This window comes from Rhizobium sp. CB2179 (assembly GCF_057653455.1).
In genome coordinates this window covers 4032501-4087347 of record NZ_CM172781.1, presented here as the reverse complement: position 1 = coordinate 4087347, position 54847 = coordinate 4032501, and the positions used below count along the sequence as shown (strand labels likewise).

The following is a 54847-nucleotide window of genomic DNA, read 5'->3' as shown; positions in this document are numbered from 1 at the left end:
GCGCCAGGTCGCGCGCCTGGGTGAGCGCCTTCTCCATGTCGAGATTGTCGTCCGGCTTGATCTGAATGGTGATCTCGCGGGAGATCTGGCTCGCCCAGCTGGCCGCCGTCGAGCGCACCATGCTGACGCCGCCGAGCGTCAGGCAGGCAAGAAAGGCCATGATTGAGATCACCACCATCAACGCGCTGCCCTGGATGTTCGAAGGCGGCAGGATCGGCGCAGTCGGACGCACGCGCAATTCCGGCCGCTTCTGCTGGGTCTTGGCAGACGCCTTCTCGGGGTTTCTGGACGGGGGCTCAGTCATAGATATCGAGATGCCCCTCTGAGAGGATCATGCGGCGGGCTTCCACCTGTTCCATCAGCGCCAGGTCATGGGTGGCGATCACCACCGCCGTGCCGAGTCGGTTCAGCTCGAGGAAAAGATTGAGCAGGCGCTTGGCCATCGGCGGATCGACATTGCCAGTCGGCTCGTCGGCCAGCAGCACTTCCGGCCGGTCCATCAGCGCCCGGGCGATTGCGGCGCGCTGTTTCTCGCCGCCGGAGAGCACGGGCGGCAGCACGTTGATGCGTTCGCCGAGGCCGACCCATTTCAAAAGTTCGAGGACATCGGTCTTGTAGGAGCTCTCATCCTTGCCACGCACCCGTAAGGGCAAAGCGACATTCTCATAGGTGGTGAGATGGTCGAGGAGGCGGAAATCCTGGAAGACGATGCCGACGCGGCGGCGCAGAAGCGGCAGTTCAGGGCGGGGGATTTCGGAAATGTCGCGCCCGAACATGCGGATCAGGCCGCGCGTCGGCTGCAGCGACATGAAAAGCATCCGCAGCAGCGACGTCTTGCCGGCGCCCGATGGGCCTGTCAGGAACTGAAAGGATTTCTTCGGAATGTCGAAGGTCAGGTCCCGGAGGATTTCCGGGCCCATGCCATAGCGCAAACCGACATTCTCGAAGTGGATCAACGGGCAACTCAGTCTGTTGTGGGTTTCACCGCACGACTTGTTAACCAACACCGTTAACAGCCGGTAAATTTTGCTGGAAAGACGCCCGTTTGATGGCGATCTTTGCGAAGCATTAACCATTAAAATTTACGACTGAGCAGGATTCGTTTCAATGCCAAGATTTCCCCTGGCAGCGAAACCATGTGGACATCTGCGAGGCAGCCACCATGGAAGCATCCTCCTTCAGTCGCCGGACGCCGGGCCAGGCCTATGATTTCCTGCCGCCGGAACCTGCCAACCGTCAGTACCGCTCTGCGCGTCCTGCCGATATCTCCGACGCCGAATTCGTCACCCTCGGCAAAGTTCGGCCCAGGGAATTCAATGCAAGGACCTATAACGACAACCGCAAGCGTATGGCTGCCGCAAACGCTGCACCGCCGCCGTTCATGCTGGCAATCGCGAATTCCGTTCTGCAGACCGCGGAATCCTGGCTGCAGCGCGCGTCGATGCGGAGCTTCGCAGCGCTGGTGCTGGCGCTCGTCGTGCTTGTCTTCGGGCTAACGGGTGGCTTTTCCGGCGTTTCCGGCGAGCGAGCCACGTCCGGAGCGTCGCTGCATTTCACCCATGTCACGGTGACGCCGCGTGATGCGAACGGCATGCGCGTGCTGGTCATCAACGGCATCATCGAAAACGACAGCGGCACGACGCAGACGGTGCATCCGATCCGTGCCGATCTCGTGACCGACGAGCGGCTGACCGCAAGCATCGTCATCAACCCGCCGGCCGATGTGATCTATGGCGGCCAAAGCCGGGGCTTCTCGGCTCGCGTGCAGCATGCCGGCGGAAAGATGCCGGAGGTCCGGCTTTCCTTCCTGCCACAGACGTAACAGGACACGGGATGGGCCGACTTTCGCGCCACAGGTCGTGCCAATCGCGCTAATTTCATAGCCGGCGAGGCTGTTTCAAGCTCGCATATGTGCTAACGGCTTACCTTCTTTTTCATGGAGCAAGCCCTTATGCCTGTCGTGCGCGGAAAAAACATCGAGCCGCTCTTCACCGCCGAGCAGATTGCCGAACGCAATCATTCGATGGCGCGGGAGATCGCCAGCGGCCCGACCAAGGACCTGCTCGTCATCGCCGTGCTCAAGGGCTCATTCATTTTCGCCGCCGATCTGATCCGGGCCCTGCATGACAGCGGGCTTGCCCCGGAGGTCGAGTTCATCACGCTGTCGAGTTACGGCATCGGCACAGTTTCGCAGGGCGTGCGCATCGTCAAGGATATCGACAGCGACGTGCATGGCCGCGACGTCCTGCTGATCGACGATATCCTTGAATCCGGCCGGACGCTGCTCTTTGCCAAGGAACTGCTTTTCGAGCGTGGTGCGCGCAACGTCACGATCGCCGTGCTGCTCGACAAGCGCGTCAAGCGCAAGGAAAAGCTGGAGGCCGACTATGTCGGCTTCGAATGCCCTGACTATTTTGTCGTCGGCTATGGCATGGATGTCGCCTATGCCTTTCGCGAACTGCCCTTCGTCGGCGTGGTGACCGGGGACGCCTGAGCGACTGCAAAGTGTTGCAGCGCTTTTGCGCGTCTGAAAGACCCGTTGCGCTACTTTGCCGTTCGAGACGGGTTGTTAACCATCTCGTCCATCGCTTCCTCATCTTTACCGATCGAAAAGGAAAGTCTGGTGATTTCCGTCGCGGGGCTGATACGGAGCGATGCACATATGGCAAGAATTCTGATTACGGAAGACGAGGACTCCCTGCGGTCCTTCGTGGCCCGGGCCCTGCGGCTTGATGGCCACGAAACCGATGAGGCGGCCGATGGGGCCGAGGGGCTGGAGAAGCTCAAGGACGGGGTCTACGATCTGCTGCTTTCAGATATCCGCATGCCGGTGATGGACGGCATTGAACTCGCCCATCAGGCAAAAGACGCTTTTCCCAGTTTGAAAATCCTGCTGATGACCGGCTATGCCGAACAGCGCGAACGGGCCGACGATCTTGCCGAAAAGATCATCGATGTCGTCGCCAAGCCATTCGCGCTTCCCGAGATCCGCAAGGCTGTCGCCCGAGCGCTTGTCGCTTAGAGCCAGGATACCAAAAGGCATGATTTGGAGCGAAATCATGCTCCATTTCTTTGATTGAGATCACGATTCAGATTCCAGGCCGGTTCGGCCTGGAGTGAATTTGTTCTAACGCGCCTGCTGTTGATCGCGTTGCGGTGAGTGGCCTACTGGATGTCCAGCAGTCGTTCGAGATAGCGCCGTTCCATTTCCTGCGGCGGATTGTTGCCGAGCTTTTCGCGGATCGCGTCAAGGATTTCTCGCGCCCGCTGAACGTCGATTTCGTCAGGCACCTTCACGCTGTTGTCGCCGAACTCCGGCCCCTGGGGGCGGCGCGGCCGGCCGAGCGGGTCGCGGCCGTTCTGGTCGCCCTGGCCCACCTGGCCGTTCGGACCTTGACCCTGCTGGCCCTGCTGCGCCTGCATCATCTGGTTCATCATGTCGCGGGCGCCCTGGCGAAGCGCTTCCAGGGCGCGGCCCTGGCCCTCGACGGCCGGTTGGCCACGTCCCTGGCCGAGTTCTCGGCCGGCGCCTTCCATTTCGCGCTGCGCCTGGCCAAAGCCGGGGCCGGGCTTCATGCCCATCTCGCCGAGGCTCTTCTGCAATTCGCCGAGCTGCTTGCCGAGCGCATCCTGCTGGGCGCGCAGCTGTTTCAACGCCTCCCGCAGCTGCTCGGCCGTCATCTGGTCGGAGGGCTGCTGGCCTTCTTTGCCTTGCTGGCCCTGCTGCTGATCCCGCGGCTCGCCGCTCTTTCCGGGGTTCATCTCGTCGAGCAGCGGATCGTTCTCGCCCATGTCAGGCTCGCCGCGCTGCATGCGGTCCCTGAGCTGCTGGTCGAGCCGGAAGGTCTGTTCCATCAGCTTCTGCTGGTCGCGCAGGATCTCACCGAGCTTGTCGATCTGCTTGCGGGCCTCGCTGTTTTCCTGGCCCTGCTGACCTCGCTGCGGGCGGCCCGCCTGCAGGTTGTTCATCATCCGCTGCAATTCCGACAGCATCTGCTGGGCGGCGTCACGATTGCCGGAGCGGGCGAGATTTTCGATCTGGTCCATCATCCGTTCCAGATCCTGCTGACGCAGGATATTCTGCGCGTTCTGGTTCGGCTGCATCGGCGCGTTCTGCATGCGTTGGGCGAGCTCGGTCATATAGTCCTGCATTGCTTTGCGCAGCTCGTCCATCAGCTCCTTGATCTCCGCGTCGGGAGCGTTGCGGTCCAACGCGTCGGCAAGCTTCTGCTGGGCTTCGCGCAGCTTGCGCTCGGCGAGCGATAGATCGCCGTCCTCCATGCCGAGGGCGATTTCCCAGAGATATTGGGCCGTATCCTTCAGCGCATCCTCGCCCCTGGCGAGCTTCATGCGCGTCAGGGCGGATTCGAGCAGCAAGTAGTTGGTAAGCTTGGGGATCGTCTCCTCGGGGCGGATAGTCAGCGCCTCGTTCAGGGCGATTGCCTGCGGCATCTTGCGCGTATCGAGCGCGAAAACCTGCCGCTCCTCAGCTACGGCCGCGGCAAGCGGCTCGTTGAAGGGCCGCGACGGCAGCACCATCTCATACGGCGGGCTGCGGCCGGTCTGGCCGGCGGCATCCTTGGCGACGAGGGTGATGCGCACGCGCTTGCCGGCAAGCGGATGTTCGGTCAAGTTCCGGCTGGTCACGCCCTTGGCGTCGCGGGCGTTGCGGCGGGGAATATCCAGCCGGTATTCCGGCAACGGATAGAGCGGCGTTGCCGTCGGATCGGTTTCGACGGGAACGATCTCTGCATGCGCCTCCTGGACCCCGTAATCGTCCTTAACGGTGAAACCGATTTCGAGCGCCCCGTTGACGCTGGGCTTCGGCAAACCGTCAAAGGCAATCTCGGGCGCCTTGTCGGGAAGCACGTCGAAGCTCCAGCGGCGGCCATTGACCTCGAGTGCACCGTTCTCCTGGAGCTTCATCATATGCGTCTGCGCGACGAGAGCCTGGCTGGCAGGTGCCGCCGTCGGCTGCTCGCTGGCTGATCCCGCCGTCTGCTGCGGCTTGGTATCCGCCTGCACGGCAATATCCTGGACCTCGCCGTTCGCCTTGCGGAACAGGACCTTCTCGGCGGTCTTTCCGCCGCTGACGCGGACGGTGAGGCCTGAAAACTGCGGAATGCCGATCGGCGCCTGCTCGCTGCCGTCAGCCGTCAGATAGATCGGGGCGCGGCCGGTATAGGAAGGCGGCGTCACCCAAGCGTCGATGCGCACCGCCGGATCGCTGACCACCTGCTCGGGTGCTGCCTGCAACGCGTCGCGGATCGAGCCGCCGTTGATCGACAGCGAATAACCGAAGGCCGTGACCAGCAGCAGCGCCGGGACGGCGCGCAGCGCGAAACGGTCATGCGCGGCGATATCAGGCCGCGGCAGTCCGGTATCAAGCGCTGCGATCTTTTCGGCCATGCGCGCCTGGTGCTCGCGCCAGAGCGCCCGGCCGAAGGGCGTATCGAAGGCCGGCTCGTCTTCCTGGACGGTGACCGGCTGGTGCGGCAGACCGTTGCGCTCCTCCAGCATGCGGTCGGCTTCTGCGATCCTCGGCCAGCGCAGGGTGCGGAAGGGGAGGAGCGAAATGAGAAAAGCGGCGGCAAAGGCGATGAGCAGCAGAATGCGCAGCCAGTCCGGCACGCTGCGGAAGAGGCCGAACCAGGAGGCAGAGAGATAAAAGGCGATGACGGACAGTACCGGCATCAAAGGCGGCAGCAGTTGCTCGAAAAAGAGCACGATTCGCGCCAGCAGTCGTTTCGTCGTCACTAGCCGGGCAAGCGAGGGACGGTAGGCAAATGCGCCTTTCTTCTGCCTCGATGGGCTTGTCATCGGTCCGGTCTCCGCGATCTGGCGTTCTGGAACAGAGGGCGCTTCCGGCGATTGCAGGGCAATACGCTCATGAACGAAAGGATAACACTCTTTGTGGCGAAGGCGAGGGCGAGCGGCCGGCAATACCGGCTTTTCACGTTTATTCGCCAAAAAGTGATGGCTTGTTCAGTCGAGCCAAGCCGGAACGGAGTCGAGGCTGATCAGTTCGGCATAGGTTCTACGCGGTCGAATCGTGTGGAAATCGCTGCCCCTGACCAGAACTTCGGGCACCAGCAGGCGGCTGTTATAGGTGCCGGCCTGGACTGCGCCGTAGGCGCCGGCGGTGCTGACGGCCATCAGGTCGCCGGGCTTCGGCATCGCCATCTCGCGGTCGAGCGCCAGATAGTCGCCGGTCTCGCAGACGGGGCCGACGACATCGGCGCGGATGCGCGGCGCGTTGGCCGCCGAAATCGTTACCGGCCGAATCTCGTGATAGGCCTCGTAGAGCGTCGGGCGGATGAGATCGTTCATCGCGCCGTCGACGATGACGAAGGTCTTTTCGCCGCCATCCTTTACATAGAGGACCTCGGTCACGAGGATGCCGGCATTGCCGACGATCAGGCGTCCGGGTTCGGTGATGATCTTGCAGTTTAGACCGCGTAGCTGGTTCTTGACGATTGCCGCATAGGCGTCCGGCAGCGGCGGCGGATTGTTGTCGTCCTTGTAGGGGATGCCGAGGCCGCCGCCGATATCGACGTGATGGATGGTGTGGCCGTCGGCGCGCAGCGTCGCGACAAGGTCGTGCAGCAGCTTGAAGGCGTCGTCGAAGGGCTGCAATTCGGTGATCTGGCTGCCGATATGCATGTCGATGCCGGTGACCTCGATGCCCGGCAGCCTGGCGGCATGGGCATAGATGGCGCGGGCGCGCTCCCAGGAGATGCCGAACTTGTTTTCCTTCTTGCCGGTCGAGATCTTGGAATGCGTCTTTGCATCGACATCAGGGTTGATGCGGAAGGAGACCGGCGCTTTCTTGCCCGCGCTGACGGCGCGCTGATTGAGGATCTCGAGCTCAGGCTCGGATTCGACGTTGAAACAGTAAATGCCGGCTTCGAGGGCGAAATCCATCTCGGATGGGGTCTTGCCGACACCTGAGAACATGATGCGGCTCGCCGGAATGTCGGCGGCAAGCGCGCGGCGCAGTTCGCCTTCCGAGACGACATCGATGCCGGCACCGAGGCGGCCCAGCGTCTTCAGCACCGCTTGGTTCGAATTCGCCTTCATCGCATAACAGACCATGGAGTCCATGTCGGCGAAGGCTTCCGAAAAGACGCGGTAATGGCGCTCCAGCGTCGCGGTGGAGTAGACGTAGAAAGGGGTGCCGACCGCCTTGGCGATCTCGGGAACGGGGACGTTCTCCGCATGAAGGACGCCGTCACGGTACTCGAAATGGTTCACGGGTTTATGCCTTAAAGAAGGGGATCGAGAAGGAAGGGCTTGTCGACGGTTCCCGGCCGTTTCGTCGGCTTGGAAACGTCGCCTTCCTTGGTTGCCGCAGCGCTCGGCGGATCGAGGTCGCCCTTGCGCCCGCATCCGGCAACGGCAAGGCCGATGACGGCGAGAACCGCCGTCAGGCGGACGAGGTGCGGCAAGCTCTTCATGGATATCCTCTTCTGCGGCATGTGACGGGCATCATTCGTACCGAACGATGGACATCATTCATATCGGATGATGGACATCTTCATAGCGAAGTTTATTCACCTTGTGCACCCTGATTGTTGGCGGTCTTTGCGCGCCCCGCAGGAAGGGCGCGGCGGCTTTTCACCACGCCTGGTATCTCTTAGTTGCGGGCGCGCCAGAAGGCGATCTGCCTGCGCACTTCGGACGGCGCGGTGCCGCCGAAGCTCTTGCGGCTGGCGACCGAGGCCTCGACGGTCAGCACGTCGTAGACCTTGTCGGTGATGTCGGCATGGATCGCCTGCAGATCGGAGAGCGGCAGCTCGGCAAGGTCGCAGCCCTTGCTTTCGGCGAGTGCGACGGCGCGGCCAGTGACGTGATGGGCGTCGCGGAAGGGAAGGCCCGCTTCACGTACCAGCCAGTCGGCAAGATCGGTCGCCGTCGAATAGCCGGAGCCGGCCGCCGCCTTCATGCGCGCGGTGTTGACGGTCATGTCGCGCACCATGCCGGTCATGGCGGCAATTGCCAGTTCCAGGCTCTCGGCGGCGTCGAAGACCTGTTCCTTGTCTTCCTGCATGTCCTTGGAATAGGCGAGCGGCAGGCCCTTCATGATCGTCAGCAGCGCCACCAGCGAGCCGTTGATGCGGCCGGTCTTGGCGCGCACCAGTTCGGCCGCATCCGGGTTCTTCTTCTGCGGCATGATCGACGAGCCGGTCGAGAAAGCGTCGGACAGGCGCACGAAACCGAATTGCGGGGTCGACCAGATGACGATCTCTTCTGCCAGACGCGACAGGTGCATGCCCGCAATCGCCGCGATCGACAGGAATTCGATGGCGAAATCGCGGTCGGAGACCGTATCGATGGAGTTGCGGGTCGGCTCGCGGAAACCGAGCGCCTTGGCCGTCATGTGGCGGTCGATCGGATAGCCGGTGCCGGCAAGTGCGGCGGCACCGATCGGGCTTTCATCCAGATGCTCGATGGCGTGGCGCACACGCGAGCGGTCGCGGCCGAACATTTCGACATAGGCCATGCAGTGATGGCCGAAGGTAACGGGCTGGGCTGCCTGCAGATGGGTGAAGCCCGGCATGACGCTTTCGGCATGTTCTTCGGCGCGGTCGAGGAAGGCCGCGATCAGGCCGGTCAGCATCTGCTCGGTCTTCTGCAGCTCTTCCTTCACCCAGAGGCGGAAGTCGAGCGCCACCTGATCATTGCGCGAGCGAGCGGTGTGCAACCGGCCGGCCGCCGGTCCGATCAGCGTCGCCAGGCGTGCTTCGACATTCATATGGATGTCTTCGAGTTGACGCGAAAATTCGAAATTGCCGCTTTCGATTTCTGACAGGATCGTGTTTAGCCCGTGAACGATCTTGTCCTTATCGTCAGTGGAAATGATCCCCTGATGGGCGAGCATCGTCGCATGGGCAATCGAACCGCGGATGTCCTGCGCGAATAGCTTCTTGTCGAAACCGATCGAGGCATTTATCTCCTCCATGATCGCGTCCGGGCCGGAGGCGAAGCGACCGCCCCACATCTGGTTGGAGGATTTGGTGTCCGTGGTGTCGTCGGCCATGAAGGTGTCCGCCTTGAGGATGCATGTCCAGGAGAATGAAATGACGACAAGAAAACCCCTCGGGCTGCCATCCCTGAAATGGATCGCGCTGGCCGCCGTTGCGGGTGTCGTTGCCGGTGCGGCAGCGGTATACGTGAAGGAGACGGGGATTGGCAATGGCGGCGGCGAAACGGCGTCAGCCGAATGCAAGCTTGCCAGGGATCGCGTCGCCAGCGTCACACCACTGATGAAGGGACAGGTGGCCGCAATGGTTGCCGCCTATGAGCCGCGCAAACTGACGGCAGTCTCCTTCAACGGGCCGGACGGCAAGCCGCTGACACTCGATCATTTCGCCGGCAAGACCGTGCTTCTCAATCTCTGGGCGACATGGTGCGTTCCCTGCCGCGAGGAGATGCCGGCGCTGAACGCGCTCGAGAAGGAGATGGGCAGCGACAGGTTCCAGGTGGTGCCGGTCAATATCGATAGCGGCGACGACGAGAAGCCGAAGACCTTCCTCGCCGAGATCGGCGTCGATGCGCTGCAGCTCTATCGCGACAATACGATTTCGGTGTTCAACAATCTGAAGAAAGAGGGCCTCGCCATGGGGCTGCCGGTGACGCTGCTGATCGATGACAAGGGATGCCTGATTTCAGCGATGAACGGGCCGGCCGCCTGGGACAGCGAGGATGCCAAGGCGCTGATCAAGGGCGCGATCGGGTCCTGAAGCCACGATTGGCCACCCTCCTTCGCTGAAGAGGGGGCGCAGCAGAAGTTTACCGCGTCGGGACCGGCACTTCACCGCGATAGTCATAGAAGCCGCGGCCGGACTTGCGTCCGAGCCAGCCGGCTTCGACATATTTCACCAGCAGCGGGCAGGGACGATATTTCGAGTCCGCCAGGCCGTCATGCAGCACCTGCATGATCGAAAGGCAGGTGTCGAGGCCGATGAAATCGGCAAGCTGCAGCGGTCCCATCGGATGATTGGCGCCGAGCTTCATCGCCGTATCGATGGCGTCGACCGTGCCGACGCCCTCATAGAGCGTGTAGATCGCTTCGTTGATCATCGGCAGCAGGATGCGGTTGACGATGAAGGCCGGGAAATCCTCGGCGACAGTGATGGTCTTTTCCAGCGTGCCGACGAATTGCTTGGCGGCGGAAAAGGTCTTCTCGTCGGTGGCGATGCCGCGCACCAGTTCAACCAGCTTCATGACAGGCACCGGGTTCATGAAATGTATGCCCATGAAGCGCTCGGGGCGGTCGGTGGCGGCAGCAAGCCGGGTGATGGAAAGGGAAGAGGTGTTGGTGGCAAGCAGCGCTTCCGGCTTCAGGACCGGACAGACCTGGGTATAGATCTTGCGCTTGACCGTTTCATCCTCGGTGGCGGCCTCGATGACCAGATCGGAGGGAGCGAGATCATTGACATCCGACGAGCCTGTGATGAGCGACAAGGTCGACTTGCGCTCCTCTTCGGTCATCTTGCCGTTCGTCACCAGGCGGGCCAGGTTGCCGTTAATGGTGGCAAGGCCGGATTCGATGCGGTCCTGCGAAAGATCGTAGATGTGAACCCTATAACCTGCGGCGGCCGAAACATGCGCGATGCCGCAGCCCATCTGACCGGCACCGATAATACCAATATTCTTCAACACCGCATTCATCTCCAAACCCCCGCACGGCATTCGCCCCCGCGCCGCCGTATTTTTCTAGCAATACTGCCGGACGAAGGATCGCCCGGCAGCAGTAGTAGCCCGATAAAAGATAATTTTCCAGTCATTCGCAAGTGCGAAAGAAAAGCATTTGACGCGGTCAGAGCGCCTTTTGCAATTCCGGCAAGACATCGAAGAGATCGGCGACCAATCCGTAGTCGGCGACCTGGAAGATCGGCGCCTCCTCGTCCTTGTTGATGGCGACGATGACCTTCGAATCCTTCATGCCGGCCAGATGCTGGATGGCGCCTGAAATGCCGCAGGCGATATAGAGCTGCGGCGCCACCACCTTGCCGGTCTGACCGACCTGCCAGTCGTTCGGCGCATAGCCGGCATCGACGGCCGCACGGCTTGCACCGACGGCAGCACCCAGCTTGTCGGCAAGCGGCAGGATGACCTCCCTGAACTTTTCCGCCGAGCCGAGCGCCCGGCCGCCGGAAATGATGATCTTCGCCGAGGTCAGTTCCGGACGGTCGGAGGCCGACAGCGCGTCCCTGACGAAGGTCGACAGTCCCGGATCGGAAACCGCCGGGATCGCCTCGATCGTTGCCGAGCCGCCTTCCGGTGCAGAGGCGAAGGATGCGGTGCGCACGGTGATCACCTTCTTGGCATCGCTCGCCTGCACCGTCTGGATGGCATTGCCGGCATAGATCGGCCGCTTGAAGGTATCTGACGAGATCACCTCGATGATCTCGGAGACCTGGGCGACATCGAGAAGAGCGGCGACCCGCGGCAGCACGTTCTTGCCGACCGAGGTGGCGGCAGACAGGATCGTGTCGTAGCTGCCAGCCAGCGAGACGATCAGGTCGGCCAGCGGTTCGGCCAGATTGTTGGCGAGTTCATCGCTTTCGGCCAGCAGCACCTTGGAGACGCCGGCAAGCTTGGCGGCGGCATCGGCGGCAGGCTTGGCAGCTTTGCCGGCGACGAGGATGTGAATATCGCCGCCAATCTTTGCGGCTGCCGTCAGAGTTTTGGCGGTCTGATCGGACAGGCTGGCATTGTCGTGGTCAGCCAGAAGAAGAATGGTCATGATGATGGCTCCTGTTCCAGGCTGATTATAGCACGCCGGCTTCGTTTTTAAGCTTGTCGATCAGTTCGGCGACCGACTTGACCTTGACGCCGGCCTTGCGGCCCGATGGCTCCTCGGTCTTCAAGACCTTGAGGCGCGGCGTGGTGTCGACACCGAAATCATCAGGGCTCTTCTTGTCGAGCGGCTTCTTCTTCGCCTTCATGATATTCGGCAACGAGGCATAACGCGGTTCGTTCAAGCGCAGATCTGATGTGATCACCGCCGGCAGCTTGATCTCGATCGTCTGCAGGCCGCCATCGACTTCACGGGTCACCTGAGCCTTGCCATCACCGATCTCGATCTTCGAGGCGAAGGTCGCTTGGGCGGTTCCCATCAGCGCCGCCAGCATCTGGCCGGTCTGGTTGCTGTCGTCGTCGATCGCCTGCTTGCCAACGATGATCAGCCCCGGCTGTTCGGCATCGGCGACAGCCTTCAAGATCTTGGCGACAGTGAGCGGCTCGATCTGATCGTCGGTCTCGACCAGGATCGCCCGGTCGGCGCCCATGGCAAGTGCGGTGCGCAGCGTCTCTTCGGCCTTGGCAGGACCGATCGAAACGACCACCACTTCCTCGGCCTTGCCGGCTTCCTTCAGCCGCAGCGCTTCTTCCACCGAGATCTCGTCGAACGGGTTCATCGACATCTTCACATTGGCAAGCTCGACACCCGTGCCGTCCGGCTTCACCCGGATCTTCACGTTGTAGTCGACAACCCGTTTGACTGGCACGAGTATCTTCATGGGGTCCTTCCTTCAGGAGAAACTGGCTTCAGAGACTTTTTTAGAAAATGCGCGCTTGGGCGCCGCTCCGATTGTCGAATGGCGACATGGATACGCGTTTTTCCTCCAAATTCAACGCTTGCATGACGCCGGCAGGCGATTTGCTTCGGCAATATATGGACGTTTACGTTCACGTCAATATAGCTGTTTAGCGGCGGCCCCAGGGAAATCGCTGCGCCGTCCGTCCGTCCGTGCCGGCTGCGATGGCCGGGCCGGCGCCCGGGTCGTTTCTGACGGCGCGGGGCGTGACGATCTGCCGGTCGAAGAGCGGCACACCAGGCCGGCGCAACACCAGGATTAGGAAAGCCCCGGCAAGGATGCCGCCGACATGCGCGCCCCAGGAAACGTCGCCATCGGGTGCAATCGCCAGCATGAAGAACTGCTGCCCGATCCACAAAAGTAGCGGCACGAAGGCCGGCAGGGGCAACGGCACACGGAAAAACACCAGCACCCAGACCCTGACTCGCGGATGCAGCAAGACATAGGCGGCAACGACGCCGGAGACCGCCCCCGATGCGCCGACCAGCGGCGCTTCCGAGGTCATGGTCAGCAGGCCGTGGCAGAGCGCGCCGGCGGCCGCGCAAACGAAATAGAAGATCAGGAAGCGCAGATGTCCCATCGCATCCTCGACATTGTCGCCAAAGACCCAGAGGAAGATCATGTTGCCAGCCAAATGCCAGAAGCCGGTATGGACGAAGGCGTATGTAAGGTAGGTCAGCGGTTCCGGCACGATTTCGAGCCCCTGCGCCAGCATCGCATGGCCGAAGGCAATCGCCGGGATATAGCCGAGACCGACGGTCGTCGCCTGGGCTGCCTGTTCGCTCTCCAGGCTGGTCAAAAGCCAGACCGCGATGTTCAGCGCGATCAGTGCGAGCGTCACCCACTGAACCTTGATATGTTTCAGCGTATTGGCATCGTGAAGTGGTATGAACATAAAGGCCCCCCGGCGATCGTGAACGCGGCAAGCCTATCTGTTTTTTCCCGGAACCCAAAGTACATCCGCATGGCCCTGGTCATTTGCATGACGCGCGGCGACGAAGAGGAAATCGGAGAGTCGGTTGACGTATTTCATCGCCGGCTCGCCGACGATTTCGCCGTCGGTGCGAGCAAGCGCCACCATCAAACGTTCGGCGCGCCGCGCAATCGTGCGGGCAAGATGCAGATGTGCCGCGGCCGGACTGCCACCTGGCAGGATGAAGGATTTCAGCGACTCCAAACCGGCGTTCAGCTGGTCGATATCATGCTCGACGCGGTCGACCTGCGTCTCGGCGATCCGCAGCGGCTCGTAGGCCGGTGGCTCACCGGTGTCGGGGGTGGCGAGATCGGCGCCGAGATCGAAGAGATCGTTCTGGATCGACATCAGCATGGCGTCGAGTTCAGGCAAGTCGGCCGTGTGCAGCCGCGCCAGGCCGATCGCGGAATTGGCCTCATCGATGGTGCCGTAGGCCTCGACGCGCAGATCGTCTTTGAGCCGGCGCGGACCGGATACCAGCCCGGTCGTACCGTCATCGCCTGTTTTCGTGTAGATCTTGTTGAGCTTGACCATGGTTTCCCCCTTGAATCCCGGTCAGGTCGGGCGGCCGCCGCCGGTCAGCCACAGCGTCACCATGATCAGGATGACGGCGATCGCCTGCAACAGCACACGAAGCTGCATCAGCTTGTTGGAACGGTTGGGATCGCCGCCCTTCATCATGTTGAAGAGGCCGCGGATCAGGACGAGGGCGACGACGCCCATGACGATGATCGCGAGGATATAGGTGACCGTGGACATGGCGTTCAGCTTTCTCAGTCAGTCTGTCCAGCGCATCAGGCGGTAGAAGAGGTCTGCCGGAAGCAGCCGCTTCAGGAACATGCCCTGTTTAGCCGGAGTCGTTACGGGATAATGTGGCCTCGGATTTTTCGAGTTCAATGCGTGTTTCAACACGGAATAGACCGCTTCCGGGCCGAGTTTATGGCGGTTGACCGGCCCCGATCCGTCGAGTCTCGCCAATTGGCTGATGTAATCGACCGCGTGAGGCGAATTCTCGAGGTCGATATGTTCCTTGATCTTTGCGAGCGCATTGGCGGTGAACCGCGAGGCGATCGGTCCCGGCTCGATCAGGCTCACATGGATGCCGCTGCCCTGCAGCTCCATGCGCAGGGTGATGCTGAGGCCTTCGAGTGCAAATTTGGACGCGGTGTAGGCGCCGCGAAAGCGATAGGGGACGACGCCGAGGATCGACGAACATTGCACGATCCGCCCTTGGCCACGTTTGCGCATCGGCGGAAGGACCTGCCGCGTCAGTTCATGCCAGCCGAAGAAATTCGCCTCGAACTGCGCGCGCAGCGTTGCCGTCGACAGATCCTCGACAGCGCCCGGCTGGCCGTAGGCGCCGTTATTGAAGAGCGCGTCGATGCGACCGCCGCTGCGTTCCAGAACCGTGCCGACCAGCTCGGAAATCGTCTCGGTCCTGGCATAGTCCATCAGGAAGGCTTCGATGCCTTCCGCTTCCAACCCCTTGAGATCGTCCGGCTTGCGCACCGTTGCGAAGACACGCCAGCCATCGGCTTTCAGCGCCCGTGCGCAATGAGCGCCGATACCGGACGAACATCCGGTCACGACGATGGTGCGCTCTCCCGCCATGGAATGATTCCTGTACAAAATGGGACTCGTTTCCCATATTCGGCCAGAGGATACAATCTGGAAAGCCGGAGACGGAATGCCGAAGGTGCTGCGCACGATCTACGACGTGGTCTATGACGCGATCTGTCACATGGTGGAAGACGACGGCTTCGCCATGGCAAGCCATGTGGCGCTGTCGAGCCTGCTTGCGGTTTTCCCCTTCCTGATCTTCGGCACGGCGCTTGCAAGCTTCCTCGGCGCCGATCAATTTTCCTCGACCGCCATCCACCTGATCTTCGACACCTGGCCCGAGGCGATCGCCAAACCGCTCGCCGACCAGGTGCTGCAGGTGCTGACCATTCCGCGCGGCGGGCTGCTGACGATCTCGGTGCTGGCGGCCGCATATTTCGCCTCGAACGGTGTCGAGGCGCTGCGCATTTCGCTCAATCGCGCCTATCGGGTGCAGGAGACGCGGGCCTGGTATTTCACCCGTCTCGCCAGCCTGGGCTACGTGCTGATCGCGGTCATCATCTTCACGGCGATCAGCATTCTGCTGGTCGCCCTGCCGCTGGCGCTCGATTATTCGAGAAAATGGTTTCCGCTGTTTGCCGATACGCTCGACATCGTCTTCAGCTGGCGCATCTACGGCACGCTGGTGGTTCTGACCGTCGGACTGCTGGTGATGCATCTCTGGCTGCCGGCCGGCAAGCGGCGGGTCTTCGACGTCATTCCCGGGGTGCTGCTGACACTGCTTCTCTGGCTCGCCGGCGCGCTGATCTTTGCCTATTATCTGGCGACCTTCGCCAACTATACGGCAACCTATGCCGGTCTCGCCTCCGTCATGATCGTGCTGATCTTCCTCTATATGGTCGGCGTCATCTTCATCATCGGCGCGGAGATCAATGCGGCGCTGATCAAATTCCGCGTCTTCCGGATGTTCTCCCGCACGCTTTCGATCGTCGGCAGAGAGCGTGTCGAAAGGCAATCAGAGCCCGACAAGGCGGCGAATATCCGCCCCTGACATGCCCTGGGCGCGCAATTCGCCAAGCCCGCTGTCGCCTTGGCTTTTCGAAAGCTTGCGGCCATCGGCGCCAAGAATGAGACGATGATGGTGATAGACCGGCTGCGGTAGGCCGAGCAGCACCTGCAACAGCCGGTGCACCGATGTCGCGTGGAAGAGGTCGAGCCCACGCACGACATGGGTGACGCCCTGCAGCGCATCGTCGACGACCACGGAAAGATGATAGCTCGACGGCGCATCCGAGCGCGACAGGATGACGTCGCCCCAGACGTCGGGCTCGGCGGCGATCTCGCCTGTCCTGCCGTCGCCGGTTTCCGTCCAGAACAGCAGTTCGCCGATCAGGTCGAGCGCTTTGCGCATATCGAGCCGCCAGGCATGTTTCTTCCCCGAGGTCAGCATGTCCCGCCGTTCGTCTGCCGGACGCTCGCGATCACTTGCGGGATAATGCGGGGTGCCGTCGGGATCGTGCGGCCAGGGTTCACCCGCCGCCTCGTAGGCAGCGATGCGCGCCTTCACCTCGCCCCGCGTCAGAAAGGCCGGATAGACCAGTCCGCGCTCGATCAGCGCATGCAACGCCGCCTGATATTCGGGAATATGTTCCGACTGGCGCCGCACCGGGCTTGCCCAGCCGATATCAAGCCATTCGAGATCCCTGAGGATGCCGGCCTCGAACTCGGGCGTGCAGCGCGCCTGGTCGATATCCTCGATGCGCAGCAGCAGGCGCGCTTGTTCGGCCTCCGCCATGTCGCGGTTCATGAGGGCCGAGAGGGCATGTCCGAGATGCAACGGTCCGTTGGGGCTCGGCGCAAAACGAAAGACAGGTTTTTGACGCTCACTCGTGGTCATGCTTTCTTCTGCCATGGATTCGGTTTTTGAACCACAGCGAGGCAAAGTGCAGATCATCCGCAACGAAGATGACGTCAGGCAGGGGCTCGAAGCGCTGCTTCGCCTCGATCCGCGCCTTACGCCTGTAGTCACTGAGGCCGGGCCTATTCCGCTGCGGTTGCGCGAGCCCGGCTTTGCCGGTCTTGCCCATATCATCGTCTCGCAGATGGTGTCGCGCGCCAGCGCCGAGGCGATCTGGCGGCGCATGCTGCCGGCGGTCGGTTCGCTGACGGCGGAAGGTTACGCACTGCTTCACGCCGAGGCGTGGCGCGAATTCGGTCTGTCGCGCGCCAAGGCCGAGACGCTGTCGCGGATTGCCGAAGCGGTCGCCTCCAGCCGTCTCGATCTCTCCGGGCTCTGCCTGAAGCCGCCGGGCGAGGCGCTTGGCGAACTGACCGCGTTGAAGGGCGTCGGGCCGTGGACGGCAGAGGTCTATCTGATGTTTTGCGGCGGCCACGCCGATGTTTTCCCGGCCGGCGATGTCGCGCTGCAGAATGCCGTCGGGGCGGCATTCGGTCTTGCCGCACGGCCGCAGGCGAAGGCGCTTGCTGAGCTTTCGGAAGTCTGGTCGCCGTGGCGCTCGGTGGCGGCACGGCTTTTCTGGGCCTACTACGCCACGAGGATGCGCCGTGACATGGTGCCGATCGGCTGATCGGCAACACTCTTCAAATTGCCTTTATCCTCTGAATTTATTGGACTTCACAATCCTGTAACAACCGGCCTAATATACAGGTGCAGATGCCGAATCGATCAGGAGAGTCCCTTGACGATTGCAGTCTCCCCACAGGCCCTGCCGGCGCTCGTTCTGAACGCTGACTACCGGCCGCTGAGTTATTACCCCTTGTCGTTGTGGTCCTGGCAGGACGCGATCAAGGCGGTATTTCTCGACCGTGTGAACATCATTGCAGAATATGAACATTCGGTTTCTTCGCCGAGCTTTTCGATGCGGCTTCCGAGTGTCGTGTGCCTGAAGACTTACGTTCAGCCGTCCCGCAATCCCGCTTTCACCCGGTTCAACGTCTTCCTGCGCGACCGGTTCGAATGCCAGTATTGCGGCGCCCATGACGACTTGACCTTCGACCACGTCATCCCGCGCGCCCATGGCGGCGAGACCACCTGGGAGAATGTCGTGGCAGCCTGCTCGCCCTGCAATCTGCGCAAGGGCAGCAAGCTTCCGAAGCAGGCAGGCATGTTCCCGGCGCAGAAGCCCTACCAGCCGACGGTGCAGGATTTGCACAATAACGGCCGGCTGTTCCCGCCAAACTATCTGCATGAAAGCTGGCTCGACTATCTCTATTGGGATACCGAACTGCAGCCCTGATCGAACGGCCCGCAGCGCCGCGCATCTTTTTCAGAGGCGGCAAGGACGCTGCGGCACTTCGAATGCTGCATAATTTTATGAGGCGGCCTTGCGAACGCCGACAAAGGCGAAGGCTGCGAGCAGGATTCCGGCAATCACGTTCCAGCCCGCAAAAGACAGGCCGAGCACGCGCAGTGCCGCGTCGATGCAGGACGGGCCCTTGATGGTGTTGAGCTCGCCGAGCAGATCGCCGGCATTGGTCGTCATGCTGCTTGCCGTCGTCGAGCAGGTGGACGGGCCGGGCCAGAAGTGCCATTCCACACCGGCGTGATAAACACCCATGCCTGCCGTCACCAGCATCAGGATGCCGGCCGCGAGAATGAGCGCCCGGGTGATCCAATTCGGCAGTCCGACGAGCTCGGAGATCGCGGCCAGGATCGCGATCGGGATGGCGTAATAATAGGGCTGCCGTTGCAACAGGCAGAGCGCACAGGGAATATAACCGCCGATATACTGGAAGCCGAGCGCGGTGCCGACCGCCGCCGCCATACCGATGGCGAGCAAAATGGAATAGACAAAGCCGGGGCGGGCGAGCGGCGAGGAAATAGTCATGGCGGAGCTCCGCGAGTTTAGTAGAGCATGAGATGCAGATTGAGATTTTAGGCCTGTTCGGCCGAAAACCATCCTCGCCTAGTGAGCGAAAGAGCGGTAGCCGACATATAGCACGATCACGGTAGCGGCACCGATGCCAACGATTTGGCCGAGGCGCTTCTCGATGAAGTCACGGATCGGCTCGCCGTAGCGGCGCAGCAGCCAAGCGAGGAAGAGGAAACGCGCGCCGCGTGCAATAATCGCGGAAACAATGAAAAGACCCAGATTGACGTGAATGACGCCAGACAGAATCGTCACGATCTTGATCGGCGGCAGATGCGCAAGACCTGATGTGACAAGCAGCAGCAGGATCCACTCGTAGGTGACATAGGCCTTCATCTGCTCAAAGGCATCGAGCTTGCCATAGAATTCGAGAACCGGCCGCGCCACCGTCTCATAGGCGTAAAAGCCGAGCGCCCAGCCGGCGATGCCGCCGAGTACGGAAGCGACGGTCGCGACCAGCGCGTAGCGATAGGAGCGTTCCGGCCTGGCAAGCGCCATCGGCAGGAACAGCACATCGGCGGGGACGAGAAAGATGGAGCTTTCGACGAAGGCGATGACGGCGAGCCAGATTTCGGCCGATTTGCGCGCGGCCAGAGACATGGTCCAGTCGTAAAGTCTGCGGAGCATTCCGTTTCCTTCCTGTTGCAGTGCAAAAGAGCTTTAGGGGCCGTGCGCGGCGCTGTAAATGCTCGCCCGTGTCCTTCCTGCCACCGCCGTCAAAAAATTTTCGTGATGACGGGTGTCAGCGCCTCTCCCAAGATTTCGGGAGATTGCGAATCGGCCATTCTTCGGCAAGCTGATTTAGGGTCGACGGGCAAGGTGGCATGAGAATGTTCAAAGTGATCGAAGGCGGCCGTGGGCGGGCCGTGCAAATGGATGACTGGTCCGAAGAGGGGCGCGGGCCAAGCAAAGAGGACGTGCGCCGGGAGGCTGCGCGGCGGATCAGCGAGAGCGGTTATCATCTGTCTCGCATCCGGGAATTCGCGACCGGCGTGCCAATGCTGGCGCCTCTTAAATACTTGTCGCTGCAGATCGATTTCGCAGCCGAGACGTTGTCGCGGCTCGACCCGATCCCGGAGGATTTCCGCTCAGATGGCTATTGGCCGGCGGGCTGAAGCCATCACGCTAGCGTGATTACCGCTAAAATGCGGAGGTATTTGCGTCAGGACAGGTCCATCGACTTTTCCCATTGCTGACGCAGGACATTCATTTCCGTCCGCTTCTGGGCCATTTCGCTAACGGCGGCGCGCAGATGCGGATGGTGAGACATGAACATGTTGAAGTCGCGCCGTTCGAGCACCTCGAACTGGCAGAAATCGACGGCGATGACGTCGGCCGTGCGCCGTGCGCCAGTCAGCAGCGCCATTTCGCCGAAAAAGGCGCCCGGCTCCAGGCGGATCGCGCCACTGGCGAGCCGCACTTCCACCGCGCCCGAGGAGATGAAATACATGCTGTCGCCGCGGTCGCCGCGGCGGATGACGCGTTCGCCGGGCGGCGCGGATTTTGCCTTGAAGAGCAGTAGCAGTTCCTCCTGGGCGTCCTCGTCGACTTCGGAGAACAGCGGGAAAGTCTCGATCAGCTGTTGCATCTTCAGTTGATGCTGGCGCTCGCGCTCTTCGCCGAGCGCCCTGATCTTTTCCAGTTCTTTGCCGAGCGCCTTCTGCCTGCTCCTGCCGTAGCTTTCCCAGAGGGAGGGCCATTTCGAATGGATATATTTCTTCAGGCCGTCGGTTGCGAAGATCACGATCGGGTTGAGCGTGATCGACAGGATCGCGGCAGCCAGGATCAGATCCTGGCCCTCATGCGGCAAAAGCCCGAGTGAGACGCCGAGGCCGGCGAGGATGAAGGAAAACTCGCCGATCTGGGCGAGGCCGCCGGCCAATGTCAGTCCCATGCTGATCGGATATCTGAGCAGGATGACGATGAGGAAGGTGATGATGCCCTTGCCGAGGATGACGAGAGCCAGCGCGCCGATCACGGCCAGCGGCTGGCGCACCAGGATCGAGGGATCGAAGAGCATGCCGACGGAGACGAAGAACAGCACGGAGAAAGCGTTCTGCAGCGGCAGCGAGTCGGCGGCCGCCCTGTGGCTGAGCTGGGATTCGCTCATGACGACGCCGGCGAAAAATGCGCCGAGTGCAAAAGAGACGCCGAAGATCGCCGCCGAGCCGAAGGCGATGCCGAGTGCGATCGCCAGCACCGTCAGCGTAAAGAGTTCGCGCGAGCCGGTCCGGGCGATCATCGTCAGCAGCCAGGGCACGATGCGAGGCCCGAGGAAGATCGCCATGGCGGCGAAGGCCACAACCTTCAGCAGTGTCAAGCCGATCGTCAGCGCCAACGGCAGGTCACCGAGGCCATGGTTGGTCGTAGTGCTGGCGTTGCCACCCAGAAGCTCTGCCAGCGCCGGCAGCAGCACCAGTGCCAACACCATCACCAGATCCTCGACGATCAGCCAGCCGACGGCGACGCGTCCGCTGGCCGCGTTGACGAGATTGCGCTCCTCCAGCGCCTTCAAGAGCACGACGGTGCTCGCCACCGACAGGCTGAGGCCGAGGACGATGCCGGCGCCTAGGCTCCAGCCCCAGAGTTTGCAAAGACCGATGCCCAACAGGGTGGCAAGGATAATCCGTCCGATCGCGCCAGGCACGGCGATGCCGCGCACGGCGAGCAGGTCGGAGGCGGAAAAATGCAGGCCGACGCCGAACATCAAAAGGATGACGCCCATCTCGGCGAGCTGGCCGGCAAGGGCGGTATCGGCGACGAAGCCCGGCGTGAACGGCCCCATCAGGATGCCCGCCATCAAATAACCGACGAGTGGCGGCAGCCGAAGCCGGTCGGCCCCATAGCCCAGAATCGCTGCGAAAACGAAACTGACGGCGACCGTCGCGATAAGTCCTACTTCCTGATGCACGTCCGCCCTCTCTTGTGATAGCGGCGGCCACTTTGGACGAAGCGCAAGCAAAATTAAACAGTTGATTTGGGAATGGGCTGCTGTTCGGGCTTTCGTTCTCAGTGCTGGCTGGTGTGGCGCAGACGTCGTCCGCGGCACGGTCGGGCCGTCACCGATGTTGGAACCACTTGCGTCTTGCCTCGTTGCCCTTTCATCAAGAAAGGAGAAACGACATGCGGAAGATGATCTTGAACTGTACTGTGGCGGCCCTTGCCGCCTGCTCGTTTGCAGCGCCTGTTCTTGCCGACAGCGTGTATGTCAGGGAGCGTTCTTATGATGACCGCTATCGCCATGAGCGGGTACGACCCGGCATCACCATCAGCGAGCGTGGCGTCACTTTCGGTGCCGTGCGCGAACGTGAGCATCGCCGCTATCGCGATAATGGCTGCGAAACCAGGAGCGTCACCCGACAGACCGACGAAGGCGAGGTCACCAAGACGGTCCGGCGCTGCAATTAACGAAAAAATGTGCGATAAGGACGAAGCCCGGTTCCGACGAGCCGGGTTTTCGCCTTTTGTGGCAAGAATATCTCAATGCAGTGGTGAAAGTCGTCTGTCGGTGTTATGAGCACGCCTTTGGTAACAGCGCGTTCCCAGCGCAAGCACCGCCCGCACAGGATCTTTTAGTATGATTGAGCTTACGCCGTCCCAGATCGCCGCACTTAAACTCGCCAGGGATGGAGACCTTTATCCTCAGCCAGCCAATAAATGGACGCACGAGAACGCGACGGTGACTTATGCAAAAACTGACCGGTGGAAAGAGCGGCCTCAGAAAATAAAGTCGGTCACTGCCAAGACGCTGGGCGAGTTGAAGGAGCCGGGTTTTCTGGAGAGGCGGCACCTGGATGACGACGCAACAAAAGACGTCTACGGCATCACGATGGCCGGCAAGATGTGGCTGCTGAAGAATAAGTAAGCTTCGCTTAGGCGCTGAGTATTTTCACAAGCCTCCCAGCCGAACGGGATATGACGGCCTCATATCCGACTTTCGGGAGGGACTTGAGATCGCCGCCAAAGCGACCTTGGCCAATAAGAATTCTATCGGGTACGGGCGGCGGTCGAGGCGGTCATGCAGCGTCGTCTTTCGCTGGCGCACAGCCGCCAGCGCCGGCGCCCCATCACGCGCAAGCCTTCACAGTGCCTTTAGTTCGGAATTATGCGGCCTCACCTGCCTGCGCGCGAAGCCATGCGCAGAGCTGCCGCGGCGCTTGGCGCGCGTCATTGGCGCGGATGAGCGCGAAATGCCAGGCTGGCCCGCTCAGCACGTGGGGGAACGGCGCGATCAGCCGGCCCTCGGTCAAAAGCGGCCGAAACAGCGATGGCGACAACAGCGCCACACCCACGCCTGCCAGCGCCGCATTGGCATCCAACTCGTGCGTGGGGTAATCGACCGCCAAAAAGCGCAAACCCTGAGGGGTCGCGCATTGAGCCTCCTTAAACCATTGCTCCCAATCAGGGTGCGGCAAAAGCTCGAAGTCAGCCAGCGCCTCCGGCGCGGGAAGCGTCCGCGTTCCAAGCAGGGAGGGCGACAGCATCGGCGTCACTTCTACGGGAGCGAGCCGATATTCTTCCAGCCCGGCCCATCCACCGCGACCCGTCCTTATGGCGACGTCGAATGCGCCCGGATCACGTATTTCCGCCGAGACGTCGACCTCGATGACGGAAGCTCCAGCCGTAGGATAGCGCGCCAGACGCGGTGCAAGCCAGCGTGACGCAAAGGTCGGCGGCGCCGTGAGCCTGAGTGGCGGCGTTGCCGCCTGAAATTCTGCAAGCGCCTCACCGATCCCGGTTAATGCCTCCCGGACCCGACTTGCCAGAACGGAGGCGGCGGCCGTCGGGACCACTCGCCGACCGGCGCGGATAAATAGCGGCTGACCGAGTTCAGCCTCCAGAGTGCGAATACGAAGGCTGACCGCCGCCGGTGTCAGAAACAAGCGTTCGGCTGCCCGCGCGAAGCTGCCGGCCGAGACACAGGCTTCCAATACGCGCAGAGACTCCAATGACGGCCGCATGATCAGCTTCCCTTCACGATCAATTTATCTTGTGGTGACGACAAGCAAAGCACGTTTTGAAGGCGGAACGCCCTGGTGCAGTTTTGGGGGACAGCCAAGAATAGGAGATTTACTGTGTCCCTGCAATCTCAGCACCTGTTTACACTCTTCATCGCGCTTCATCCGACGCTGGAGCTTGGGCAGACACCTGCCGGCGGCCGGCGGATTTTTCCTGTCTCAGGCGGACATTTCCAAGGGGAGCGCCTGAAAGGAAAAGTATCGTCGCTGATCGGCTCGGATCTCCTGCTCGCTCGTGGCGACGGCACATTTCAGCAAGATGTCAGGCTCCTCCTCGTCGCCGACGACGGGGAGCTCGTCCTCATGACCTATCGCGGCGTCAGGCGTGCGTCACAGGCCGTCGACGAGCGTTTGGTATGCGGCGAAACGGTCGACGCTTCGGAATATTATCTGCGCACGACACCGTATTTCGAGACCGCCGCGCCTGCGCATGCGTGGCTCAACAGCATTGTCGCGGTCGCAAAGGGCGGCAGGTGTCCGGGCGGTGTCGAATACGAAGTCTTTGAAGTTCTGTGACCACGATATTGTCTTCGCCGCTCTCTCACATTGCGGGCGGGGGCGTGACGACGCAGTCCGCTTGCGTTGCTTGAACTATCTGACAAAGAGCTTGAAGATTTTGGTGGTGCCCCATGCCGGAGTCGAACCAGCACTTCTTTCGAAACTCGATTTTGAGTCGAGCGCGTCTACCAATTCCGCCAATGGGGCAACGGATACGAACGGGCGGCTGTCTAACATGCGAGCACCCGGACGCGCAAGACGGGCAAGCGAAGTTATCGGATTGATCCGGTAGAGAGATCCGGCCTCGCTTCGAGGCCGGATCTTGTCTGATATCAATGGGCGGCGGCCGATGCCGGGTTGCTCAGGCCGGACTTCTTCAGCGTGACCGCCAGGATCGAGGCCAGCAGGCAGAAGGCGCCGGCGACGAAGAAGGCGGGCAGGTAGCTCGAGAGCTCCGTGCGCGAGAGGCCGGCGCCATAGGCGGCGGTGGCGGCTCCCAGCTGATGTCCGGCAAAGACCCAGCCGAAGACGAGGCCGACCTTTTCAGGGCCGAAGCGGTCGGCGGCGATCTTGACGGTCGGCGGCACGGTGGCAATCCAGTCGAGGCCGTAAAAGACGGCGAAGATAGAGAGGCCGTAAAAGCTGAAATCGCTGAAGGGCAGGTAGAGCAGCGACAGGCCGCGCAGGCCGTAATACCAGAAGAGCAGCCAGCGATTATCGAAGCGATCGGACAGCCAGCCGGAACCGATGGTGCCAAAGAAATCGAAGATGCCCATGACAGCCAGCACACTGGCGGCGGCCACTGGCACGATGCCGAAATCGCCGCAAAGGGTGACGAAATGGGTCTGGATCAGGCCGTTGGTGCTGAGGCCGCAGATGAAGAAGGTGGCAAAGAGGATCCAGAAGGTCGAGGTCTTCGAGATTTCCCTGAGGACGGTGATCGGCGTCATCAGCGCGACGCCAAGCGAAGTGCTTGCCGGCGGCGGCGTTACCTGCGTTTCGCCGAAGGAGGGCAGGTTGAGGTCGGCGGGGCGGTCGCGCATGAAGGCAAGTACGGCAAGAGCTGCGACCATGATCATGGCGCAGACGAAAAACACCGTCGAGCGCCAGCCGTAGCGTTCCGTCAGCTCCGCCATCAATGGCAGAAAGACGAGCTGGCCGGTTGCCGAGCTTGCCGAGAGCATGCCGACGACGAGGCCGCGATGCTTGGTGAACCAGCGGCTGGAGACCGTTGCGGCGAGCACCATGGCCGTCAATCCGGTACCGAAGCCGACGACGATGCCCCAGAGCAATAGCAACTGCCACAGCGTCGTCATGAACAGCGAACCGACGAAGCCGGCGCCGATCAGCGCTAAGGCGAACACGATGACCTTGCGCACGCCGAAATAATTCATGAAGGCAGCGGCGAACGGACCCATGAAGCCGAAAAGGATCAGGCGGATCGCAAGGGCCGAGGAAATCTGCGAGGTTTCCCAGCCGAATTCGTCCTGCAGCGGCTTGATGAGCACGCCAGGTGCGCCCATGGCGCCGGCGGTGACCAGCATGGTGAGGAAGGTCGCGGCAACGACGACCCAGCCGTAATGGATGTTGCGCCGGGCAAGGGTGGAGGCGAGGGCTGTGGAAACCATGGGCAAGATTCCGTTTGAATTCAGGTTCTAGAAGATAGTGGACCGTTTTACATGATGATCATCATATTTCTTGCGTATTGATGATGGACGTCATATATTTTGTCAAGCGACTATTTCTGGAGATGACAAATGCGGGTCAGCCGCGAAAAATTTGCCGAAAACCGCGAAAGGATCCTGAGCGTTGCCGGCGTGCTTTTCCGCGAAAACGGCTTCGACGGGGTCGGCGTCGCCGACATCATGAAGGCGGCGGGGCTGACGCATGGCGGCTTTTACGGTCATTTCGGTTCGAAGGACGACCTGGCGCTTGAGGTCAGCCGCAAGCTGGTCGACAGGGTGGAAGAGCGCTGGAAGGAGCATATCGCCGAATCGCCGGACCGGCCGCTGGCAGCCCTTCTCGACCATTATATCCACTGGCGCACAGTTGACGATCCGGGCGGCAGCTGCGTCTTCGCAACGCTGATCCAGGAAGTCAGCCGCAGCCGCGGCGCGGTCCGTGCGGTCTTCAGCGATGGGCTGTCCGTGCTGGTCGACACGCTTGCGGATATCGTTCCCGGGAAAACGGAAGAGGAGCGCCGCGCCAATGCGACGACGACACTCTCATCGATGATGGGTGCCGTCATTCTTGCTCGTGCTGTCGAGGACAGAGCGCTTGCCGAGCAGTTTCTGGTGACGATGCGCCGCCAGCTCGATCCTGAAAGCCCGAAATAATCTCAGTCGCGAATGGCCATGGTTTCGATCTCCCTCTCCAGGTGGAGAGGGATCTGCGTTGCATGTGCCTGAGGACCGAAAAGCCAGCGGCTACTTGAAGCCGGCGATGGCGTGCGGGATGTAGGGTGCCTCCAGTGCCGCGATCTCCTCACCGGTAAGCTTGACCGAGAGCGAGGCAACGGCGTCCGTGAGGTGGTTCGGTTTGGACGCGCCGATAATCGGGGCGGTCACCGCACTCTTCTGCAGGATCCAGGCGGTTGCGACCTGGGCGCGGGAGACGTTGCGGGCCTTGGCGATTTCGGCCACGGCCCCGACGATCTTGCGGTCGGCATCGATGGACTGGGTGTAAAGCGTCTTGCCGAATTCGTCGGTTTCGCTGCGTGCCGTCGTCTCGTCCCAGTCGCGGGTCAGGCGGCCGCGGGCAAGCGGGCTCCAGGGGATGACGGCGATTTTCTGATCCTCGCAAAGCGGCAGCATTTCGCGCTCTTCCTCACGGTAGAGCAGGTTCAGGTGGTCCTGCATGCTGACGAATTCGGTCCAGCCGTTCAGCCTGGAGACGTAAAGCGCCTTGGCGAATTGCCAGGCATACATGGAGGAGGCGCCGATATAACGCGCCTTGCCCGATTTGACGACGTGGTGCAGCGCTTCCAGCGTTTCCTCGATCGGCGTCGTGTAGTCGAAGCGATGGATCTGGTAGAGATCCACGTAGTCGGTGCCGAGGCGACGCAGACTATTGTCGATCTCGTCGAAGATCGCCTTGCGCGACAGGCCGGCGCCGTTCGGGCCCGGCCGCATGCGGTTGAACACCTTGGTCGCCAGCACGATGTCTTCGCGCTTGGCGAAGTCTTTTATGGCACGGCCGACGATCTCCTCTGAGGAACCATTGGAATAGGTGTTGGCGGTGTCGAGGAAATTGATGCCGAGGTCGATCGCCTGCTTGATCATCGTCCGGCTTTCTTCTTCCCGCAGGCTCCAGGCATGATTGCCGCGGCCGGGATCGCCGAAGGTCATGCAGCCCAAGCAGATCTTCGACACTTCGAGGCCGGTCTTCCCAAATTTTGTGTATTCCATGAAACGACTCCGTGATGAATTTAATAACCCCAGACGGCCTTCCATGATTTAGCGCGAGATGGCCAAAGTCGCAGGGTGGCACATGAAAAATTATGCTGCATGCGCACAATGATCCGTGATCGAGACCTCTGAAGCCGCTCTCTTCGCTATCGATTCCGGCTGCAGCTTGCACATTCCCGCCGCAAGATGTTAGCTGATGCAGCATTTTTACCGGAATCCGACCATGCAGCTGCCGTCCCACGATCGCTATGACGATCTCTATTGCAATTTCTCCTGGCAGATCACGGAGGATTTCAATATCGGCCGCGCCGTCAGCGACGACTGGGCCGCGAGAGAACCCGAGCGCGTCTGCCTCGAGCATTTCAGCCCCGACGGCAATCATCGCGCGATGACCTATCGCGCGCTCGCCGACCGTTCCTCGGCCTTTGCAAATGCGCTCGTTTCACTTGATATCAAACGCGGCGATCGCGTCGCGCTGCTCTTGCCGCAATCCTTCGAAACGGTGATCGCGCATGTGGCGATCTACAAGACCGGCGCGATCGCGCTGCCACTGGCGCTGCTTTTCGGCGTCGAGGCGCTGGAATACCGGCTGAAGGCGGCAGGTGCTGTGGCCGTCGTCACCAATGGTTTCGGTCTCGAACGCATCCGGCAGATCCGTGGACGCCTGCCGGCGCTGAAGCATATCGTCAGCATCGACGGGGCGAGTGGCGATGCGACTGCTTTCGCCGAACTGGTGGATGGCTATCCCCCTGTCTTCGACATCGCCAAAACCGGTCCGGACGATCCGGCGCTGATGATCTTCACTTCGGGAACGACGGGGCCGCCCAAGGGCGCGTTGCACGGCCACCGCGTCCTGCCCGGCCATATTCCGGGCATGCAGTTCGCCCATGAGGGGTTTCCGCGGCCGGGTGATAAGGTCTGGACGCCGTCCGACTGGGCCTGGGCCGGCGGGCTGCTCAACGCGCTGCTGCCGAGCCTTCTGCTCGGGATTCCTGTCGTCTCTTCGCCGGCGCAGAAATTCGATGCCGACATGGCCTATCGCATCATGGCCGAGATGAAGGTGCGCAATGCCTTCATTCCGCCGACGGCGCTAAGGCTGATGAGATCCGTTGCCGATCCGCGCTCGAAATATGATCTGGCGCTGCGCACCATCGGCTCGGCCGGGGAGGCGCTCGGCCGCGAGACCTATGAATGGGCGCGGCATGTGCTCGGCATCACCGTCAACGAATTCTACGGCCAGACGGAGTGCAATTTCGTGCTTGCGTCGAGCGCTGCCTATGGTGTCACCAAAGCGGGCGCCATCGGACGGGCAGTGCCCGGGCACCGCGTCGCGATCGTCAGCGAGACGGGCGACGAGTTGCCCGTCGGCGAACCGGGCCAGATTGCCATCGCCAGTCCCGATCCTGTCATGTTCCTCGGCTACTGGGACGATACGGCAGCGACGGAACGAAAATTCGTCAAAGGCTGGCTGCTCACCGGCGATATCGGCCGGCAGGACGCCGAGGGATATGTGACCTTCGAAGGCCGCGACGACGACGTCATCACCTCGTCGGGATATCGCATCGGCCCGGCCGAGATCGAGGACTGCCTGATCGGTCATCCCGCCGTGCAGCTTGCCGCCGCCGTCGGCAAACCCGATGCCGTGCGCACCGAGATCGTCAAGGCCTATATCGTGCTTTCACCAGGCCATCAGCCAAGCGAGACGCTGGCCACCGACATCAGGGAATGGGTGAAGACGCGGCTTTCGATGCACGAATATCCGCGCGAAGTGGAATTCATCGATGCATTGCCGCTGACCACCACCGGGAAGGTGATCCGACGGCTGCTACGCGAAAGGGCCGCTGGCGAGGGATAGAACCGCTACGCATTTTGCTGGAATGCTTAGCCCCGGCCGGCAAGCGACATGATCTTTTCGCGCAGCATCTTCGCCATATTGCGGGTACTGCGGTACATGTGCAGCTGGGCGGTGACCTGGCGCATGTCGCGGTCGCTGTTCTGCGTCAAGCCGATTACCAGCGTTCCCATCTCCTCGCGCTCCTGCCAGAAGCGGCTCATGATCGGATGATCCGAGACCGCGCAGGAATCGGAGCGGACGATATTGGCGTCGTCGAGATGCCATTCGGTGAGTTCGCTCATCAGCAGCTTGCCAGGCGAATAGCGGGCATAGTTTTCGTCGTAGGCGGTCTTCCAGGTATAGGCCTCGCCGCCCATCATCAGCACGACGATGGCGGCAATCGCCTTGCCGTTGAGATCGATCGTGTGAATACGCACGGCATCGACGGCGGCAAGGTTCGACACCGCCTCGCGGGCGAAGGCCGTGTGATAACGATCGGTGACGAGAGCGCTTCGCCGCTTGCCCTTCCAGCCACCGGCTTCCATCGCCAGGAATTCCTCGAAGCGGATATGGATTTCGCGCGGTTGGCGGGCGACGGTATAGACCGCCGTTCCCTGTTCCTCCAGCTGCCGCCACTGGCGGCGCATCTCGCGCATATGCGAGGAGGCGATGGTTTTGCTGAGATAGGCCGGCGCCTCTTCCTCGCTCTGCAGCATTGGGCGCAGGTAGGGATTGGTAACGGTGACGGGAAGATTGCGGCTGAGCGCCACGGCCTTGACCATGCGCACGAAGATACCGTTCAGCCTGAGATCCGGCAGAACCAGTATGCCGGGCAGATTAAGATCACGGGCGGTCAGCCCCTCGAAAAGGTTGTCGAGGGTTTCGGCGGCATCCTCGCCGTCGACGAGCGGCGTGCCGAGCGGACCGAAACTGTTCGACCAGCCGCGGATGATCGACGGGCCGACGGCGAAGCCCGGCTTGTCGACCGAAAACGGCAAAAGGAAGCGCATGCGGCTGCGGCCGGCACTGTGGTCGCGGATCAGGGCGAAGTTCACCTGCCGGTCTTCGAGCCGCGGCATGGCGGGGGCGAGAAAGCGGCCGGAGAAAAAGACGTTCGGTTCCATCGCCCGGTTGGAAAGGAAATCGAGCTCATCCTGAAGCTCATAGCCGAGCTTACCCGGATAGAGGCAGAGCTCGCGCCCCGGCCGGCCGATCTCGGCGCGAGCCTCGGCTTGCGGCGCTTCGAAATGCAGTGCTGCGAGATCATGCACCATGCGGTTCGCAGCGCTGTCGGTGCTTTCGGTAACGGGGGGGATACGCACCATCTATCGAACTCTCATTTCTGGCGTTGCGGCGGAGGGGCTGGCGAAGGCGAAAAGGACGATGCCAAGCGTGCGGCGCACGGCGAGATGCAACAGGATCGCCTCGACGGCCATGGCGGAGGCCGTGGCGATCGCCGTGCCTTCGATGCCGTAATGCGGGATCAAAGCGAGGTTGAGGCCGACATTGGCCGTCAGTGCGCCGGCATAGAGCGCGACGCAGAGGTTCTGTTTGCCTGCCATCATCAGCAGCGTTTCGGCCGGGCCGATCAGCGATTTGGCGAGGATGCCGGCGAGCAGGATCGCCATGACCAGATAGCCTGATGTAAAAGCGCCGCCGAAGAGCGACAGCAGCAGATGGCCGGCCGCAAGCACGACAAGGCCGACCCCGAGCGCTGGCCAGAAGGTCCAGCGCGCGGCGTCGATGGCAGCGGCTGCCAGCTCTCCGTGGTTGCCTTCGGCGATGATCGAGGAAAAGCGCGGGCCGGAGGCCGCCTTGACCGAGAAATTGATGAAATGCACCAGCGCCATCGTTTTGGCAGCGGCGAAGTAGATGGCGACATCGTGCGGCTCGAGGAAGATGCCGACGACGACGACATCGGAATTGGTGAGCAGGAAGCTCACGCCCTCGATCAGGAAAATCGGAAAGGCGACGCTGAACCAGGCGAGGAAATCGACCTTGCGCGGGCCGTCGTCATAATGCCGGCGAAGGCGGTAGAGCGTTGCGGCATATTGGCCGAGGGCGGTGACGTAGGTCGCAACGAGCGCTGCCTGCATCGCGGTGACGGCAGTGTGATCGGCGCCGATGGCAATCGCAATCAGCATGAAGAGGATGATGAGGATCGGGCGGACGATATAGACGGGGCTCAGTGCCATCACCGGCCAATGGTTTGCCCGCGACGTCCCTTCCAGAATGTCGCCGAGCGCGATCATCGGCATGGCGAGCAGACCGATGAAGATCGGGACGAGATAATAGACCTGGATCATATCGCCGAAGAAATGCAGCCCGAGCATGCCGGCAGCGAGCACCGCCGTACCTGATAGCAGCGCAAAGATGCGCGCCGTGCCGGTCAGGCCGCGGATTTCTTCGAAAGCGCCCGCTGCCCTGTATTGCGGCAGGAAGCGGACGATTGCGGTGTGGAAACCGAGGCATGAGAGATCGCCGAAGACGACGACCAGCACCCAGACGAAAACGAAGATGCCATATTCATATTCACCCATCAGCCGGGCGAGCACGATCTGCGAGACGAAGGCGAGTGCGGCGCTGAGGATGCGGATCGAAAAGGCCGTCAGCGCCATGCGCTGGGCGGCCGCCCTCTCGCCGCGTTCGGTGAGCACGGCCGCAAGCAAACGCAGCGTCCGGCCGCCGATCGGGCGCAGGCCGGCGGGCAGCATCTTCTCCGCTGTTTCTATGACCGCCATGATGAACACGCAAAACTCTGAGGTCAGGCAAATCGCCCCTGAAGTCTTGCCAGAACAGGGTTAAGAAACGGTTCCGGATCAAGCTTGAGTCCGATGCTAGAATTCCGAATTTCCGGCGTTGCCGCAGAAAAGAAAATGCCGCCCGGAGGCGGCATTTTCGCGGATCGTTGCGGGCTTGCCTCAGACCTGCTCGAAGGCGCCGTGGCAGTGCTTGTATTTCTTGCCGGAGCCGCAGGGGCAGGTCTCGTTGCGGCCGACCTTGCCCCATGTGGCCGGGTCATCCGGGTTGCGGTTTTCAGGCGAAACGATGACTTCCGACGCCTGGTAGATCGCTGGGGCGAAATCGTCCTCGCCGGTCGTCGGATCCAGGTGATGGGCCTGCATCAGCGGTGGTTCTGGTTCGGCAGGGGCCTGCTGCACCAGTTCGACGCGCATCAGCTGGGCAGTAACGGCCTCGCGCAGGTTGTTGAGCAGCGCGGTGAAGAGCTCGAAGGCCTCCGACTTGTATTCCTGCAGCGGATCGCGCTGAGCATAGCCACGGAAGCCGATGACGGAGCGCAGATGGTCGAGGTTGACGATGTGCTCGCGCCAGAGATGATCGAGCGTCTGCATGACGATCGAGCGTTCGACATAATGCATGATGTCGTCACCGAAACGCTCGGCCTTTTCCGTGAAGGCGGCATTGGTGGCTTCCGTCAGGCGCTCGCGGATATCGTCTTCGCCGATACCTTCTTCCTTCACCCAGTCCTCGATCGGCAGGTCGAGATTGAGAATGTTCAACGCGCCGGTCTTCAGGCCGGCGGCATCCCATTGTTCGGCATAGGCACGTTCGGGGATATGCTTTTCGACCATGTCCTCGATCACCTCACGGCGCATATCGGAAACGGTCTCGGAAATATTGGTCGATTCCATCAGTTCGAGGCGCTGCTCGAAGATCACTTTGCGCTGATCGTTGAGAACGTCGTCATACTTCAGGAGGTTCTTGCGGATGTCGAAGTTGCGGGCTTCGACCTTCTTCTGGGCGCGCTCCAGGGCCTTGTTGATCCAGGGATGGACGATCGCCTCGCCCTCCTTGAGGCCGAGCTTGGTCAGCATGCTGTCCATGCGATCGGAGCCGAAGATGCGCATCAGGTCGTCCTGAAGCGACAGGTAGAACTTCGAGCGGCCAGGGTCGCCCTGACGGCCGGAGCGGCCGCGCAGCTGGTTGTCGATGCGGCGGCTTTCATGGCGTTCGGTCGCGATGACGTAGAGGCCGCCGGCTTCGAGCGCCTTCTGCTTGAGTTCCTTGATCTCCTCGATGATCGCCTGGATCCGGGCGTCACGCTCCGGACCGGCTTCGACTTCGCCGAGCTCGCGCTCGATGCGCATGTCGAGGTTGCCGCCGAGCTGGATGTCGGTGCCGCGGCCGGCCATGTTGGTGGCGATGGTGATGGCACCGGGCACGCCGGCCTGAGCGACGATATAGGCTTCCTGCTCGTGGTAGCGGGCGTTCAGCACCTTGAAGTCGTCGAAGCCCTGCTTGCGCAGGCGCTCGGCGAGCAGTTCCGATTTCTCGATCGAGGTGGTGCCGACCAGCACCGGCTGGCCGCGCTTGTGGGCGTCGAGGATCTCCTCGATGATCGCCTTGAACTTCTCGTCGAAGGTCCGGTAGACCTCGTCGTCCTCGTCGAGGCGCTTGATCGGCAGGTTGGTCGGGACCTCGATGACATCGAGATTGTAGATATTGGCGAATTCTTCCGCTTCCGTCTGCGCCGTGCCGGTCATGCCGGCGAGCTTGTCGTACATGCGGAAGTAGTTCTGGAAGGTGATCGAGGCCAGCGTCTGGTTTTCCGGCTGGATCTGCACCTTTTCCTTGGCTTCGAGCGCCTGGTGCTGGCCTTCCGAATAGCGGCGGCCCGGCATCATGCGGCCGGTGAACTCGTCGATGATGACGACTTCGTCGTTGCGGACGATATAGTCCTTGTCGCGCTGGAACAGCTTGTGGGCCTTCAGTGCGTTGTTGACGTGGTGGACGATCGCAACGTTCTCGATGTCGTAGAGCGCGTTGCCCTTCAAGAGGCCGGCCTGGCGGAGCAGGTTTTCCAGCTTCTCGGTGCCCTCTTCGGAGAAGTTGGCCGAGCGCTGCTTCTCGTCGATCTCGTAATCGCTGGGCACCAGCAGCGGAATGTAGGCGTCGATCGTATTATAGAGTTCGGAGCGGTCGTCGAGCGGACCGGAGATGATCAGCGGCGTGCGCGCCTCGTCGACGAGGATCGAGTCCACTTCGTCGACGATTGCGAAGTTGTGGCCGCGCTGGACCATCTGGTTCTTCTCGTACTTCATGTTATCGCGCAGATAATCGAAGCCGAGTTCGTTGTTGGTGGCGTAAGTGATGTCGCAGGCATAGGCCGCGTGGCGTTCCTCGTCGGAAAGGCCGTGGACGATGACGCCGGTGGTCATGCCGAGGAAGCCGTAGACGCGGCCCATGGTGGCGGCATCGCGCTGGGCGAGGTAATCGTTGACGGTGACGACGTGCACGCCCTTGCCGGAAAGCGCGTTCAGATAGACCGGCAGGGTGGCGACGAGGGTCTTGCCTTCGCCGGTCTTCATCTCGGCGATCGCATTTGAATGCAGGATCATACCGCCGACCAGCTGTACGTCAAAAGGTCGCAGGCCGAGAACGCGGCGCGAGGCTTCGCGCACGACGGCAAAGGCCGGGATCAGAATGTCGTCGAGCGTCTTGCCCTCGGCGAGCAGGGCGCGAAACTCCACGGTCTTTGCCGCGAGCTGCTCGTCCGTCAGGGCCTTCGTCTTCTCTTCGATAGAGTTGATGGCAGTGACGTTCGGCTGGTAGGACCGCACGCGGCGGTCGTTGGAAGACCCAAATAACTTGCGGGCTATACCGCCAAAGCTGACCATATGACTGGCCCTTTCTCAATATTCATCCCCGGCGTTTCTTGTCCGCGGCCCAGCCGAAAATCAGGCGCGCGCCTTAAAACGCCCGGAAACTGTTCTGGACGCGAGGTTGCGTGACAGATAAGAGGGGGGTCGAATGATGTCAACGGATTTGGCGGATACAGAAAGGCCACAATCCGGTGTTGATGGCTATTTTGGGCTGGATTCAGGGGATGCTGAAACCGGCAATGTAACTGTGAAGGGTATTTCATGTTGAGCACCAACAAACTTGCCGTTCTGGCGTTTGCAACTTTTGTTGCGCTCCAGGCCCCGGCCTATGCCGATGACGCCGTCATCGCCAAGGTCGGCACCCTGGAAATCCACCAGTCGGAACTCGACCTCGCCGTCGCCAATCTCGACCCCCAGCTGGCGCAGCTTCCCGATGACCAGAAGAAGGTCGCAGCCCTTTCCGCCGCCATCGACGTGAAACTGCTCGCCGCCGACGCTGCGGCCGAGAAGCTCGATCAAACCGACGAATTCAAGAAGCGCATGCAGTACCTCACCGACCGCGAGTTGCACAATGCCTACTTCAAAAAGCATGTCGTCGACATCGTGACGCCTGACGAAGTCAAGGCCCGCTACGACAAGGAAGTCGCCGCCCTACCGAAGCAGGAAGAAGTCCACGCCCGTCATATCCTCGTCAAGACCGAGGACGAAGCCAAGGACATCATCAAGCAGCTCGACGCCGGCAAGGATTTTGCCGAACTCGCCAAGGAAAAGTCCACCGATCCGAACAAGTCGGAAGGCGGCGATCTCGGCTATTTCTCGCGCGGCCGCATGGTCAAGGAATTCGAAGACGCAGCCTTCGCGCTTGAGAAGGGCACCTATTCCAAGACACCGGTTAAGACCGATTTCGGCTTCCACGTCATCAAGGTCGAGGATAAGCGCGACGCTCCGCCGCCGCCTTTCGAGCAGGTGCAGGATCAGGTTCGTCAGCTCGTCATGCGCGACAAGTATCTTGAGCTTCTGAACAAGGCAAAGGCCTCCGCCAAGATCGAGATCACGGACGAGACGCTGCGCAAGGGCTACGACCAGGCCAACAAGCAGCCGGAGCCGGGCAGCGAGCCCGTCGCCCCGGCGCCGAAGCCGTAATATTCGCATCAGGGCCCGGTTCTTCCGGGCCCTTCCTTAGATCCGGATGATCTTGGGGCCTGATCGGTCTAAAGTCTGACATCCAGATCTAAATCAAAGAATTTGAGCATGATGTCGTTCGAAAACCGCTGACACTTTTCGGCATCATGCTCTGGCATCGTTTGTTGTCGCATTTCCGGACGGCGAACCGGTTTCCATTTCGCCTGGAAATGCTCATTGGCAGGTCTCATCATGTCCGGTTCCGTCTCTCCGCTCGCTCCGAAATCCTTCGTCTCGATACCACCGCTGCGCGGCGTGCGTATGGCGACGGCTTCAGCCGGCATCAAGTACAAGAACCGGACCGACGTGCTGCTGATGGTCTTCGACAGGCCGGCGGCTGTCGCGGGCGTTTTTACCCGCTCGAAGTGCCCGTCGGCGCCGGTGGATTTCTGCCGGGCCAATCTTTCCCATGGCAGCGCCCGCGCCGTCGTCGTCAACTCAGGCAATGCCAATGCTTTCACCGGCCTGAAGGGCCGCCAGGCGACCGCGCTGACGGCGAAGTCGGCTGCCGCTGCGGTCGGCTGCGCCGAAAATGAGGTCTATCTGGCCTCGACCGGGGTCATCGGCGAGCCGCTCGATGCCACCAAATTCGCAGGCGTTCTGGATCGGATGCAGGTCGAAGCGACCGGCGATTTCTGGTTCGAGGCCGCCAAGGCGATCATGACGACCGACACCTATCCGAAGGTTTCGAGCCGCAGCGCCGAAATCGGCGGCGTGGCTGTGACGATCAACGGTATCGCTAAGGGCGCCGGCATGATCGCGCCCGATATGGCGACGATGCTCTCCTTCGTCGTCACCGATGCCGACATCGCGCCTGCCGCGTTGCAGGCGCTTCTGTCTGACGGCGTCGGCCCGACGTTCAATTCCATGACCGTCGATAGCGACACCTCCACCTCGGACACACTGATGCTGTTTGCGACGGGTGCTGCGGCCGAGGACGGTCAGGCCCGCATCGAACGCGCCGACGACCCGCGCCTTGCCGCCTTCCGGGCCGCACTCAACGAAGTGCTGAAGGATCTGTCGCTACAGGTGGTGCGCGATGGCGAGGGCGCCACCAAGATGCTCGAAATCACCGTGACGGGTGCCGAGAGCGATGCCGCCGCCAAGCGCATCGCGCTGTCGATTGCCAATTCGCCACTGGTCAAGACCGCGGCCGCCGGCGAAGACGCCAATTGGGGCCGTATCGTCATGGCCGTCGGTAAATCCGGCGAGATGGCCGATCGCGACCGGCTCGCCATCTGGTTCGGCGATATCCGGGTCGCCGTCAACGGCGAGCGTGATCCCGATTATTCCGAGGCGGCCGCCTCGGACGTCATGAAGGCGCAGGATATCCCCGTCAAAGTCGATATCGGGCTCGGCGCCGGCACGGCAACGGTCTGGACCTGCGACCTCACCAAGGAATATGTTGCCATCAATGGCGACTATCGGAGCTGATCGTTCATTGGCGCAGGCATCCATTTCCTCACACAATCTGCCGCTGGTGCGCAGGCTGGAGGCCGTCGGCTTCCGCGCCTGGCCGGCGGCATCCGTGCAATATGATGGCAGCTGGCAGGTACGGCTGACGGCCGGTCACCCGTCCAACCGGCTGAACTCGATCGTGCCGCTCGATCCTTCGGATCATCGCGACGTCGAAATCCGCCTGGAAAAGGCGAGCCGGAAGTTTGAAGCCTATGGCCGCGCCGCCGTGGTCCGCCAGACGCCGCTTGCCTCGCCGGTGCTAATCGAACTTCTGCGCGCGCAGAACTGGACGCGCTTCGACGATACGGTGGTGATGACCTGCGACCTTGCCGAGGCAGAGCTGCCGGATACGCTCGATCACCTGCCGACCCATGATGTCGGCCGTTTCGTCGACGCCAACCTCGCCGTCGACCAGGCGCCACCGAGGCTGAAGCCGGCGCTTGCCGAGATCATTTCGGCGATCAAGCCGCCATCCGGCCTGTTCATGATCGAGAACGCGGCGGACGGCCCGCTTGCGACCGTGCTCTGCGTCCAGGACAACGACCTCGCCGGCATCATGTCGCTTTCGGTCTCCGAGGCGCGGCGGCGCGAGGGGCTCGGCATCGAAATCCTGACCTCGGCGCTACGCTGGGCGCGCATGCGCAGCGCCCGTTCGGCCTGGCTGCAGGTGAAGCTGTCCAACCGCCCGGCCATCGCACTCTACGAGCGCCTCGGTTTTCGCGACGCCTATCATTATTGCTATTGGCAAAAGGAGCCGCGATGAGCGAGGCGGGCCGGAAGATATTGCTGGTCGCCGCCTGTGCGCTGATCGATGCCGACGGGCGTATCCTGTTGGCACAGCGCCCCGAGGGAAAGTCGCTCGCCGGGCTCTGGGAGTTTCCCGGCGGCAAGGTCGAGCCGGGTGAGACGCCGGAGGAAACGCTGGTGCGCGAGCTCGAGGAAGAACTCGGCATCAACACCAAGATCGCCTGCCTGGCGCCGCTGACCTTCGCCAGCCACTCCTACGAGACCTTCCACCTTTTGATGCCGCTTTATATCTGCCGGCGCTATGAGGGCATTCCCCAGGGCCGCGAGGGTCAGGCGCTGAAATGGGTGCGCCCGCAGGCGTTGCGCGATTATCCGATGCCGCCGGCCGACGAGCCGCTCATCCCGATGTTGCAGGATTTACTTTAGCATTGTCTGATTATTATTGTGCCACGCCATTTTCGGCTGTGGATATTAATGGATCGTTTAACACCTTCTGCCAAAGATCGGCCTCAATCAAGCATCTGGCGTGCGTGTATTAAAAGGCTTGACGTCATGGACGATGATTTCTGGAAAGCTGTCCGGGAAAAGGAACGGGCCTCGTCTGCCTCGCGCAGGACGGGTGCGCTGAATATCGCCCTTCTGTTCGGCACGGCAGTGGTCGCGTTGACGCTCATCCTGACGCCAATGCTTGCGGATTCCTCGAAGAAAAGCGTCTTTGCCAGTGCTCCGGCGGATTTCGATACGATCACGACAGGATCGATCCCGAAGAGCGAAAGCGGCAAGCGTTATACGATCCGCCGCAGCGTCCTCCAGGATACGCCCGGCTCGGTCTGCGTCGTCCAGGGCTACGGCGTCGGCGCCGGTTGCTGAAAAATGCCGGCCATCGTCCCGATGGTCGTGGAATTGGTCGTTTGTTGTCGGTTTCGCGCAGCGGGTGGGGTCATGCGTCTTTTGAAAGCATTTGTTGCAGATAACAGAGGTGCGACGGCGATCGAATACGGCCTCGTCGCCGCCCTCATTGGTGGCGCACTCGTCTCCGCTCTGGGAATCTTCAGCGGCAGCCTGCAGGACGTCTTCAACGTGATCAACAATAATCTGACCGTCAATTGAAGAAGCAACCGGCCATTACTGCCTGAGCTTGTGCTCGTCCACCTTCAGCGCATCGGCGAGGCGCGCCTTGGCTGAACCGGGCTTCAGCGGCTTTTGCTGGCTCTCGTGCGCAGCCCATCCCGAGACATAGATGATCGAGAAGGTGGCGCGGATGCGTCCGTCGGGATCGGCATAGCGTTCGGCGTAGATCTCCGCTGCGCGCAGGAAGAAAGCGCGCGTCAGCGGCATGCGGCCGCGGGCTGCAAGCGGATTGCTCATGCCCATCGCTCTCAGATCCCGCATCAGCGGAAAGAGCGAATCATAACGTACCGTGTAGTTCTCCGCGTCGATCACCGGCAGCGTGAAGCCGGCGCGTTGCATGAGATTGCCGACATCGCGCACATCAGCGAAGGGAATGACACGCGGGCTTGCGCCACCCGTCATCTCGACCTCGGCGGCCAGCAGCACCTCGCGCAGTTCCTGCAACGTGCCGGCGCCGGGGATCGCCGCCAGAAACAGGCCATCCGGCTTCAGGGCGCGGCGGATCTGGATGAAGACGCCCGGCGTATCGTTGGTCAGATGCAGGCTGAGCGGCGCAAGGATGAGATTGACCGATTGCGGTTCGAGCGGCACGTCCTCGAGCGGCGCCTCGATCAAGTTTTCGCCTGGCCCGGCATAGGCCTTGTCGCTTTCGACGCGGATCATCGTGCCGATCTTGCCCGTCGCCAGTGCGGCCCGGGCGGCAGCACCGGTCGCGCCATGCAGTTCGACGGCGGTCTCGAAAGTCCGCTCGACCACGGAAAGCCTCTCGGCCATTTCCTCAGCGGCGATGTCGAGCAGGAAGGCGGCTTTCGGGTCGTTGTTTACAAGCGCGCGGCGGCGATGTGCGGCGATCAGGGCTCTGTCGAAGATCGTTTCCATGGCGATGTCCTTAGTCTCGTGCCGCCTGTGCGGCAAGACGATTTTCCTTTCGCGAAGAACACGCTAGTCTCTGCGGCATGGGCCTGATCAACATCGAAAAACCGTCAGAGTTCCTGCGGACGCATCTCTTGCGGCCGTTTTCGGCGCTTGCTGATTTCTTTTATCCACCCGCCTGCTCGGTCTGCGGCATTTCGACCGGCGGCCATCGCGGGCTCTGCGCGAAATGCTGGTCCGGTATCCGCTTCATCGAACGGCCCTATTGCGAGGTGCTCGGCATTCCCTTCTCGCATGATCTCGGCGCCGGCATCCTCAGTGCTGAGGCGATCGCCAACCCGCCGCCCTTCGACCGGCTGCGGTCGGCGGCGACCCACGACCGTGCCGTCCGCGATCTCGTTCATGGGCTCAAATATCGCGATCGCACCGATCTGGCGCCGATGATGGCCGCCTGGATGCTGCGCGCTTCCGACGGGACGGTCGAGAGCTGCGACGCGCTGATCCCGGTGCCGCTGCACCGTAGCCGTATGCTGACGCGCAAGTTCAACCAGGCAGCAGAGCTTGCCCGCCATATGGCAAGGCTCTCGGGCAAGCCGCTGCTTGCCGCCACGCTTATGCGCGTCAAGCGCACCAGCCAGCAGGTCGGCCTTGGCGCCAAGGCGCGCGAAGACAATGTCAGGGGCGCTTTTGCGATCGCCAAGGGTTGCGAAAACGACATTTTCGGCAAGCGCATCGTCCTTATCGACGACGTCTATACAACGGGGGCGACGGTCGCCGCGGCAAGCCGGACACTGCGCAAGGCGGGTGCGACCGACATAACGGTTTTGACCTTTGCAAGGGCTCTCTCCGAGCCTATATGACAGAAATACCCGGCATCGGTCTGGAGAGATTATGGTACGCGTCACCATCTATACACGGCAGTTCTGCGGCTATTGCACCCGCGCCAAGTCCCTTCTCGAAGAAAAGGGTGTCGAATATGTCGAGCACGACGCGACCTTTTCGCCGGATCTTCGCCAGGAGATGATCGGCAAGTCGAACGGGCGTACCACTTTTCCGCAGATCTTCATCGGCGCCGATCATGTCGGCGGTTGCGACGATCTCTTTGCGCTCGATCGGGCCGGCAAGCTCGACCCGTTGCTGGCGGCTTGAGGAAGAACCGATGAGCTTCAAGGCCGCCGCTGTCCAGATGTGCTCCGGGGTCGATCCGGTGAAGAACGCCGCCGCCATGGCGCGGCTGGTGCGCGAGGCCGCTGGCCAGGGCGCGACCTATGTGCAGACTCCCGAGATGACCGGCATGCTGCAGCGCGACCGTACAGCGGCACGCGCCGTGCTTGCCGACGAAGCGCATGATATCATCGTCAAGACCGGCTCAGAGCTCGCCATAGAACTCGGCATCCACATGCATGTCGGTTCGACGGCGATTGCCCTTGCCGATGGCAAGATCGCCAATCGCGGTTTCCTGTTCGGTCCCGACGGCAGGGTTCTCAATCGCTACGACAAGATCCACATGTTCGACGTCGACCTCGACAATGGCGAGAGCTGGCGTGAAAGTGCGGCCTATACGGCCGGCTCGGAGGCCCGCGTCCTGTCGCTGCCTTTTGCCGAAATGGGCTTTGCGATCTGTTACGACGTGCGGTTTCCCGCGCTCTTCCGCGCCCAGGCGGTGGCCGGCGCCGAGGTGATGACAGTTCCTGCCGCCTTCACCAAGCAGACCGGCGAGGCGCATTGGGAGATCCTGCTCAGGGCACGCGCGATCGAGAACGGGGTCTTCGTCATCGCCGCCGCGCAGGCCGGCCGGCATGAGGACGGGCGCGAGACCTTCGGCCATTCGATGATCATCGATCCCTGGGGCACGGTTTTGGCGTCGGCCGGCGCCACCGGCGAGGCGGTTATCGTCGCCGAGATTGATCCCGCCGCGGTCAAGGCCGCACATGACAAGATCCCGAACCTGAGGAATGGTCGGGAATTCTCGGTCGAGAAGATTGCGGGGGCAATCGCCGGAGGCGTCGCCGCTTGATCCGCTATTCCCTCACCTGTGACAATGCCCATGAATTCGAAGGCTGGTTTTCGGAAAGCGCCGATTTCGATCGTCAGGTCGAAACCGGTTTCCTGACCTGCCCGGTCTGTCATTCCGCCGCCATTTCCAAGCTGTTGATGGCGCCTTCGGTGTCGACCGCGCGCGGGAAGGACGAGAGGCAGACGCTGGCGATGGATGCCATGCGCCGCGAGGCCCTGCAAAAACTCAAGGAGGCCGTTGCGGCGGTCAAGGCGAATTCCGAGGACGTCGGCACGCAATTCCCCGAGGAAGCGCGCAAGATCCATTACGGCGAGGCGGATGCCCGTGGTATCATCGGCCAGGCGACGGTCGACGAGGCGCAGGCGCTCTTGGAAGAAGGCATCGAGATCGCGGCCATTCCGGCTTTGCCGGAGGACGTGAACTGACATGCAGTCGGCGCGTCTGGCCGCCTATCTGCATCTCGCGCCGCCGATAGTGTAGCCGGCTTATTGACGGCGGGAACTATGCCGGCCGCTTTGCCAGCAGCATATAATTCACGTCCATATCCTTAGATAGGTTCCACTGGTTCGACAGCGGATTGAAGAAGACGCCGGTGCGGTCGGTGATCTCAAGGCCGCTTGCCACCAGTGGCTTTTCCAGTTCTTCCGGACGTACCAGTTTTTCGTACTGATGCGTGCCGCGTGGCAGCCAGCGCAGAATGTTCTCGGCGGCGAAGATGGCAAGCGCTGCCGCCTTCATCGTGCGGTTGATGGTGGCAACGAAGATCAGGCCACCGGGGCGGACCATTTTCGCGCAGGTGGTCATGAAGAATTCGACATCGGCGACGTGCTCCACCACCTCCATGTTCAAGACGATATCGAAGGTCTCGCCAGCCGCAGTGAGTTCCTCGGCGGTGACGGCGCGATAGTCGACCGAAACGCCGGAGGCCTTCGCATGGCTGGAGGCGATGCCGATATTCTTCTCGGACGGATCGGCGCCGACGACGGAAGCGCCCATGCGGGCGACAGGTTCGGACAACAGGCCGCCGCCGCAGCCGATATCGAGCACGCGCAGGCCCTCGAGCGGGCGCGCGCTTTTTGGATCACGGTTGAAATTCTCGCAGGCTTTGTCGCGGATATAGGAGAGCCGGACGGGATTGAATTTGTGCAGCGGCTTGAACTTGCCGGTCGGGCTCCACCATTCCGCCGCCATCGCCGAGAAGCGGTCCACTTCGCCCTGGTCGATCGTGCTTCTGGCGCCTTCCGTCATCGTCCGCTCCTTCATTCGTGACATGTGAAGTCGGACGATCGAGAGCATAAGTCAAGAGGCGCAGATCAGGGGACTGACGAGCACGGAGCCGCTCGCCAATAGCTTTTATCGGACGCGCTTGCCTCCCCCCGCCAAACTCGCTAAGAGACGCCGCAACTTGGGGCCTTTGGGGCCTGGGCTTTTAGAGCGGTTCCAGAAGTTGGGAATCCGGCTCTCTGGCCCAAACGATCTGCCCCAGAGCTTTCGTGATGCCGGGTCCGGTTTTCCGCTTCCCGGCGCCAGTCGTGGTAGAGGCATATGGCACGCATCGTAATGAAATTCGGCGGCACGTCCGTCGCTGACCTGGACCGCATCAAGAACGTTGCCCGCCACGTAAAACGCGAAGTCGATGCCGGGCACGAGGTGGCGGTGGTGGTGTCGGCCATGTCCGGCAAGACCAATGAACTGGTCGGCTGGGTCCAGGGCACACCGAAGGTCATCGGCGCCAATTCCCCGTTCTACGATGCGCGGGAATATGATGCGGTGGTCGCATCGGGTGAGCAAGTGACCTCCGGTCTGCTGGCGATCGCATTGCAGGCGATGGATATCAATGCGCGTTCCTGGCAGGGATGGCAGATCCCGATCCGCACCGACAACGCGCATGGCGCGGCACGGATCATGGAGATCGACGGCACCGACATCGTCAAACGGATGGGCGAGGGGCAGGTCGCCGTGATCTCCGGCTTCCAGGGGCTGGGACCCGACAACCGTATCGCGACGCTCGGGCGCGGCGGGTCGGACACTTCGGCCGTCGCAATCGCGGCAGCTGTCAAGGCGGACCGTTGCGATATCTATACCGATGTCGACGGCGTCTACACGACCGACCCGCGCATCGTGCCGAAGGCGCGCAGGCTGAAGAAGATCGCCTTCGAGGAAATGCTGGAAATGGCCTCGCTCGGCGCCAAGGTATTGCAGGTGCGCTCGGTCGAGCTTGCCATGGTGCACAAGGTGCGCACCTTCGTGCGCTCATCATTCGAAGATCCCGATGCTCCGGGCATGGGCGATCTGCTGAACCCGCCCGGAACGCTGATTTGTGACGAGGATGAAATCGTGGAACAGGAAGTAGTCACCGGCATCGCCTATGCCAAGGATGAGGCTCAGATCTCGCTTCGCCGTCTTGCCGACCGGCCGGGCGTTTCCGCGGCGATCTTCGGGCCGCTCGCCGAATCCCATATCAATGTCGACATGATCGTCCAGAATATTTCCGAGGACGGGTCGAAGACCGACATGACCTTCACCGTGCCGTCAGGCGATGTCGAGAAGGCGATCAAGGTGCTCGGCGACCATAAGGAGAAGATCGGCTACGATGTCGTGCAGAACGAATCGGGGCTGGTGAAAGTATCGGTCATCGGCATCGGCATGCGCAGCCACGCGGGCGTCGCCGCTAGCGCATTTCGTGCACTTGCCGAAAAAGGCATCAACATCAAGGCGATCACCACCTCCGAGATCAAGATTTCCATCCTGATCGACGGTCCCTATGCAGAACTCGCTGTCAGGACTTTGCATTCCTGCTACGGTCTGGATAAGAATTGATTCCCAGCGGGCGGCCTGCCCCTTCAGGTTGAGGAGACGAGGGCCGGCCCGCCGGGACTGAGTGCGTTGTTTCGGGAGCTTGAGACGCCATGAGAGACCTTTCCGGCGGTCCGCGCGTGCTGCTCAGGCGGCTGCGCGAGTTGATGGCGGAGCCGCTGGAGCCGCAGGATCGTCTTGACCGGATCGTCCGCCAGATCGCCGGCAACATGGTGGCGGAGGTTTGCTCCGTCTATGTGCTGCGCGCCGACGGCGTCCTCGAACTCTACGCGACCGAAGGCCTCAACCGCGAGGCCGTGCATCTCGCGCAACTGAAGATGGGGCAGGGCCTGGTCGGCACGATCGCGGCCTCGGCCCAGCCGCTCAACCTTTCCGACGCGCAGTCGCACCCTGCCTTCCGCTACCTGCCGGAAACGGGCGAAGAGATCTACCATTCCTTCCTCGGCGTGCCGATCCTCAGGACCGGGCGCTCGCTCGGTGTTCTCGTTGTGCAGAACAAGGCGAGCCGCAATTATCGCGAGGAAGAGCTGGAAGCGCTCGAGACGACGGCGATGGTGCTTGCAGAGATGATCGCCACCGGCGAGCTCAAGAAGATCACCAAGCCAGGCCTCGAACTCGACCTGACGCGTTCGGTCACCGTCGACGGCGACACTTATAATGACGGCATCGGCCTCGGTTACGTCGTGCTGCACGAGCCGCGCATCGTCGTCACCAACCTGCTGAACGAGGATGCCGAGAAGGAAATCCGGCGGCTGGCCGAAGCCATGGGCTCGCTGCGGATCTCGATCGACGACATGCTGTCGCGTCGCGACGTGTCGATGGAGGGCGAACACCGCGAGGTGCTCGAAACCTATCGCATGTTTGCGCATGACCAGGGCTGGGTGCGCAAGCTCGAGGAGGCGATCCGCAACGGCCTGACGGCGGAAGCAGCAGTCGAGAAGGTGCAGAGCGACACCAAGGCGCGGATGATGCGGTTGACCGACCCTTATCTGCGCGAACGCATGCATGATTTCGAGGATCTGGCGAACCGTTTGCTCAGACAGTTGACCGGTTATACCGGCCGGACGTCCGGCGAAGGTTTCCCCAGCGATGCGATCATCCTGGCGCGCGCCATGGGAGCAGCCGAACTGCTAGATTATCCGCGTGCCAATGTCCGCGGGCTGGTGCTGGAAGAAGGGGCGGTAACAAGCCATGTGGTGATCGTCGCGCGCGCCATGGGCATTCCGGTCATAGGTCAGGCGGCGGGCGTGGTGGCGCTCGCCGAGAATGGCGATGCCGTGATCATCGATGCCGACGAGGGACATGTGCATCTGCGGCCGATGGCCGATCACCGGCGTTCCTACGAGGAGAAGGTTCGCTTCCGTGCCAGGCGGCAGGAGCAGTTCCGGGCGCTGCGCGCCGTCGAGCCGGTGACCAAGGATGGGCAACGGATCGCGCTGATGATGAATGCCGGCCTGCTGGTCGACCTGCCGCAGCTTTCGGAATCGGGCGCCGAGGGCATCGGCCTTTTCCGCACCGAGCTGCAGTTCATGATCGCCTCCACCATGCCGAAGGCGGAGGAGCAGGAGCAGTTCTACCGCAATGTGATAAAGCAGGCGGCGGGCCGCACTGTCACCTTCCGTACGCTCGATATCGGCGGCGACAAGGTCGTGCCCTATTTCCGTGGCCATGAGGAAGAAAATCCCGCCCTCGGCTGGCGCGCCATCCGGTTGTCGCTCGACCGGCCGGGTCTGTTGCGCACCCAGTTGCGTGCTCTGCTGAAGGCATCGGCCGACACCGAGCTGAAGCTGATGGTGCCGATGGTGACCGAGGTTTCCGAGCTGAAGATGGTGCGCGAGCTCTTGCAGAAGGAAGTGCAGCATCTGTCGCGCTTCGGCCACGGGCTGCCGCGCAAGCTGCAATTCGGCGCGATGCTGGAGGTGCCTGCATTGCTCTGGCAGCTCGATGAACTGATGGAGGCGGTCGATTTCGTCTCGGTAGGTTCGAACGACCTCTTCCAGTTCTCGATGGCGGTCGATCGCGGCAATGCGCGGGTTTCGGACCGCTTCGATCCGCTCGGCAAGCCGTTCTTACGCATCCTGCGCGATATCGTACGCGGGGCGGACCGGAACAAAACACCGGTGACGCTCTGCGGCGAACTCGCCAGCAAACCGATCTCGGCGATGGCGCTGCTCGGCATCGGCTTCCGCTCGATTTCGATGTCGCCGGCCTCGATCGGGCCGGTGAAGGCGATGCTGCTCGGGCTGGATGTCGGGGCACTGACGAAGGCGATGGACGAGGTGCTGGACGATCACCACGCCTTGATGCCGATGCGCGAGGTGCTTGCCCGCTTCGCCGAGAGCCACAATATTCCCCTTTAGACAGAGATTAAGAAGAATCGGAGTGAAGGGTGGCGAAGCTTCCCGTTGAAAAGATGCGCGAGCTGGAACGTCGTTTCGGCGAGATCGAGGCGCGCATGTCGGCTGGCCCGGCTGCCGATGTCTATGTGAAGCTCGCATCCGAATATTCCGAGCTGCAGCCTGTCGTGACGAAGATCCGCGTCTATGAGAAGGCGGTCGCCGAGCTTGCCGATCTCGAAACGCTGCTCGAGGACAGGTCGGTCGACCGCGAGATGCGCGAACTCGCCGAGCTGGAGCTGCCCGAGGTGAAAGAGCAGATCGAGGTGCTTGAGCAGGAGATGCAGATCCTGCTTCTGCCGAAGGACGCAGCCGACGAAAAGAGCGCGATCCTCGAAATCCGCGCCGGCACGGGCGGCTCGGAAGCGGCCCTTTTTGCCGGCGATCTCTTTCGCATGTACGAGCGTTTTGCAGCGGAAAAGGGCTGGAAGGTGGAGGTGCTCTCGGCGAGCGAGGGCGAAGCCGGCGGCTACAAGGAAATCATCGCGACGATCACCGGCAGGGGTGTCTTTGCCAAGCTGAAATTCGAATCCGGCGTGCATCGTGTGCAACGCGTGCCGGAAACCGAGGCGGGTGGGCGTATCCATACGTCGGCCGCAACGGTTGCGGTGCTGCCGGAGGCCGAGGAGATCGACATCGAGATCCGGGCCGAAGACATCCGCATCGACACGATGCGCTCTTCGGGTGCTGGCGGCCAGCACGTCAATACGACGGACTCGGCAGTGCGCATCACCCATCTTCCGAGCGGCATCGTCGTCACCAGTTCGGAAAAATCGCAACACCAAAATCGCGCCAAGGCGATGCAGGTGCTGCGCTCCAGGCTTTACGATGCCGAGCGGCAGAGGGCCGATAGCGAGCGCTCTGCCGATCGCAAGAGCCAGGTCGGCTCCGGCGATCGCTCGGAACGTATCCGCACCTATAATTTCCCGCAGGGGCGGGTAACGGACCATCGCATCAATCTGACGCTCTATAAGCTCGACCGGATGATGGAAGGCGAGATCGAGGAGGTCGTCGACGCGCTGATGGCCGATTACCAGGCCAGCCAGCTGGCGCAGCTCGGCGAGCAACAATGAGCTCGACGGTCGCCGATATGCTTGCCGATGCGCGCCGCCGCTTCACCGAAGCAGGTATCGTCGACCCGGCGACCGATGCGCGGCTGCTGGTCGCGGGCCTTCTGAAACTGTCGCCGACCGAGCTGTTGACGCGATCGGCCGAGAGGCTTTCTGCTGAGCAAGCCGAAGCGATTTTCAGGGCGCTGGAGCGGCGCCTCGGTCATGAGCCGGTGCATCGCATTCTCGGCGAGCGGGAATTCTATGGCCTGCCACTTCGGCTCTCGGCGGAAACGCTGGAACCGCGGCCGGATACGGAAATCCTGGTCGATACGGTTCTCGTCTATCTCAAGGACCTTGCAAAGGTGCAAAGCCGTCTCCATATCCTTGACATGGGAACCGGGACGGGGGCGATATGCCTTGCGCTTTTGAGCGACTGTCCTGATGCGTCAGGTGTCGGCAGCGACATATCGGCGGATGCACTTCTGACGGCAAGATCGAATGCAGAAAGAAACGGATTGCAGGATCGTTTTCAGGTCGTACAGTCGAGTTGGTTCGAGAACATCCAGGGATCCTTTCACGCGATTGTCTCAAATCCGCCCTATATTGCTTCCAATGTCATTCACGATCTCGCTCCCGAAGTGACCAAATTTGATCCGGCTGCGGCTCTGGATGGCGGCCCGGATGGGCTTGACGCTTACAAAGCCATAGCCAAGGATGCGGCAAGGTTCATCAGGCCCGATGGGGTCGTCGGACTGGAGATCGGCTACGATCAGCGAAACGACGTGACGGCGATCTTTGAAGCGAAGGGCTTCAGGTGCCTCAAATCCGTAAAAGATTATGGTCAGAACGACAGGGTGCTCGTGTTCGCGCTCGCGTGAGAGACGATAATGCGGCATTGAACAGGACATTATTGTTATTGCGAAGAAAAGGCTTGGATTTCCCGGTGAAGCAATATAGGTTGCGGTCACGTGTTGGGCAGATAGGAATGAACGAGATTCGTTCGGTACTTGGTTTGCCTCGGGGGCCCGCTCTTTTAAACGAGAGTTTCAACGGTTGAACACGACCCAATGCGTGAATCAGTCAAACTGACTTGAGAACCAAGCGGCAGGTCGGCGCAAAGGCGCAGTATGCTCGCGGCACAAAGGTCCTGACCCGGTTTTCCGGTCATGGCGGTTGGTGCCATGTATCCATCACAAACAGAGAATTCAGGTGAACGATCTATGAGGCCAGGACAGCAGAACAAGCGCGGTCGAGGGCGTGGCAACAATAACAACGGCGGCGGTGGCGGCGGCGGTGGAAATAACAATAACAACAATTTCAACCGCAAGGGCGGCAATCCGCTGACCCGGACCTATGACAGCTCCGGCCCCGATGTGAAGATTCGCGGTACTGCGCAGCATATCGCCGAAAAATACGCACAGCTCGCCCGCGACGCCCAAAGCTCCGGCGACCGCGTGATTGCCGAGAATTATCTCCAGCACGCCGAACATTATAATCGTATCATCGCCAGCGCCCAGGCGCAGATGCAGGAACGCTTCCAGCGCGACGATCGCGGCGAGTACAATGATCGCGACGGTGCGGACCGCGACGGCGACGACATGGACAACAATGACAATGAGAATGACAATGACGGCGACGATGTCGTTATCGTCCAGCCGCCGCAGAGCAGGCCGCACCAGCCGCAGCAGAGCAGACAGCACCAGCCGCAGGCACAGCCGAAGCCGGTAGCCGCTCAGGCGCCTGCGCCGGCACCCCAGTCCGAGGTCATCGATGGAACCGGCCCGCAGCCGGAGATCGAAGGCATTCCGGCCGAAGTCGCCATGGACGAGGAAGGTGCCGGCGGCCAGCCGCGCGAACGCCAGCCCCGCCGCCGCAGCACCGGCAGCCGCCCCCGTCGCCCGCGTCGGGGTGCCGAGGGCGAAGAAGCAGCCGCTGAAGGCGAAGGTGCCTCTGCCGAGGCGCCAGTGCTGGCTGACGTCACATCGGAATGAGGATTTCGCTTCCCCTTCAGGGAGAGCGTGACGTTCATGCCATCTACTCGAATTAGCTTGAAAATCCCCGGCCTTGTGCCGGGGATTTTCATTTTATGGGCTCTTTAAACTCGCTGAACAGGCTACCATATTCTCTTCGAACTGCTTCGCCCGAATCCCAGCCGGGCAAAGCGCGACCTGCCTTTTCAGGGGGTCGATCTCAATCATCGGTCTGCGCCTCGTCAGGGCAGGGCGATCCATGGAGGCAGAATATGAATATCGAGAAATATTCGGAGCGGGTGCGCGGTTTCATCCAGTCCGCCCAGACCTATGCGCTGGCGCAGGGTCACCAGCAATTCACGCCCGAACATGTGCTGAAAGTCCTGCTCGACGACGATCAGGGCATGGCGGCGTCGCTGATCGAGCGCGCCGGCGGCGATGCCAAGGCCGCCCGCCTGGCCAATGACGCGGCTCTCGCCAAGTTGCCGAAGATCTCCGGCGGCAACGGCAACATCTATCTGGCACAACCGCTCGCTAAGGTCCTTTCGACCGCCGAAGAAGCGGCGAAGAAGGCCGGCGACAGCTTCGTAACCGTCGAGCGCCTGCTGCAGGCGCTGGCGATCGAATCCTCGGCCTCGACCTTTTCGACGCTGAAGAACGCAGGCGTGACGGCCCAGGGCCTCAACCAGGTCATCAACGACATCCGCAAGGGCCGGACGGCGGATTCCTCCAATGCCGAGCAGGGTTTTGACTCGCTGAAGAAGTTCGCACGCGATCTCACCGCCGAAGCCCGCGAGGGCAAGCTCGACCCGGTGATCGGCCGCGACGACGAAATCCGCCGCACCATCCAGGTGCTTTCGCGCCGTACCAAGAACAATCCAGTGCTGATCGGCGAACCCGGCGTCGGCAAGACGGCGATCGTCGAGGGCCTGGCGCTGCGCATCGTCAACGGTGACGTGCCGGAATCGCTCAAGGACAAGAAGCTGATGGCGCTCGACATGGGCGCGCTGATTGCCGGTGCGAAATACCGCGGCGAATTCGAGGAGCGGCTGAAGGCCGTGCTCAATGAAGTCCAGGCGGAAAACGGCGAGATCATCCTGTTCATCGACGAGATGCACACGCTGGTCGGCGCAGGCAAGGCGGATGGGGCGATGGATGCCTCCAACCTCCTGAAGCCGGCTCTTGCCCGCGGTGAGCTGCATTGCGTCGGCGCGACCACGCTCGACGAATACCGCAAACATGTCGAGAAGGATCCGGCCCTTGCCCGCCGCTTCCAGCCCGTCGTCGTCGATGAACCGACGGTCGAAGACACGATCTCGATCCTGCGCGGCTTGAAGGAAAAATACGAGCAGCATCACAAGGTGCGCATCGCCGATGCGGCGCTGGTGGCTGCGGCGACGCTTTCCAACCGCTATATCACCGATCGTTTCCTGCCGGACAAGGCGATCGACCTGATGGACGAGGCGGCAGCGCGGTTGCGCATGCAGGTGGATTCCAAGCCGGAAGAGCTCGACGAACTCGACCGCCGTATCATGCAGCTGAAGATCGAGCGCGAAGCGCTGAAAAAGGAAACGGACGTCGCGTCTGCCGACCGTCTGAAGCGGCTTGAAACCGAAGTGACCGATCTCGAGGAACAGGCCGATGCGCTGACGGCCCGCTGGCAGGCGGAAAAGCAGAAACTCGGCCTTGCCGCCGATCTCAAGAAGCAGCTCGATGATGCCCGCAACGAACTGGCGATCGCCCAGCGCAAAGGCGAATTCCAGCGTGCCGGCGAGCTGACCTACGGCGTCATTCCCGATCTTGAAAAGCAGCTCGTCGATGCCGAGAAGCAGGATGGCGACCGCGGCGCGATGGTGCAGGAGGTGGTCACCCCCGACAATATCGCCCATATCGTTTCCCGCTGGACCGGCATTCCGGTCGACAGGATGCTGGAGGGCGAACGTGACAAGCTGCTTCGGATGGAAGACGAACTGGCGAAATCGGTGATCGGCCAAGGCGATGCGGTTCAGGCCGTGTCGCGCGCCGTCCGCCGCGCGCGCGCCGGCCTGCAGGATCCGAACCGGCCGATCGGCTCGTTCATCTTCCTCGGCCCGACCGGCGTCGGCAAGACGGAGCTCACCAAGGCGCTCGCCCGCTTCCTCTTCGACGACGAAACGGCGATGGTGCGCATGGACATGTCGGAATATATGGAGAAGCACTCCGTTGCCCGGCTGATCGGTGCACCTCCCGGCTATGTCGGTTATGACGAAGGCGGAGCGCTGACGGAAGCCGTGCGTCGCAGACCCTATCAGGTCGTGCTGTTCGACGAGATCGAAAAGGCGCATCCCGACGTCTTCAATATCCTGCTGCAGGTGCTGGACGATGGACGCCTGACCGACGGTCAGGGCCGGACGGTCGATTTCCGCAACACGATGATCATCATGACCTCGAACCTCGGCGCCGAATATCTGACGCAACTGAGGGATGGCGACGACAGCGACACGGTTCGCGAGCAGGTGATGGAGGTCGTGCGCGGGCATTTCCGGCCGGAATTCCTGAACCGCATCGACGAGATCATTCTGTTCCATCGCTTGAAGCGCGAGGAGATGGGCGCGATCGTCGATATCCAGCTGAAGCGGCTGGTGGCTTTGCTGTCCGAGCGCAAGATCATCATCGATCTCGACGAGGAAGCCCGGCACTGGCTGGCGAACAAGGGTTACGATCCGGTCTACGGTGCAAGGCCGCTGAAGCGGGTGATCCAGAAGTTCGTGCAGGATCCGCTGGCCGAGCAGATCCTGTCCGGCCAGGTGCCGGATGGATCGACGGTGACGGTGACGAGCGGTTCGGACCGGCTGCAGTTCAGGACGAGGCAGACGGTGAGCGAAGCAGCGTAAATCCAGTTTGCCGGATGAATGAGAAATGGCGGCTTCGGCCGCCATTTTTCGTTGGATGGTCGGGGCCGTTTGTTGGAGGGGAAGCAGCGTAGATGGACGCTACTTGCTCGCCACCTGGTCCGGCGTCTGGTTGTTGAGCAGCGTATCGATGCGTTTGCGCTCGTCTTCGAATTTCGCCAGCGCCTCGCCCTGCAGCGATTTGCCGCCCGGCAGGCGGATGCGCAGCGGATCGACCTTGGTGCCGTTGACGATCAGCTCGTAATGCAGGTGAGGGCCGGTGGATTCGCCCGTCGTGCCGACCCAGCCGATCACCTGGCCCTGGCGGATCTTGGCACCGGGGACGACGCCCTTGGCGATGGCGCTCTGGTGATTGTAGGAGGATTCATAGCCGTTGGCATGGCGCACGATCGTCTGGTTGCCGTAACCGCCGGAATCCCAGCCGGCTTTTTCGACCGTGCCGTTGCCGGCGGCGATGATCGCCGTGCCGCGCGGTGCAGCCCAATCGACGCCGGTGTGCATGCGGGCAAAACCGAGGATCGGATGGCGGCGCATGCCGAAGCCCGATTTGAAGATGCCGTTCGGAACCGGGTTACGCAGCAGGAACTGGCGGATGCTCTTGCCGTTCTCGTCGAAATAATCGACCGTGCCGTCTTCGGGGTCCTGGAAGCGGTAGAAGCGCGTCTGCGTATCGCCGAAACGGGCGTTGACATAGAGCAGTTCGGAATCCTCGGTCGCCTGACCGGCGCTGTCGGCGACGGAGAAGAAGGCTTCGAGACTGTCGGTGGGCCTCAGCTGCGCCTGGAAATCGACATTGCTGGCGAGCAGCTTGATGATCAGCGCCGTCATATCCTTGGTCATGCCGTAGGAAAGGGCAGCACGATAGATGCCGTCATAGACGCGCGGCAGGTTCTGGCCGGGGGGC

The 54847-nt window shown here is 61.7% G+C and carries 56 protein-coding genes and 1 tRNA gene (2 of these 57 only partly in view); 29 read left to right on the top strand and 28 right to left on the bottom strand.

The window, feature by feature from the left end:
• Both AC244Q_RS20160 and ftsE read right to left on the bottom strand, forming a co-directional pair.
• A protein-coding gene (locus tag AC244Q_RS20160) for a cell division protein FtsX (protein WP_128405826.1) crosses the window boundary here: on the bottom strand, nucleotides 1-304 show its 5' portion. 710 nt of this gene lie to the left of the window's left edge; only the first 304 of its 1014 coding nucleotides appear in the window; the start codon lies at nucleotides 302-304; the stop codon falls past the left edge of the window.
• Nucleotides 297-956: a cell division ATP-binding protein FtsE gene (ftsE, locus tag AC244Q_RS20155; RefSeq protein WP_003543317.1), complete on the bottom strand. Its 660-nt coding sequence runs from the start codon at nucleotides 954-956 to the stop codon at nucleotides 297-299. Before ftsE ends, AC244Q_RS20160 begins: the two co-directional genes overlap by 8 nt.
• 206 nt (nucleotides 957-1162) lie before the next feature.
• Between ftsE and AC244Q_RS20150 the strand changes: the two genes are divergently transcribed.
• From AC244Q_RS20150 to AC244Q_RS20140, 3 genes are all read left to right on the top strand, one after another.
• On the top strand, nucleotides 1163-1822 hold the full coding sequence (locus tag AC244Q_RS20150; protein WP_012759177.1) for a membrane protein: 660 nt from the start codon (nucleotides 1163-1165) through the stop codon (nucleotides 1820-1822).
• A gap of 129 nt (nucleotides 1823-1951) precedes the next feature.
• Nucleotides 1952-2494 (top strand): hypoxanthine phosphoribosyltransferase, encoded by a 543-nt coding sequence (gene hpt, locus AC244Q_RS20145; RefSeq protein ID WP_003543314.1) that lies wholly within the window; start codon nucleotides 1952-1954, stop codon nucleotides 2492-2494.
• Nucleotides 2495-2662: 168 nt separating this feature from the next.
• On the top strand, nucleotides 2663-3022 hold the full coding sequence (locus AC244Q_RS20140; RefSeq protein WP_012759176.1) for a response regulator: 360 nt from the start codon (nucleotides 2663-2665) through the stop codon (nucleotides 3020-3022).
• Between the two features lie 143 nt (nucleotides 3023-3165).
• Here AC244Q_RS20140 and AC244Q_RS20135 read toward each other — a convergent pair whose 3' ends face one another.
• From AC244Q_RS20135 to argH, 4 genes are all read right to left on the bottom strand, one after another.
• Nucleotides 3166-5820, bottom strand: a complete 2655-nt coding sequence (locus AC244Q_RS20135) for a TIGR02302 family protein (RefSeq protein WP_128405825.1) — start codon at nucleotides 5818-5820, stop codon at nucleotides 3166-3168.
• A 165-nt stretch (nucleotides 5821-5985) separates the two neighbouring features.
• The gene (lysA, locus tag AC244Q_RS20130) at nucleotides 5986-7254 is read right to left on the bottom strand and encodes a diaminopimelate decarboxylase (RefSeq protein ID WP_128405824.1); all 1269 of its coding nucleotides are present in this window, start codon (nucleotides 7252-7254) and stop codon (nucleotides 5986-5988) included.
• 11 nt (nucleotides 7255-7265) lie between these two features.
• Complete coding sequence (gene lptM, locus AC244Q_RS20125; protein ID WP_017995323.1) at nucleotides 7266-7478, bottom strand: LPS translocon maturation chaperone LptM; 213 nt, start codon at nucleotides 7476-7478, stop codon at nucleotides 7266-7268.
• A gap of 158 nt (nucleotides 7479-7636) precedes the next feature.
• A complete protein-coding gene (gene argH / locus AC244Q_RS20120) occupies nucleotides 7637-9040 on the bottom strand; it encodes an argininosuccinate lyase (RefSeq protein ID WP_017995322.1) in 1404 nt (467 codons plus the stop codon).
• Between the two features lie 40 nt (nucleotides 9041-9080).
• On the opposite strand from argH, the gene tlpA reads away from it, so the two are divergent.
• On the top strand, nucleotides 9081-9743 hold the full coding sequence (tlpA, locus tag AC244Q_RS20115; protein WP_128405823.1) for a thiol:disulfide interchange protein TlpA: 663 nt from the start codon (nucleotides 9081-9083) through the stop codon (nucleotides 9741-9743).
• A 49-nt stretch (nucleotides 9744-9792) separates the two neighbouring features.
• Here tlpA and AC244Q_RS20110 read toward each other — a convergent pair whose 3' ends face one another.
• From AC244Q_RS20110 to AC244Q_RS20080, 7 genes are all read right to left on the bottom strand, one after another.
• Entirely contained in the window at nucleotides 9793-10674 is an 882-nt protein-coding gene (locus AC244Q_RS20110; RefSeq protein ID WP_012759170.1) for a 3-hydroxybutyryl-CoA dehydrogenase, read from the bottom strand.
• Nucleotides 10675-10822: 148 nt separating this feature from the next.
• Complete coding sequence (locus tag AC244Q_RS20105) at nucleotides 10823-11752, bottom strand: electron transfer flavoprotein subunit alpha/FixB family protein (RefSeq protein ID WP_128405822.1); 930 nt, start codon at nucleotides 11750-11752, stop codon at nucleotides 10823-10825.
• Between the two features lie 25 nt (nucleotides 11753-11777).
• Nucleotides 11778-12527 (bottom strand): electron transfer flavoprotein subunit beta/FixA family protein, encoded by a 750-nt coding sequence (locus AC244Q_RS20100; protein WP_128408011.1) that lies wholly within the window; start codon nucleotides 12525-12527, stop codon nucleotides 11778-11780.
• A gap of 187 nt (nucleotides 12528-12714) precedes the next feature.
• Complete coding sequence (locus AC244Q_RS20095) at nucleotides 12715-13500, bottom strand: rhomboid family intramembrane serine protease (RefSeq protein WP_012759167.1); 786 nt, start codon at nucleotides 13498-13500, stop codon at nucleotides 12715-12717.
• A gap of 33 nt (nucleotides 13501-13533) precedes the next feature.
• Nucleotides 13534-14112, bottom strand: a complete 579-nt coding sequence (locus tag AC244Q_RS20090; protein WP_012759166.1) for a cob(I)yrinic acid a,c-diamide adenosyltransferase — start codon at nucleotides 14110-14112, stop codon at nucleotides 13534-13536.
• A 21-nt stretch (nucleotides 14113-14133) separates the two neighbouring features.
• Entirely contained in the window at nucleotides 14134-14337 is a 204-nt protein-coding gene (locus AC244Q_RS20085; RefSeq protein ID WP_012759165.1) for a twin transmembrane helix small protein, read from the bottom strand.
• 18 nt (nucleotides 14338-14355) lie between these two features.
• Nucleotides 14356-15189, bottom strand: coding sequence for an SDR family oxidoreductase (locus AC244Q_RS20080; RefSeq protein ID WP_113547916.1), 834 nt, complete (start codon nucleotides 15187-15189; stop codon nucleotides 14356-14358).
• A gap of 76 nt (nucleotides 15190-15265) precedes the next feature.
• Here AC244Q_RS20080 and AC244Q_RS20075 point away from each other — a divergent pair, with 76 nt between their 5' ends.
• Entirely contained in the window at nucleotides 15266-16189 is a 924-nt protein-coding gene (locus AC244Q_RS20075; RefSeq protein WP_012759163.1) for a YihY/virulence factor BrkB family protein, read from the top strand.
• Here AC244Q_RS20075 and gluQRS read toward each other — a convergent pair.
• Nucleotides 16154-17035 carry a tRNA glutamyl-Q(34) synthetase GluQRS gene (gene gluQRS / locus AC244Q_RS20070; RefSeq protein WP_017995316.1) on the bottom strand — a complete coding sequence of 294 codons (882 nt, stop codon included), beginning with the start codon at nucleotides 17033-17035 and terminating at the stop codon, nucleotides 16154-16156. The genes AC244Q_RS20075 and gluQRS overlap by 36 nt on opposite strands.
• Here gluQRS and AC244Q_RS20065 point away from each other — a divergent pair.
• Together AC244Q_RS20065 and AC244Q_RS20060 are read left to right on the top strand one after the other, a co-directional pair.
• Entirely contained in the window at nucleotides 17034-17726 is a 693-nt protein-coding gene (locus AC244Q_RS20065; RefSeq protein WP_113547917.1) for a DNA-3-methyladenine glycosylase family protein, read from the top strand. The two genes, gluQRS and AC244Q_RS20065, sit on opposite strands and share 2 nt — an antisense overlap.
• Before the next feature lie 111 nt (nucleotides 17727-17837).
• The gene (locus AC244Q_RS20060) at nucleotides 17838-18395 is read left to right on the top strand and encodes an HNH endonuclease (RefSeq protein ID WP_003543279.1); all 558 of its coding nucleotides are present in this window, start codon (nucleotides 17838-17840) and stop codon (nucleotides 18393-18395) included.
• Between the two features lie 75 nt (nucleotides 18396-18470).
• On the opposite strand, the gene AC244Q_RS20055 is transcribed toward AC244Q_RS20060, so the two are convergent.
• Together AC244Q_RS20055 and AC244Q_RS20050 are read right to left on the bottom strand one after the other, a co-directional pair.
• A complete protein-coding gene (locus AC244Q_RS20055) occupies nucleotides 18471-18986 on the bottom strand; it encodes a disulfide bond formation protein B (RefSeq protein WP_113547918.1) in 516 nt (171 codons plus the stop codon).
• Between the two features lie 78 nt (nucleotides 18987-19064).
• Nucleotides 19065-19655 (bottom strand): YqaA family protein, encoded by a 591-nt coding sequence (locus AC244Q_RS20050; protein WP_017995313.1) that lies wholly within the window; start codon nucleotides 19653-19655, stop codon nucleotides 19065-19067.
• Between the two features lie 197 nt (nucleotides 19656-19852).
• Between AC244Q_RS20050 and AC244Q_RS20045 the strand changes: the two genes are divergently transcribed.
• A complete protein-coding gene (locus tag AC244Q_RS20045; protein WP_017995312.1) occupies nucleotides 19853-20143 on the top strand; it encodes a hypothetical protein in 291 nt (96 codons plus the stop codon).
• A gap of 47 nt (nucleotides 20144-20190) precedes the next feature.
• On the opposite strand, the gene AC244Q_RS20040 is transcribed toward AC244Q_RS20045, so the two are convergent.
• Nucleotides 20191-21939 carry a cation:proton antiporter domain-containing protein gene (locus tag AC244Q_RS20040; RefSeq protein ID WP_012759156.1) on the bottom strand — a complete coding sequence of 583 codons (1749 nt, stop codon included), beginning with the start codon at nucleotides 21937-21939 and terminating at the stop codon, nucleotides 20191-20193.
• Between the two features lie 212 nt (nucleotides 21940-22151).
• Between AC244Q_RS20040 and AC244Q_RS20035 the strand changes: the two genes are divergently transcribed.
• Together AC244Q_RS20035 and AC244Q_RS20030 are read left to right on the top strand one after the other, a co-directional pair.
• Entirely contained in the window at nucleotides 22152-22436 is a 285-nt protein-coding gene (locus AC244Q_RS20035) for a hypothetical protein (protein WP_113547919.1), read from the top strand.
• Nucleotides 22437-22605: 169 nt separating this feature from the next.
• Entirely contained in the window at nucleotides 22606-22893 is a 288-nt protein-coding gene (locus AC244Q_RS20030) for a hypothetical protein (RefSeq protein WP_012759154.1), read from the top strand.
• Between the two features lie 238 nt (nucleotides 22894-23131).
• Here the strand turns inward: AC244Q_RS20030 and AC244Q_RS20025 are convergent, their stop codons facing one another.
• The gene (locus AC244Q_RS20025) at nucleotides 23132-23989 is read right to left on the bottom strand and encodes a LysR family transcriptional regulator (RefSeq protein WP_128406146.1); all 858 of its coding nucleotides are present in this window, start codon (nucleotides 23987-23989) and stop codon (nucleotides 23132-23134) included.
• A gap of 114 nt (nucleotides 23990-24103) precedes the next feature.
• Between AC244Q_RS20025 and AC244Q_RS20020 the strand changes: the two genes are divergently transcribed.
• Nucleotides 24104-24562 (top strand): DUF3237 domain-containing protein, encoded by a 459-nt coding sequence (locus tag AC244Q_RS20020; RefSeq protein WP_012759152.1) that lies wholly within the window; start codon nucleotides 24104-24106, stop codon nucleotides 24560-24562.
• A 104-nt stretch (nucleotides 24563-24666) separates the two neighbouring features.
• On the opposite strand, the gene AC244Q_RS20015 is transcribed toward AC244Q_RS20020, so the two are convergent.
• Both AC244Q_RS20015 and AC244Q_RS20010 read right to left on the bottom strand, forming a co-directional pair.
• Nucleotides 24667-24751 (bottom strand) — tRNA-Leu (locus tag AC244Q_RS20015).
• A gap of 125 nt (nucleotides 24752-24876) precedes the next feature.
• Nucleotides 24877-26172, bottom strand: a complete 1296-nt coding sequence (locus AC244Q_RS20010; RefSeq protein WP_113547920.1) for an MFS transporter — start codon at nucleotides 26170-26172, stop codon at nucleotides 24877-24879.
• A 129-nt stretch (nucleotides 26173-26301) separates the two neighbouring features.
• Between AC244Q_RS20010 and AC244Q_RS20005 the strand changes: the two genes are divergently transcribed.
• Complete coding sequence (locus AC244Q_RS20005; protein ID WP_128406145.1) at nucleotides 26302-26880, top strand: TetR/AcrR family transcriptional regulator; 579 nt, start codon at nucleotides 26302-26304, stop codon at nucleotides 26878-26880.
• Between the two features lie 90 nt (nucleotides 26881-26970).
• Here the strand turns inward: AC244Q_RS20005 and AC244Q_RS20000 are convergent, their stop codons facing one another.
• Nucleotides 26971-27951, bottom strand: a complete 981-nt coding sequence (locus tag AC244Q_RS20000) for an aldo/keto reductase (RefSeq protein WP_128406144.1) — start codon at nucleotides 27949-27951, stop codon at nucleotides 26971-26973.
• 223 nt (nucleotides 27952-28174) lie between these two features.
• Here AC244Q_RS20000 and AC244Q_RS19995 point away from each other — a divergent pair, with 223 nt between their 5' ends.
• A complete protein-coding gene (locus tag AC244Q_RS19995) occupies nucleotides 28175-29806 on the top strand; it encodes an AMP-binding protein (protein ID WP_113547929.1) in 1632 nt (543 codons plus the stop codon).
• Between the two features lie 26 nt (nucleotides 29807-29832).
• Here AC244Q_RS19995 and AC244Q_RS19990 read toward each other — a convergent pair whose 3' ends face one another.
• From AC244Q_RS19990 to secA, 3 genes are all read right to left on the bottom strand, one after another.
• The gene (locus AC244Q_RS19990; RefSeq protein ID WP_113547923.1) at nucleotides 29833-31110 is read right to left on the bottom strand and encodes a GNAT family N-acetyltransferase; all 1278 of its coding nucleotides are present in this window, start codon (nucleotides 31108-31110) and stop codon (nucleotides 29833-29835) included.
• The gene (locus AC244Q_RS19985) at nucleotides 31111-32526 is read right to left on the bottom strand and encodes a lipopolysaccharide biosynthesis protein (RefSeq protein ID WP_113547930.1); all 1416 of its coding nucleotides are present in this window, start codon (nucleotides 32524-32526) and stop codon (nucleotides 31111-31113) included. It abuts the gene before it with no gap.
• A 180-nt stretch (nucleotides 32527-32706) separates the two neighbouring features.
• Entirely contained in the window at nucleotides 32707-35424 is a 2718-nt protein-coding gene (gene secA / locus AC244Q_RS19980; RefSeq protein ID WP_012759145.1) for a preprotein translocase subunit SecA, read from the bottom strand.
• Nucleotides 35425-35670: 246 nt separating this feature from the next.
• On the opposite strand from secA, the gene AC244Q_RS19975 reads away from it, so the two are divergent.
• Nucleotides 35671-36552, top strand: a complete 882-nt coding sequence (locus AC244Q_RS19975; protein WP_128406143.1) for a peptidylprolyl isomerase — start codon at nucleotides 35671-35673, stop codon at nucleotides 36550-36552.
• 68 nt (nucleotides 36553-36620) lie between these two features.
• Here AC244Q_RS19975 and AC244Q_RS19970 read toward each other — a convergent pair whose 3' ends face one another.
• Nucleotides 36621-36785: a hypothetical protein gene (locus AC244Q_RS19970; protein ID WP_017995300.1), complete on the bottom strand. Its 165-nt coding sequence runs from the start codon at nucleotides 36783-36785 to the stop codon at nucleotides 36621-36623.
• Between AC244Q_RS19970 and argJ the strand changes: the two genes are divergently transcribed.
• From argJ to AC244Q_RS19945, 5 genes are all read left to right on the top strand, one after another.
• Nucleotides 36784-38025, top strand: coding sequence for a bifunctional glutamate N-acetyltransferase/amino-acid acetyltransferase ArgJ (gene argJ / locus AC244Q_RS19965; protein WP_128406142.1), 1242 nt, complete (start codon nucleotides 36784-36786; stop codon nucleotides 38023-38025). The two genes, AC244Q_RS19970 and argJ, sit on opposite strands and share 2 nt — an antisense overlap.
• On the top strand, nucleotides 38006-38812 hold the full coding sequence (locus tag AC244Q_RS19960) for a GNAT family N-acetyltransferase (protein WP_012759142.1): 807 nt from the start codon (nucleotides 38006-38008) through the stop codon (nucleotides 38810-38812). Before argJ ends, AC244Q_RS19960 begins: the two co-directional genes overlap by 20 nt.
• On the top strand, nucleotides 38809-39222 hold the full coding sequence (mutT, locus tag AC244Q_RS19955; protein ID WP_012759141.1) for an 8-oxo-dGTP diphosphatase MutT: 414 nt from the start codon (nucleotides 38809-38811) through the stop codon (nucleotides 39220-39222). The genes AC244Q_RS19960 and mutT overlap by 4 nt, the downstream gene beginning before the upstream one ends.
• Nucleotides 39223-39348: 126 nt before the next feature.
• The gene (locus tag AC244Q_RS19950; RefSeq protein ID WP_003543245.1) at nucleotides 39349-39666 is read left to right on the top strand and encodes a hypothetical protein; all 318 of its coding nucleotides are present in this window, start codon (nucleotides 39349-39351) and stop codon (nucleotides 39664-39666) included.
• Between the two features lie 72 nt (nucleotides 39667-39738).
• Nucleotides 39739-39906, top strand: a complete 168-nt coding sequence (locus tag AC244Q_RS19945) for a Flp family type IVb pilin (protein ID WP_012759140.1) — start codon at nucleotides 39739-39741, stop codon at nucleotides 39904-39906.
• Nucleotides 39907-39921: 15 nt separating this feature from the next.
• On the opposite strand, the gene AC244Q_RS19940 is transcribed toward AC244Q_RS19945, so the two are convergent.
• The gene (locus AC244Q_RS19940; protein WP_012759139.1) at nucleotides 39922-40806 is read right to left on the bottom strand and encodes a methyltransferase domain-containing protein; all 885 of its coding nucleotides are present in this window, start codon (nucleotides 40804-40806) and stop codon (nucleotides 39922-39924) included.
• A gap of 77 nt (nucleotides 40807-40883) precedes the next feature.
• Between AC244Q_RS19940 and AC244Q_RS19935 the strand changes: the two genes are divergently transcribed.
• The 4 genes from AC244Q_RS19935 to AC244Q_RS19920 are packed head-to-tail and all read left to right on the top strand — an operon-like array spanning nucleotide 40884 to nucleotide 43242.
• Nucleotides 40884-41660: a ComF family protein gene (locus AC244Q_RS19935; protein WP_128406141.1), complete on the top strand. Its 777-nt coding sequence runs from the start codon at nucleotides 40884-40886 to the stop codon at nucleotides 41658-41660.
• Nucleotides 41661-41691: 31 nt separating this feature from the next.
• A complete protein-coding gene (grxC, locus tag AC244Q_RS19930) occupies nucleotides 41692-41949 on the top strand; it encodes a glutaredoxin 3 (protein WP_012759137.1) in 258 nt (85 codons plus the stop codon).
• Nucleotides 41950-41959: 10 nt separating this feature from the next.
• Nucleotides 41960-42817 carry a carbon-nitrogen hydrolase family protein gene (locus AC244Q_RS19925; protein ID WP_128406140.1) on the top strand — a complete coding sequence of 286 codons (858 nt, stop codon included), beginning with the start codon at nucleotides 41960-41962 and terminating at the stop codon, nucleotides 42815-42817.
• Nucleotides 42814-43242, top strand: coding sequence for a DUF1178 family protein (locus tag AC244Q_RS19920; protein WP_033182101.1), 429 nt, complete (start codon nucleotides 42814-42816; stop codon nucleotides 43240-43242). Before AC244Q_RS19925 ends, AC244Q_RS19920 begins: the two co-directional genes overlap by 4 nt.
• A gap of 76 nt (nucleotides 43243-43318) precedes the next feature.
• On the opposite strand, the gene ubiG is transcribed toward AC244Q_RS19920, so the two are convergent.
• Nucleotides 43319-44065, bottom strand: a complete 747-nt coding sequence (ubiG, locus tag AC244Q_RS19915; protein ID WP_128406139.1) for a bifunctional 2-polyprenyl-6-hydroxyphenol methylase/3-demethylubiquinol 3-O-methyltransferase UbiG — start codon at nucleotides 44063-44065, stop codon at nucleotides 43319-43321.
• Between the two features lie 297 nt (nucleotides 44066-44362).
• On the opposite strand from ubiG, the gene AC244Q_RS19910 reads away from it, so the two are divergent.
• The 6 genes from AC244Q_RS19910 to clpB all read left to right on the top strand — a co-directional run bounded on the left by AC244Q_RS19910 (nucleotide 44363) and on the right by clpB (nucleotide 53925).
• The gene (locus AC244Q_RS19910; RefSeq protein ID WP_128406138.1) at nucleotides 44363-45637 is read left to right on the top strand and encodes an aspartate kinase; all 1275 of its coding nucleotides are present in this window, start codon (nucleotides 44363-44365) and stop codon (nucleotides 45635-45637) included.
• Nucleotides 45638-45726: 89 nt separating this feature from the next.
• Nucleotides 45727-47994 (top strand): phosphoenolpyruvate--protein phosphotransferase, encoded by a 2268-nt coding sequence (ptsP, locus tag AC244Q_RS19905; protein ID WP_012759132.1) that lies wholly within the window; start codon nucleotides 45727-45729, stop codon nucleotides 47992-47994.
• Between the two features lie 29 nt (nucleotides 47995-48023).
• Nucleotides 48024-49103, top strand: a complete 1080-nt coding sequence (gene prfA, locus AC244Q_RS19900; RefSeq protein WP_012759131.1) for a peptide chain release factor 1 — start codon at nucleotides 48024-48026, stop codon at nucleotides 49101-49103.
• A complete protein-coding gene (gene prmC, locus AC244Q_RS19895; protein ID WP_012759130.1) occupies nucleotides 49100-49960 on the top strand; it encodes a peptide chain release factor N(5)-glutamine methyltransferase in 861 nt (286 codons plus the stop codon). Before prfA ends, prmC begins: the two co-directional genes overlap by 4 nt.
• Nucleotides 49961-50302: 342 nt before the next feature.
• The gene (locus AC244Q_RS19890) at nucleotides 50303-51073 is read left to right on the top strand and encodes a DUF4167 domain-containing protein (protein WP_017995289.1); all 771 of its coding nucleotides are present in this window, start codon (nucleotides 50303-50305) and stop codon (nucleotides 51071-51073) included.
• Between the two features lie 251 nt (nucleotides 51074-51324).
• The gene (clpB, locus tag AC244Q_RS19885; RefSeq protein WP_012759128.1) at nucleotides 51325-53925 is read left to right on the top strand and encodes an ATP-dependent chaperone ClpB; all 2601 of its coding nucleotides are present in this window, start codon (nucleotides 51325-51327) and stop codon (nucleotides 53923-53925) included.
• 99 nt (nucleotides 53926-54024) lie between these two features.
• Here the strand turns inward: clpB and AC244Q_RS19880 are convergent, their stop codons facing one another.
• Nucleotides 54025-54847, bottom strand: partial view of a M23 family metallopeptidase gene (locus AC244Q_RS19880; RefSeq protein WP_017995288.1) — the 3' end only. 1118 nt of this gene lie beyond the right edge of the window; 823 of the gene's 1941 nt are visible here — the last part of the coding sequence; its start codon lies beyond the right edge, outside the window; the stop codon is at nucleotides 54025-54027.

Excerpts from the sequence above, each read along its gene's own strand:
- AC244Q_RS20150 (WP_012759177.1), top strand. The coding sequence starts at position 1,163 with ATGGAAGCATCCTCCTTCAGTCGCCGGACGCCGGGCCAGGCCTATGAT.
- hpt (WP_003543314.1), top strand. The coding sequence starts at position 1,952 with ATGCCTGTCGTGCGCGGAAAAAACATCGAGCCGCTCTTCACCGCCGAG.
- AC244Q_RS20140 (WP_012759176.1), top strand. The coding sequence starts at position 2,663 with ATGGCAAGAATTCTGATTACGGAAGACGAGGACTCCCTGCGGTCCTTC.
- AC244Q_RS20135 (WP_128405825.1), bottom strand. The coding sequence starts at position 5,820 with ATGACAAGCCCATCGAGGCAGAAGAAAGGCGCATTTGCCTACCGTCCC.
- lptM (WP_017995323.1), bottom strand. The coding sequence starts at position 7,478 with ATGCCGCAGAAGAGGATATCCATGAAGAGCTTGCCGCACCTCGTCCGC.
- argH (WP_017995322.1), bottom strand. The coding sequence starts at position 9,040 with ATGGCCGACGACACCACGGACACCAAATCCTCCAACCAGATGTGGGGC.
- tlpA (WP_128405823.1), top strand. The coding sequence starts at position 9,081 with ATGACGACAAGAAAACCCCTCGGGCTGCCATCCCTGAAATGGATCGCG.
- AC244Q_RS20110 (WP_012759170.1), bottom strand. The coding sequence starts at position 10,674 with ATGAATGCGGTGTTGAAGAATATTGGTATTATCGGTGCCGGTCAGATG.
- AC244Q_RS20105 (WP_128405822.1), bottom strand. The coding sequence starts at position 11,752 with ATGACCATTCTTCTTCTGGCTGACCACGACAATGCCAGCCTGTCCGAT.
- AC244Q_RS20100 (WP_128408011.1), bottom strand. The coding sequence starts at position 12,527 with ATGAAGATACTCGTGCCAGTCAAACGGGTTGTCGACTACAACGTGAAG.
- AC244Q_RS20095 (WP_012759167.1), bottom strand. The coding sequence starts at position 13,500 with ATGTTCATACCACTTCACGATGCCAATACGCTGAAACATATCAAGGTT.
- AC244Q_RS20090 (WP_012759166.1), bottom strand. The coding sequence starts at position 14,112 with ATGGTCAAGCTCAACAAGATCTACACGAAAACAGGCGATGACGGTACG.
- AC244Q_RS20085 (WP_012759165.1), bottom strand. The coding sequence starts at position 14,337 with ATGTCCACGGTCACCTATATCCTCGCGATCATCGTCATGGGCGTCGTC.
- AC244Q_RS20080 (WP_113547916.1), bottom strand. The coding sequence starts at position 15,189 with ATGGCGGGAGAGCGCACCATCGTCGTGACCGGATGTTCGTCCGGTATC.
- AC244Q_RS20075 (WP_012759163.1), top strand. The coding sequence starts at position 15,266 with ATGCCGAAGGTGCTGCGCACGATCTACGACGTGGTCTATGACGCGATC.
- AC244Q_RS20065 (WP_113547917.1), top strand. The coding sequence starts at position 17,034 with ATGCTTTCTTCTGCCATGGATTCGGTTTTTGAACCACAGCGAGGCAAA.
- gluQRS (WP_017995316.1), bottom strand. The coding sequence starts at position 17,035 with ATGACCACGAGTGAGCGTCAAAAACCTGTCTTTCGTTTTGCGCCGAGC.
- AC244Q_RS20055 (WP_113547918.1), bottom strand. The coding sequence starts at position 18,986 with ATGACTATTTCCTCGCCGCTCGCCCGCCCCGGCTTTGTCTATTCCATT.
- AC244Q_RS20050 (WP_017995313.1), bottom strand. The coding sequence starts at position 19,655 with ATGCTCCGCAGACTTTACGACTGGACCATGTCTCTGGCCGCGCGCAAA.
- AC244Q_RS20045 (WP_017995312.1), top strand. The coding sequence starts at position 19,853 with ATGAGAATGTTCAAAGTGATCGAAGGCGGCCGTGGGCGGGCCGTGCAA.
- AC244Q_RS20035 (WP_113547919.1), top strand. The coding sequence starts at position 22,152 with ATGCGGAAGATGATCTTGAACTGTACTGTGGCGGCCCTTGCCGCCTGC.
- AC244Q_RS20030 (WP_012759154.1), top strand. The coding sequence starts at position 22,606 with ATGATTGAGCTTACGCCGTCCCAGATCGCCGCACTTAAACTCGCCAGG.
- AC244Q_RS20025 (WP_128406146.1), bottom strand. The coding sequence starts at position 23,989 with ATGCGGCCGTCATTGGAGTCTCTGCGCGTATTGGAAGCCTGTGTCTCG.
- AC244Q_RS20010 (WP_113547920.1), bottom strand. The coding sequence starts at position 26,172 with ATGGTTTCCACAGCCCTCGCCTCCACCCTTGCCCGGCGCAACATCCAT.
- AC244Q_RS20005 (WP_128406145.1), top strand. The coding sequence starts at position 26,302 with ATGCGGGTCAGCCGCGAAAAATTTGCCGAAAACCGCGAAAGGATCCTG.
- AC244Q_RS20000 (WP_128406144.1), bottom strand. The coding sequence starts at position 27,951 with ATGGAATACACAAAATTTGGGAAGACCGGCCTCGAAGTGTCGAAGATC.
- AC244Q_RS19995 (WP_113547929.1), top strand. The coding sequence starts at position 28,175 with ATGCAGCTGCCGTCCCACGATCGCTATGACGATCTCTATTGCAATTTC.
- AC244Q_RS19990 (WP_113547923.1), bottom strand. The coding sequence starts at position 31,110 with ATGGTGCGTATCCCCCCCGTTACCGAAAGCACCGACAGCGCTGCGAAC.
- AC244Q_RS19985 (WP_113547930.1), bottom strand. The coding sequence starts at position 32,526 with ATGGCGGTCATAGAAACAGCGGAGAAGATGCTGCCCGCCGGCCTGCGC.
- secA (WP_012759145.1), bottom strand. The coding sequence starts at position 35,424 with ATGGTCAGCTTTGGCGGTATAGCCCGCAAGTTATTTGGGTCTTCCAAC.
- AC244Q_RS19975 (WP_128406143.1), top strand. The coding sequence starts at position 35,671 with ATGTTGAGCACCAACAAACTTGCCGTTCTGGCGTTTGCAACTTTTGTT.
- argJ (WP_128406142.1), top strand. The coding sequence starts at position 36,784 with ATGTCCGGTTCCGTCTCTCCGCTCGCTCCGAAATCCTTCGTCTCGATA.
- AC244Q_RS19970 (WP_017995300.1), bottom strand. The coding sequence starts at position 36,785 with ATGATGAGACCTGCCAATGAGCATTTCCAGGCGAAATGGAAACCGGTT.
- AC244Q_RS19960 (WP_012759142.1), top strand. The coding sequence starts at position 38,006 with ATGGCGACTATCGGAGCTGATCGTTCATTGGCGCAGGCATCCATTTCC.
- mutT (WP_012759141.1), top strand. The coding sequence starts at position 38,809 with ATGAGCGAGGCGGGCCGGAAGATATTGCTGGTCGCCGCCTGTGCGCTG.
- AC244Q_RS19950 (WP_003543245.1), top strand. The coding sequence starts at position 39,349 with ATGGACGATGATTTCTGGAAAGCTGTCCGGGAAAAGGAACGGGCCTCG.
- AC244Q_RS19945 (WP_012759140.1), top strand. The coding sequence starts at position 39,739 with ATGCGTCTTTTGAAAGCATTTGTTGCAGATAACAGAGGTGCGACGGCG.
- AC244Q_RS19940 (WP_012759139.1), bottom strand. The coding sequence starts at position 40,806 with ATGGAAACGATCTTCGACAGAGCCCTGATCGCCGCACATCGCCGCCGC.
- AC244Q_RS19935 (WP_128406141.1), top strand. The coding sequence starts at position 40,884 with ATGGGCCTGATCAACATCGAAAAACCGTCAGAGTTCCTGCGGACGCAT.
- grxC (WP_012759137.1), top strand. The coding sequence starts at position 41,692 with ATGGTACGCGTCACCATCTATACACGGCAGTTCTGCGGCTATTGCACC.
- AC244Q_RS19925 (WP_128406140.1), top strand. The coding sequence starts at position 41,960 with ATGAGCTTCAAGGCCGCCGCTGTCCAGATGTGCTCCGGGGTCGATCCG.
- ubiG (WP_128406139.1), bottom strand. The coding sequence starts at position 44,065 with ATGACGGAAGGCGCCAGAAGCACGATCGACCAGGGCGAAGTGGACCGC.
- AC244Q_RS19910 (WP_128406138.1), top strand. The coding sequence starts at position 44,363 with ATGGCACGCATCGTAATGAAATTCGGCGGCACGTCCGTCGCTGACCTG.
- ptsP (WP_012759132.1), top strand. The coding sequence starts at position 45,727 with ATGAGAGACCTTTCCGGCGGTCCGCGCGTGCTGCTCAGGCGGCTGCGC.
- prmC (WP_012759130.1), top strand. The coding sequence starts at position 49,100 with ATGAGCTCGACGGTCGCCGATATGCTTGCCGATGCGCGCCGCCGCTTC.
- AC244Q_RS19890 (WP_017995289.1), top strand. The coding sequence starts at position 50,303 with ATGAGGCCAGGACAGCAGAACAAGCGCGGTCGAGGGCGTGGCAACAAT.
- clpB (WP_012759128.1), top strand. The coding sequence starts at position 51,325 with ATGAATATCGAGAAATATTCGGAGCGGGTGCGCGGTTTCATCCAGTCC.